This is a genomic window from Blautia marasmi, assembly GCF_900258535.1.
GTDB lineage: Bacteria > Bacillota > Clostridia > Lachnospirales > Lachnospiraceae > Blautia > Blautia hominis.
On the sequence record NZ_OIWX01000001.1, the window covers coordinates 4,584,159 to 4,641,829 of the forward strand.

The window sequence follows — 57,671 nt, forward strand, 5'->3', positions numbered from 1 at the left end:
TCAGACACACTAAGATTCCACAGGACTCAACCCCAGCAAATCCACAAACGTGTAGGACATCATAATAAAAAGCCTTATATTGGCATTATCCAGATTGGTATGGATAATGCCATTTATTTTTTTCAGTCTCTGATACAGTGTGTTTCTGTGAATGTAAAGATTCTGTGCTGTCTGAACCGCATTTTCTCCGCATTCCAGGTATGTCTTTAAAGTTTCCAGAAGGTTCGTCTTATTCTTTAAATCATAAACATAAAGCTGCACCACCCCTGGATGACACAGATGTCTGCCGTCAATGCGGCTTGTGCCGTAATGCATAAAATAGTGCAGTACATAATCCTCAAAATCATAGCACCACTCATGAGGGCTATATTTTTCACCCATTTCCAAAGCCCCTAATGTCTGTTTATAATAACTGGAAAATGTACTGAAATCAAAGAAAATATAACTGATCCCAGCGTGAAACAGCCCTTCCCTCAGAAAAATGGAGAGCATGTGTACCGCATCTGTTTTTGACATGCGCACACGGTCCAGATTGATGACAGCAAGCAAATTGTCCTCGAAGTAAAAGGCAAAGCTCTCCGGAATCTGTTTTTCAATATTTACACAGATATTGTTGTATATGGAATTGATTTTGTCAAAGCGGTTTGTCTGGAAGGTTACCAGCAGATAGTTGTCACCGTTTTTCCAATCCATAGCCAGCAGATAGCGGTCTATCACAGCTTGTTCAATCTGTGTGTCATATAAAAGTTCTTTCAAGAAATCCTCAAATCGCAGAGAATGTCCGGAACTCAAATGATTTCTCCCCAGAGCAAGACGAAGGATACCGGAAAAGTATACAGCCAGCTGGCGGTGCACCTGGGTAAGTGGGCAATCTGTTTCCATAACTGCCATGGTCAAAGGAGAACCGCTGCCTTTTACCGGGGCAAATAGGGTATTGTAGGCGAAATATTCCTCCGATACAAAACAGACATCAGCGGAGGCGGAAGCCCTGCGGTATTCCGGTGAGGTTTTGATGGCGTTGACGGTATCTATGGAGAGCATTAGAGAATCGGACCATTTATCACAGACCAATTCCAGCTTTTCCAGGCGCGGGTCCGCTTCCCCAAGGATACAGTAATTTTTATCAAAAAGAATAAGCGGATTTCCGAAAAAAGCTTCACCGATTTTCAATATCTCCTGGAGCGGGGCATTTTTCATGACAGCAGAACTAAGCTGTGCATCGATTGCCTGATATTTCAGAAAAACAGAGTTTAATGCATTGAAAATATGACTGAATGTGCACTGTGCCTTTCCGCCATCCAGTATAAGGATTTCTGCATCGGCACTGTCTAGCAGACATTCATCTGCAGCTCCGATCACGACCAGTGTGATGTCTGAAGGGTAGCAAAAAGTATCTGTTATGCTGTCTGCGGCTGCGGCATAACAGATTTCAGGTGACAGGGATGTCTGGGGATGATACAGGCCGACACCCTGAAGGTTTCTTATGGCTGTATCTGCTTTTTTCCTGCCTGCCCTGCGGGGAGAAAAAGCAGATAATTCTTCTGCGATGATATCCAGATTTATCTTCATAGAAACGCCCTCCTTTGTCAAAATATTATAATTTCTAAATATATTTGTCAAGAAAAAGAATGGGCAGAGTGCCTATAGGGACAGAAAAAATAGGTACAGTCTGTACATTTTCTGAAAACAAGGATTGCTATACAATAGAACTATAAAAAGTACGAAAACGTAACCGTGAAGGTACGGAATATTACCGAAAAGCAAAGGATAAAGGAGGAAATAACAATATGAATCTGCGGGAAAATGCAATGGCGGTTTATAACAGGCAACAGCCTGATTTTTACGGTGATCTGATGGATGCGATTGTGCTGGTGCCGGACCCTGTCCTCATGGGAGATATGTGTCCTCAGGATGGGATGGAGCATAAGGATTCTTGGGGTACGGTTTACATCTTCAAACCAGGTGCCCCCGGCCCTCATCCAAGGGTAAACAGGGAAAATGCGGTGATCAAGGATATTGAAAAGTGGGAAGAACAGCTTACCGTACCGGATTTGGAACATCTGGACTGGACACTGGTGAAAGAAGAGACTGCAAAAGTGGATCGGAAAGAAAAATTTGTAGGTTTTATGTGCGCAGGCGGCCTTTTTGAGCGTTCGCACCATCTGATGGGTATGGAGGAGGCATTGGTGAATTATCTGGAATATCCGGATGAAATGAAAGCACTGCTCCGGGTAATTGCTGATTATAAGATCAAATATATCAAAATGGTGGCAGAGCAGATTCATCCTGATATAATTTTCTATCACGATGACTGGGGTTCCAAACAAAATGTCTTTCTTCCTCCAAGAGTGTGGCGGGAAATCATTAAGCCTCTGCAGAGAGAAATTGCGGATACCATTCACGCGTGCGGCATGATTTACATGCATCATGCAGACTGCATCTGTCAGCCTATTGTTACGGATATGGTAGAGATCGGTGTGGATATCTGGCAGGGTGCCATTGCGCAGAATGATATTGTGGAAATCCAGAGAGTGACAGAGGGTAAACTTGCTATGGTCGGCGGTATTGACGGTCCGAAAGTAGATATCGAGAATATCACGGAGGAGGAAATACGGGCGGAAGTCAGAAGAGCCATTGATACCTATTGTCCCGGCGGAAGATTTTATCCGTCTATACCAAACGGAATCTGTTTCAGAGAGTGGAACAACAGCATAGTTATGGATGAGCTGCATTCCTACGGAAGGAAATATGCCCAGGAACACCCGGTTGTAAAATAGCCGGGCTATGCGCAGCAGAATTTTGATTCGGCCAGAGCGTACTTTTAGCAACATATATGCGGCAATGCGCGGCATGATTTTAAAACTATTTTCATATACATTTTCAGGTCTCCCCGATTATAGCCGGCAACATATAGGCGTATGGGGAGACCTTTTTGCGGCTGTTGGTAAATGAAAAATATTTTAGATCAGTAATCACCACAGCTTAAAAATGAACAGTCGTTAAGTTTTGATTTTTATAAGCGTTAGGTTCTTGTAACCGCACTAAAAAACGGATATCATATTCGCAGGAGGTGACAGGGCGTGCAGACTAAAAAAGACGAAATCAGAAAGACCATATTGGAGGCTGCGCAGAAGGAATTTCTCATTCACGGGTATGAGGGTGCTTCCATGCGCACAATTGCAAAAAAAGCCAACACAACCCTGGGAAATATATATCATTATTATGAAAATAAAGAAGCCATTCTGGAAGAGCTTCTGCGGGAACCTGTTGAAAAGGTCAAGAAAATGATAGACGACCATGTGAAACTGCAGGATGATCTGTATACAATGGCAGAAATGCAGGAACTTCTGGGGGATTTGGATAATCTGATGGATTATCATGAGATGCAGTGTCTTCTGGATGAAAGGCTGGTGATATTATTTGACCTCAGAACAACACATTTTGTGAAGATCAGGGATGATGCCATACACAAATTTAAGCAGCACCTGGCATGGCATCTGGGGATGGATGACGATGATTCCGCTTATGTGGATATCATTATGAACACATTTATCGCCTGCGTGCGCCACGTATTATCAGAACACAAGGGTACAGAGGAGTCTAAAAAAGAATTTATCAAGGTTTTTAAAGTATTGTGTGCAGGCGTTATGAGTAACAGAAAAGAGGAAGAATGAAAATAGTAGAGCTGAAAAATGTGAGCAGATATTATAAGGCAGGACAACAACAAAATTACGCCTTGAAAAATGTCTCTTTTGGCATAGAAGAGGGGGAATTTGTGGTCATACTGGGCGCCAGCGGTGCGGGGAAATCTACCATGCTCAATCTGCTTGGGGGCATAGACCGGGCAGACGAAGGGGAGATACTGGTTGCAGGGGAAGATATCGCCAAACTGTCCGAAAAAGAACTTTCAAAATACAGGGCCAAAAGAGTGGGGTTTGTCTTTCAGTTTTATAATTTGATCCCAACCTTGACAGTAAAGGAAAATGTAGAGCTCATGCGGGAGCTGAAAAAAGATGCACTTGGAGCCAGTGAAGCACTTCAGAAAGTTGGACTTAGCGGACATGAAAGAAAGTTTCCGGAACAGCTCTCCGGCGGGGAGCAGCAGCGGGTATCCATCGCAAGAGCCATCGCAAAAAATCCGGATATCCTTCTCTGTGATGAACCCACTGGTGCACTGGATGCAGAGACGGGGTGTATGGTTTTGCTGGAACTTCAGAAACTGAGCAGGGACGAGGGGAAAACGGTACTTTTGGTTACCCACAACGCAAATATTGCCAGGGCTGCAGACAGAGTCATACATGTCAGAAGCGGAGAGATAAAAGAGATTCAGTGCAATGCGGACCCATGCAGTATGAAAGAGGTGGAATGGTGATGCTGGTAAGAAAAATGCTGCGGGATATTGGGAAAAACAAGGTGCAGTTTGCGGCTGTCTTTCTCATGATGTTTTTTGGATGTTTTCTCTATTCCGGCATTACAGGTGAATGGGGAGGCATGAAAAAACACTTTGATGACTATATACAGTCACAAAATCTGGCAGATGCCTGGGGGTTTGATACAGCATTTTCACAGGAGGAATTAAGCGCATTAAGGCAAGACTCCGGAGTGGATGAAGCAGAAGGCAGGATGGCAGTTCCTATGGGTCTAAAAGGCGGGGATGATATTGTACTGGACTGTTATTTTGCAGAAACAAATAACATATCCAAACTGTATATAAGGGAAGGGATCCCCTTTGACAGCAGCAGAAAGGGTGTTTGGCTGGACGCCTCTTTTGCGGAAGAAAATCATATCTGGGTGGGGGACGAACTGCATCTTACTTATCAGAAGATGGAGATTACCGGGTATGTGCTGGGACTGGCAGACAGCCCGGAATATATTTACGGCGTCCGAGATGGTGATATGATGCCTGACCACAGCATTTACGGATTTGTGTGGGCAAGTCCTAAAATACTGCCGGACGAAAACCTGTTTTCCGTTAATCAGATAGCCGTTAAAACACGGGAGAAAGAGAGCAGAAAACAAATTCGGGAAATCCTTGCAAAGCCGGATCTGACAGTAATACAGGCAAAAGATCATCCAACGGTTTCTATGGTACAGGATGAGATCAAACAGCATAAAACCATTGGTTCTGCCTTCTCTTCCGCATTTTTATTGATTGCCGTGATGATCGTTATGACCACAATGCACAGGATGCTGAAAAACCAGAGAACTCAGATCGGAATCTTAAAAGCACTTGGATTCGGCAGAACAAAACTGCTTTTTCATTACCTGTCCCACAGTGGGATTATATGCTTTTGCGGTGCATTTACAGGCTGTGTCCTTGGATACAGATTGATGCCGGAAATTATCTATCCGTTTATGAAGACCGTGTATGTGCTTCCCCATTGGAGCGGTTATCTACCTTCTGTTTATTTGCTGCTTCCTGTGTTTTGCACACTTTTTTGTGTGGCAGTCAGCTTTGTCATATGCAGAAAATATCTGAAGGAGAATGCATCGGAGTGCCTTTACGGAGAAGAAAATGTGAAAAGGACTGCCCATTTACCGAAGATCTGCAGGCATCTTCCTTTTTCCAGCCGCTGGAACCTGAGGGATGTGGAGCGGAACCGTCTGCGCAGCTTTATGACATTATGCGGTATTTTAGGATGTACAGCACTTTTGTTCTGCGCGTTTTCGCTGTATGATACGTTTCGGAATCTGTCGGACTGGACTTTTACAAAACAGCAGGATTATAAATGTAAGATTACAGATCTGCCGGATGAGGAGGGACAGAAAGAGCTGCTTTTACGCACAGACGGGGAATATCTGATGGAGGGCATGGCAGTCATTCAGAATGGGAAAAAAGAGAAAGAAGTCGGACTTACCGTGCCGGAAAGTACAAGATACATAAAACTGGCCGACAGCCTGGATACCTTTACCCGGATTGATGAGGGAATAGCCTTATCAAAGAAAACAGCCGACAGCCTGGGTGTAAAAAAGGGGGATTCCATTACGTGGAAACCGTCGGGAGATGGGGAATGGATGGAGTCAAAAATTGAGGCAATTATCCGTACACCACTCAGCCAGGGGATTGTAATCATGAGAAAAGCCTTTGAAAAAAGCGGGGGAACTTATGCACCTGCGGCTATCATCGGAGTGGAGCCGCAAAAGGGATTCGGAGGATATGAGAAAGAATGCAGTATTTCTCATCAGGGTGAATTGACAAAGGGGATAGATTCCATGATGGAAGGTATGATCATGATGATCGCGCTGCTGGTTTTAGGGGCTGTGATTCTGGGCGGTGTCATGCTCTATAATTTGGGCGTACTTTCTTATTTGGAACGATACCGTGAATTTGCCACCATGAAGGTTCTCGGGTTTGGAGATAGGAAAATCCAGAATGTTATGATTGAGCAAAATGTATGGCTTTCTGCTGCGGGCATACTTCTGGGACTTCCGGCAGGATACGGACTTTTGGTGTATATGCTGTCCACGATTCCGGATTCCATGGATGTGCCAATATATATAAGAGGAATATCCTGGCTCTTCAGTGCCGCCGGAACTCTGGTACTGTCCTGGCTCATCAGTCTTGCTGTGTCCAGGAAAATCCCCCATATTAATATGGTGGAAGCACTGAAAGCGAAAGAATAGAGTGGCAGAACAAAAAGGAAGCAGATCAATTTTCTGCTTCCTTTTTCATCATTATATTACCACAAAAACCGGGTTTTTTCAAGGCTTGTATTGATATCTCGGCAGGGTTATAATGAGCGTTACCATTTACAGGCCGGCCTGTAAAGCGTAATGCTGTCTGCCCCGTAAGAAGCTGTCATCAGCCAGGGGCAGCTGCAGATAACAGTACAGTGCTGCATAAGCCCGGCAATCCTGCACAGGGAAAGTCGGCCTCAGGAAAAACAGGAGGAATTGCCATGGAAAAACAGATTTTTGAGATGCTCACTAAGAAGCGGCAGAAGGATGAACTGACAATGCTGGACGCCTACAATCAGAGGACGGAGAAATTTGGGCTTGCCCTTTCCGAACAGGAGGCAAAAGAGCTGATCGTAAGCAGGAATAACAGCCTGAAAAAGTATGGAAGGGTGGAATTTGGCAGAGGAATATTGGATAAGATCATCTACAGCTTCTGTGATTCTCAGTATATTAGCCAGGACACGTATCTTGCCACATTAACAAGACTGCAGGATATTTTTTACCGCTTTAAAAATGAATCTCAGGACAAGCTGACAGATGATGAACTGATGACATTTATGAGACAGCAGTATGAATCTGTATGTTTTGGAGATTTGGATTATCTGGAAAATACCTGCCTGGAACGTTTTTCAAGGGCTGTTCGAGAAAGAAATCTGGGATTTATAAAAACCGGTGGTGCGGATGCTTATGAAGAACTCAGCGAGGAGGAGCGCTGGGACCCGGAGCTTTACCGGTCTGTTTTGAAGGAACTTTTTTGGGAGTAGGAGTAAAGGACAGATATGACAGGAAGGGGAATATATATGGAATACCCGTTGGAAGAATTACTGCCTTTGACGGCATGGCTTGCAGATAAATACACCTCCAAAGAGAGCAGTTCTGTGACGTATGAAACCGCTCAAATGCTCATGGAGGCTGTGCTGTATTGCGTACGGGAATATGAAAATATCACTGCCGGCGCATTGCGGTCAGAACATGCGGTGAAGGCGGAGGATGCATATAAGATCGGTTATGACAGGGTGGTGGAGAAAGTCCATAAGGCAAAAGAAATCTATAATGATCTGACTGGAGATTTCTGCGATTACGGCTGCAGTAATTACAGGGGGACCCTGCTGGAAGGAATGCCCGCGTTCTTTATTGCCTATGATGCCAGATTCCGACCACAGGACCATTTGCTGACACTGGACTATCCAACTGTGAATTTTCGTGGGGAAATGTGCGGAATTGATATCATTTATCAATATTTATGTGATATAGTAGTGGAGAAAGGACTTTTGGAATGTTTTCCGGAACAGGCAGTGACACGCCTTTTGAAGCAGGTGCAGAGCAGAACAGGCACCTCATATATGGGAAACCTAAGTGAGATGGTGCTTGTCACCGCATTTGGATGTATGATTGCTGACAGGCGGCTTATGGAGCTTTCACTTTCTGATCAGGATATAGAGGCGGCAGAACAGTATTTTTCAGGTGATAACCTGCAAAAAACGGAGGGAAAACTGAAAACACTATTACGGATCCTGGCTGAAAGATCAGGCAGACAGGAGTGGGTTCCGTATTTTGACAGCTTATGCCATGAATATGCCGTCAGAATCCAAAACGGTATAAAGTATGGGACGCTGGAAACGGTATTTTTGGGGGCGTGAGCGATTGCAAATGTGGTCGTACTCTGTGAAATTACCGTGCGTGGATGGAAACAAGGAGAAAACATGGAACGTAAGACAAAATATGCGCTTCCCTGGATCATTTATTTGGGGAGTTTAATGGGATTCGGCCTTGCTAAATTTATTCTGCGGGGAATTGGGGTTGAATTCAGAATGTGGGTGCAGGCTCTTCTATGGGCTTTGGCCTTTCTCTTCCCCGCCCTCCTGATCGGATATTATCTGACCAGGATAAAGTATAAAGTGGTGGCTGTGGTATTGACGGTTATCTATGCTGTTTTGGCAGTGATCGTATTTTTAGCGGGATTTGTTTACTTTCTGCTCAAATCTCCTGAGGAGCATGATATTGGTTCCGGTATGCTCTGTGTGGAAGAACCGTCAGGCGGAGATTCGTCAGATTATACATACTGGGACAAGATATCTTTTTTTGGAAGGAAACAATTTGAGTGGGACGAGGAGAGGGATATCAAGCTGCTGGAGGAGAAATATAACATGCAGTTTGAGAAAAGATCCGGGGCATATATGACGGAAAAATATCCTATGGCAGCAGTTCATATCCTCAGATATCCTACTGTTTCGGGCAGCGAAGTCGCAGATGATTTTATAGAAAACATTGAAACGTATTATTTTAAAGAGACATATGAGGCAGAGGGATTTCGCACAGAGTGGAGTGAAAACCATCTCATTATGAAGAGTGAAGCGGAACTTAAACAGGTTTCAAAAGAGGCGGCAAAAATGATTTTCGATGCCATAGAAGATCCCATTTTTGAAAAATTCCCCGGTACTCTGCAGGTACAAATCGAGATAAAAGGGAGCAAAAGTGTATGCAGTCTCAACTTTAGCGGCAAGAAACAGTCTGCGAATGAGGAAAGGGGAGGAGATTACTATACAGATGCTGAGAATGTAGAAGAGACCCTGGAGGAGACTTACAATGCGTTACTGTACTCCCTAGAGGAGAATGATAGGATGGACCAGATAACGCAGGATACGGAAGAAGAAAACAAAAACTATGCCAATCGTGTGGAGGAGGCTTACGACTATTTGTATGAGAATGAGCTTTCAAAACAATTCACAACATCGGAAAAAACATATAATGCGAAGGGAAACTTTTACGCCATTTTGGGCGGGGATACGGCTGCTTATGCAAATAAAAATGATATTCCGTATGAGGTGACTGTGGTATACGACAGAGTGTCAGATGACGGGGAATCTTTACTATTTGTCATGTATAAAAAGTATAATGAAAAATCAGACACTGCGGCCGGTTACTCTGTGAATGCGGAAGAGGGGAAGATTGAAGAGTATGATGTCCCATGGTTCTGAAAACGAAATCATATTGAGGAAGGCCGATCCATACTATGGATAACCTTGGTTTTGGCGGCATTGTACTGGAACAGCAAGTGCAAGATTCAAAGGAGCTGGCAGACTATTTAAAAGATCACACACCACATTTGATTATAAAAGGGAGAGAAAGCTTGTGAATGAGACGAGAAATGGCCTGCACATAAGAATGGCAGAGCCGGAGGATGCTGAGATTTTATTGGAAATCTATACACCATATGTAAAAAATACCTGTATCACGTTTGAATATCAGGTGCCTTCCGCGAAAGAATTTGCAGGAAGAATGACAGAAACTTTGAAAAAATATCCATACCTTGCAGCAGAACAGGATGGTGAGATAATTGGCTATGCATATGCATCCCCTTTTAAGGGAAGGCCCGCTTATGACTGGGCGGTGGAGACCACCGTTTATCTGAAGGAAAATGCCAGAGGAAAAGGCGTAGGCCGTCGGCTCTACACAGCGCTGGAAGATATTCTCAGGAAACAGAACATAACCAATGCCAATGCCTGCATTACATATCCAAATCCGGAAAGTATCGGATTCCATGAAAAAATGGGATACCGGACGGTAGGACATTTTACAAAATGCGGATATAAAAACGGACAGTGGCTTGATGTGGTGTGGATGGAAAAGTTTCTGCAGGAACATCCGGTGAGGCCGGCGGCAGTGATTCCGGTGGGCAGCCTGCAGTGATTCCGGTGGCAGCCTGCCATCATTGAGATGTGATCATAAGGGTGCTAAACAGTTACAAGATGATATCTATATAAAGGGGGAAATACTTTGACAAGTAATGAAATCCTGTCAGAATTAAAAGCACTAAGTTCAGAAAAATACAAAGCTAATGTAGTAAAACTCGGAATTCCCGAAACATGCAGTATCGGTGTGTCTACGGCAGATGTCAGGAAGCTTGCAAAAAAAGCGGGCAGGGACAATTCCCTGGCCTATGAATTGTGGAACACGGGATACCATGAGGCAAGACTCCTTGCGGTACTGGTCATGGATAAAAAGAAGCTTACACTGCAGGAGGCAGAGACACTTATGTACGATGTCATCTCCTGGGATTTGTGCGACCATCTGTGTAAGAATCTGCTCATCAAGATGAAAGGGTATGAAGAACTCATAGAAAAGTGGTGTGACTCGGAAGCGACCTACACCAAACGGGCTGCTTTCACTCTCACGGCCTCTGCAGCGATCCATGAAAAGAGTCTGGAAAACCATACTCTGGATCATTACCTTGCGCTTATCCGGATGAACTCCGATGATGAGAGAGAACACGTAAAAAAATCAGTATCGTGGGCGTTAAGAGAGATCGGAAAAAGAGATTTCGACTATCAGGAAAAGTCTGTACTGCTGGCTTATGAATTATTGGAAAATGGAAGTAAATCCCAGAAGTGGATAGGGAAAGATGCTCTGAAGGAGCTGGAAAATTTGGTGAAGACAGAAGGGCGCAGCCGTCTGATCTCAGCAGATTCCCAGATGGGAAAAGAAATAAAGTCATGACCAGAAGGGGCACAGGCCCCTTCTGACACAACAAAGCTAATCGTCTGTCTTAGACTGATAAGCGACAAGCACAATATCCTTATCGGTTTCTTTATTTAACTTATTCTGAAGTTCATTGATCTCAGAAACACAGTCCTCTGAGATTGAAGCTACCTGATAATCATTCTCCATAGTTATCACCTCCATGCATATAGTTTGCGGAGAAAGTGATAAATTATAACAAACCCGATTAAAAATGATCTTTTAATATTTTCTGGAGCACATACCTGGGCAGACCACCGTAGAGAACAGCGGTCTTTACGATCTCATAGCCGTTACTTTGCATATTATGCAGGCTATAGCGGTTGTCAGGATGTACAGTCGCAAGAAGCCGGTTCCTCGGAACAGGGGAATCAGCAAGCACTTCTTCCGCCTTACGGAGCATACGGGACTGAAGGCCGTTTCCCTGCCAGGATGGATGCACAACCGCCATATCCATATGGACAGTTCTCTGCAATTCTTCCTCTGAATAATTCAGTAAATGTCCCAGATTTTCCTCCGAAAGCCCCGGAAATTTTATAAGAAAAAAACCTGCAAGAGAACTACCTGCAAGAGAACTACCTGTAAGAGAATTACCTGCAAGAGAACTACCTGAAACAGGCTCTGCCACGATCGTAAAGCCATATGTCTCAATATGCTTTTTCATATACTCTTCACGATCAGAACAAAACCATTCCGGGTGCTCCATCGCTTTTTGAGCATCCTTCATCACTGCCATGATACCGGGAATATCTTCATACCCGGCTTTTCTAATAACAAATTCCATATCGGTATCCTTTCTATGCTTACCTCATCACAACTTTTTTTAAACAGCCCCTCTAATCCCATCTGCAAGGCAGAATCCCAATAAAATACAAAAAATAAGTGAGCGCCAGCATATCCGCACTTCCTCCGGGGCTGATACGTTCCTGTACAAAATATGCATCCAGTTTTGGGATTACGGCGAGCTGTTCCTCATAAGAAGCACATTCCAGAAATCGTTTCAGTTCTGCTTGTATCTTGCCCGCCGTATCATAGCCGGAACGGGTGATCAGATTGGAATCCTCTGTATCTGCCATGTAGTGCAGAAGCACGATACACCCCGCTTCATTCATGGAATGACCATGGGCCAGCACCTGCTTAAAAAGAGGATATCCCATGTGAAAAAGTGTAGGAAAACCAAGGTGAGCCTCCCCGCGGATTCCGGTAATGCCATATCGCATATACAGGCGCTCCCCGTGACTCACATCTTTGGACGGCCCGGATGTACGGAGCATCTCATAATCATCCAGAAGATGGACCAGCATATGCTTGACAGTGGTTTCCAAGTCTTGGAATGCCTCCGCAGGATCTGTATATTTCGTACATCCGTTCAGACGGCAGGTCCCCCAAAAGCCCCGGGAGGCCATATCATATCCCAGGGCACAGCAGAGAATCCCGCCTGAGAAGATCATGCCTTTATGAGTATTGACCCCTCCTGTTGCCTGTCTCATAGCGGTTTCCGCAGCCATGCCAAGCGGGCGGACGGAGGCAAACAGTTCCGGCAGTTCATCCTGACTTCCCCCATCCAGCGCAAACTCCATACCCCGGCGGGCTGTCTCAATAAAATAGGAAGTAAGTGCATAGGCACTGTCCCGGAAGGTATACCGGTCCATATCTGTGTGAGCCCCATTATGTACAAGGTCCACCAGGCCCGGTTTCAAAGTTGTGTTTACTTCATAAAAAAGTGCCTTCTGCATCAGCAGTCCCACATGGACGGAAAAACGCTCCGCAAAAAAATCCCTGATAAGAACAGTTTCCCGTTCCACCAGTTCCTGTGCCGTATGCGTGCGGGAGCGTCCGCACAGAAAAGCCGGCTTATCACAGAGAAGACAGGTTCGCCCCGCATGACCCAGGGCTTCCCTGGACACCTTAATGCCGTCAGACTGAAGCACATCAATGTCAAACAGACGTCCCACAGGATGTGTCTCCTCCAGTTCCGTGAGATATCCTTTACAGATATGCGCAATTCCCGGTTCCTTTTTTATGGAAAAGAAAGCCTCATACCCTGTGTTCTCCCGGACTTCCCGGAAGCCTGTGATATCTGCTTCCAGCCACATAAGGCATTCCCGGATGGCCGCAAGGCCTGCTTCGTAAGCCAGGATCGTATAGGGAAAGACTTTGACTGGGCCTACAATATTCAGGGTGAAGCTGATAAGCGCAGTTCCGTCCCCCTCTAAATCGCTCAACATTTCATTTTGTATGGCTGCCCGCTGTTCCCTGGCATCCAGCACTTGCTGCAGGGTGATGGCAGTGCCTGTGCATAAATCTGTATGGTTCATGACTGTCTCTCCAATAGTTGTTTTCTAAGTGCAGTTCCCGCATCTGATACCAGATAGCGATAAGTCGTATCAGGCACCAGGGGGCGCACAGCTTCCATATCCCCTGCCAGAAACTTTTCCCGCACAAGGGTTGCGCTGATGACCGTATCCCCGGATGTCTTCCGGGGTATCTCCACCACTTCGATGCCATAGGCGGGAAGGGTTTGCTTCATCTGTTCATTATATGCCCTGGTCACCGGGGAAAACGGCTCCTCACCGACAAAACGCTTTGTAATATGAAAGGCCTTCCGAAAATAGTCGCCGAAAATTTTCAGATCCAATTCTGCAGCCTTGTCCGATGCCCCGGCCTTATCCTTCAGGAAGTAATCGGGAAAGGTGGCATGGGATATGAGATATTCGGAACTGCCGTGGACGATCACATTTTTAAGGTCCTGACAGCCCTCCCTAACGAGACGGAGCCTGACATCAGCAGGAAATTCTGAGGCGTCGGCGGAGAGCACAAAGACATGCAGCAATGCACATGCCTTTGCAGCCGTTTCCGTCAGATACCGATGTCCAAAGGTAAAGGGATTGGCGTTCATGACAATGGCCCCTGCCTCTTTGCCCTGCACCACAGGGCAGCGGGCCAGTTCCTCCTCCAGATAAAGAGAAATGCCGTCCTTCCGGTTCTCCAGCAGGAGCATGGAATCCGTCCCGGTTATGGGATAAAAGCCCATATCACCAAATATGACCTGATATTCCGGTTTCGTAAATAAAAACAGGTGGGAGATGCCGCAGCTATAAGCCTGCTTGACAAGCTGTGTGACAATTCTAGGCAGTAGCCCTTCCCCCTGATAAGATGCGTCTACTGCAATACATTTTAAGATATTTTCATGTCTGGAACCACAGCCTATGATCTCTCCGTCCTCTCTGCACAGAAGGACAGAATAGACAATCTCTGCGTCATAGGTCAGGCCGTTTTTTTCCAGAAACTCCTCCATTTTCTTTCGTTTCCGTCCCCGGAAAGGAAATCCTTCCTCCAGGTAACTGTTTGTCAGTTCCATAAGTAAATCCTCCTGTCTGTTACCCATTATTTAAGAAAAAACGTTTTCCGTCAAGAGATTCTTGGAAATTAGACAAAAAACCAGAAGAATTTCAACGGTTTTTCAACGGAAATGATATACAATAGTCTCATCAGACAAAGGACAGACAAAAAAACGCACAAAGAAGGTAACAGTTCAGACAGGTCTGCGCATTTACTGTGCTGACCGTATAAAAAAGTAGTGCCAGCTTTATCCAGTCCATGGCGAAGCGATTTTTAATGGCTGGATGCGTAACGGTACAGCTTGTCTGAACTGTTACCAAAGAAATGTTATAGATAAAAGAAAAAAGCAGGAGAGGGTGAATAGAATGCTGCTCAGATGTATGATTAACGGAGAACAGGTGGAGAAGGAGACAGAGCCGACAAAACGTCTGCTCGATTTTCTGCGTGAGGACTGCGGACTGACAGGTGTCAAAGAGGGCTGCAGTGAAGGTGAGTGCGGTGCCTGTACGGTACTGCTGGATAAAAAAGCTGTGACAAGTTGTACGGTTTTTGCGGGACAGGTCATGGACCGGGAGATCACCACCATTGAGGGACTGGAGAAAAACGGCGAGCTGGATGCGCTGCAGAAGGCGTTTATCCGGATGGGGGCTATTCAGTGTGGATTCTGCACACCGGGTATGATATTGTCCTGTAAGGCTCTGCTCTATGAAAATCCCCACCCCACAGTGGAGGAGATAAAGAGAGCGATCGAAGGAAACTTGTGCCGCTGTACAGGATATGAGAAAATCGTGAAGGCAGTCAATGCCGTGGGAGAGGGGGAGATCGAGTGAGTTTCCGCATACCATATAATTTGGATGAGCTGGCTTGTGCCCTGAGAGAAAAAGACGAAAACACTTATCTCTGTGCAGGGGGGACAGATCTTGTCATCCATTTGAGAAAAGAGAAAAATTTTCATTATTCTTTGATAGACCTGACGCATCTGCCGGAATTGTCACAGATTACAGAGACAGAGGATATGGTTGTCATCGGCGCAGGCGTCACCATGACGGAGCTGGAGCAAAGTCCTGTTATCAGAACATGGATACCGGCTCTTGCAAAAGCCGCTTCCATGGTAGGTTCCACTCAGATCCGGAACCGGGCAACCCTGGGGGGGAATATAGCCAACGCGTCCCAGAGTTCAGACACTACGCCGGTGCTCCTGGCTTACGGCGCAGAAGCGGAGATCCTGGATGAGAGCGGGACAGTGACAAGACGTCTGATCGATGATTTTGTGGAAGGCCTGGAGAAGACCAGCCTTGGAGAGAGAGAAGTTATCCTGAAGTTTGTGGTTAGGAAACAAAAGGCTCTGTCAGGTTTTGCGAAAGTAGGTGCCAGAAAAGCAGTTACCATATCAAAGATCAATGGCTGTATCTGCACAGAGATCAAAGAAGGGTGTATGATACATCCTGTAGTATACCTGGGGGCAGTCGGCGCAAAAGCAAGCCGTGCCCGTCTGATAGAGGAGTGCCTGGAAGGCTGTATGCTTTCCGGCTGTGATGAGGAAAAAGTGCGGGACGCCGTGTATGCGCAGATTGAGGAAAACATCCCCGGCAGGCCCTCAAAGCACTATAAAAAATCAGCCGCTTTCGGGGTCATTGACCAGATTCTGGATGACCTTCGCAGGGCAGAAGAGGAGGCGGGCAGATGACGGAAGAAAAGAAACGTGATCTAAAATATGTAGGAAAGAACTACATCCGGGAGGATGTGTACGACAAGGCCAGAGGAAAGACGCAGTATACCTGTGACAGGCAGATCGCCGGCATGCTTTACGCCAGGCTGGTTCTGAGTGAGAAGGCAAATGCTGATATTACGGTCCATACGGAAAAGGCAAAGCAGGTGCCCGGTATCCGGGCGGTTTTTACCCACGCCAATGTTCCAAAAATAACCTATAACCCTCATAACTGGTCAGCCTGTCTGGATGCCCCTATGGACCAGTATATTTTAAGCGAGAAGGCCCGGTATGTGGGTGATCATCTGGCGCTTGTAGTCGGGGAATCCAAGGAGGCCGTGGATGAGGCGGTCAGCCTTGTGGAGATTGATTATGACGAAGCAGCTCCCATCATAGGTCTTGCTGCTGCCAGAGAAACAGACGGCATGCTGGCTTTTGAAAAAGAAGTGAGCTGCGGGGATTACGGGGCACTTACCGGGGACGGGAAAGAGCCGGAGGAACTGGTCATTGTCCGCACGGAGGGCAGTACCCAGAAAATCCATCACAGCGCCATTGAACCCCATATTGCACTGAGTGAAATCGACGAGAACGGGAATCTGGTGCTCTGGACACCCTGCCAGACCGTATATCAGGTCAGATACCACATCAGCCATCTGCTGGGGATCCCTTATTCCAAGGTGCGGGTCATCAAGGCTGTGATGGGCGGTTCTTTCGGAGGAAAAGGCCAGACTGTGGTGGAGCCGGCCTGCGCATTTGCCACATGGATCCTGAGACGTCCGGTCATGCTGTATATGGACAGACAGGACGCAGTCATGGGAACCAGAAGCAGAAATGCGTCCGAAACCTGTGTAAAAACTGCAGTTACCAGAGACGGTATCATCAGGGGCCGCAGGATTGATACAGATATTGACGGCGGCGCTTATTATACCAATGCCGCTTCAGTGGCAATGGCATACTGTAAGAAATTGTTCCGTATGTACCGGATCGAGAATCAGACTTGTCATGTGCGGACTTACTATACCAATACTATTTCCGGCGGTGCCTGCCGGGGATACGGTTCTCCCCAGGCCCACGCTGTCACAGAGGTGAATCTGGACCAGACAGCCAATGCTATTGGAATGGACCCCTGTGAGTTCCGCCTGAAAAATTTTGCACATCCCATGGATGAGGACCCTACAGGGGGAACGAATCTGGGAAATGTGAGGCTAGAGGAATGTATCAGAAAAGGCATGGAGGCATTTTCCTGGAAGGAAAAGAGAGAACATATTCACGAGAAGGATACAAAACGCTATGCTTACGGAGTAGGCATGGCCTGCGGTGCCCATGGAAACGGCTATAAAGGAGCATATCCGGAATTTACAAATGTGATCATGTCCCTTCATCCGGATGGGGCTGTGGAAGTACAGATAGGAATTCACGACCAGGGCTGCGGAACGGTCATGACCATGCAGCAGATCGCAGCAGAGGCACTGCACACGGATGTGTACCGCATCAAAGTGCATGAGGCAGATACGTTTGTCACTCCCTATGACGCAGCCGGAACACAGGCGAGCCGGGTGACTTATGTATGCGGGCGTGCGGTGCAGAAGGCTGGGGAACAGCTTCTGGACAAACTGAAAAATGCATGTGTACAGATGTATCACTGGAAGAAGGAGAACATAAAGGCCGATGACGGTATCCTCTACTGTGAGGAGGAGGAAAAGCCCTATAAGCAGATTGCTCTTGATTATGAGAGGCAGTGCTGCCGCTACATGCACACAGAGCTGGAATATGTGCCGCCGTCCAATCCGGGTTCCTACTGCTGTGCCTTTGCTGAGGTGAAAGTGGATAAATACACGGGACAGACAGAAGTGCTGGACCTGCTCTGTGTTCACGATGTGGGCCAGGTCATGAACCGGACACTCTCTGAAGGCCAGGTAGAAGGCGGTGCCCAGATGAGCCTTGGGCAGGCATTATTTGAAGAGATTTCCTATGATGCGAAGGGAAGGGTGAAGACCAAAAACTTCTCCAAGTATCACATCATCAATGCACCGGATATGCCAAGGGTGCGTTCCATCTTTGTGGAGGACGGGGAACCGGATGGCCCATACGGAGGGAAAAGCCTGGGTGAGATCGCAGCGGTGGCGCCTGGGCCGGCAGTGGCAAATGCCATCAACTATGCGCTGGGAAGCTGTTTTGCAAGCTATCCCATCACACCGGAGAAGGTAGTGGCATATCTGGAAGAGAAACGTAAGGAGGGCAATTAACATGCAGGAGAAGGTAATTCGGCTGACGGGAAGTGAGCTGACAATTTCCCAGATAAAAGAAATCGCGTTAGAAAATGCAAAAGTGGAAGTGGACCCAGAGGCTATGACCAAAGTACAGAAAGCCAGAGAGCTGATCTTTGAGCTGGACAGACGCGGTATTGCAGTCTATGGTCTGAACACAGGCGTGGGCTGGAACAAAGACAAAGTGGTATATGCTGACCGGTATGACGCATACAATAAAAATCTGCTGAGAAGCCATATGATCGGTGTGGGACCGGAGTGCAGTATCCCGGAGATCAGAACCATAATGGCTGTGCGGTTAAACGGTTTTCTCTGCGGACATACAGGGGTGGCTCCTGAGATCGTGGAATATTATGTGGAATTTTTAAACAGGGGTGTGCATCCGGTCATAAAGAGCCGGGGCAGCGTGGGGGAAGCGGATATAGCAACCCTCCCGGCCATTGGCCTTACCGCTATCGGGGAAGGCGAGGCCTATTATCAGAATCAGCGCATGGAAAGTGCAAAAGCGCTGGAACTTTCCGGTCTGAAACCTCTGAAGCTGGGACCAAAGGACGGCCTGGGCATTGTCTCCTCCAATGCCCAGGGAGCCGCTTTCGCAGCCATGGGAGTCATTGAGGCGGAACAGTTTATTGAGCGTTACAGAAAGGTATTCTGTCTGGCGCTTGAAGGGCTGAACGGCGTGCTTGACCCTATGGACGAAAGCGTAAACCGGGAACGCGGTTATCAGGGCCAGATGGAGTCAGCCAGAAAGTGCAGGGAGCTTTTAAAAGGCAGCTATCTTGAGAAACCCTGGGAGGGCAGAGCCCTTCAGGATCCGCTGAGTTTCCGGTGCCAGAGCGCCATAACGGGTTCTGTGATGGATGCCCTGGCTTATCTGAAGCAGCAGCTTAAAGTGGAGCTAAATGCCACGGATGACAATCCCTGTCTGCTTCCGGAGGAGGACAGGATGTGCGGAAGCCCCAATTTTGAGCCGCTTACCTGGGTTCTGGCAGTGGAGATGGCAAGCACGGGACTGGCTCATATGTCAAAAATGATCTCCCAGCAGATCTTAAGGATCGGCGACCCGGGATTTACGAAGCTGAACCGTTTCTTGACACCTGCCGAGGGGGCTGTCATAGCTTACGGAACCATACAGAAGACGGTGTCTTATCTGGATACAGAGAACCGTATGTATGCAAATCCATGCTCCCTTGACTTCCTTAGTATGGCAGGCCATATTGAGGATACAGCCAGCAACTCAACCATGGCTGCAGCAAATATGCGGAAGATCATTGATAACCTGTATTATATGGCAGCCATTGAGCTGATGCATGCAGCACAGGCCGTGGATCTAAGAGAAATACCACAGCTTGGAGAGGGGACAAGGCCTCTGTTTGAATCTTACCGTAAAGAGGTTCCGTATCTGGACAATGACAGGAACATGTCTGTGGATATCCAGAAGACATATGATTTCCTGAAGAGTCTGTAATGTACGGAAAAAAGCGGCTATTTGGCCGAGACGCTATTATGCAGTAAAGCGGCGGGAAACCGTCCGCATTACATAGGCGGCTGCCCTGCCATATACCGGGCGGCTGCGGGAAAAATTATATTACCAGGAGGTATTCTATGAGTGGAGAAAAGAAGCAACAAAAAGCTGTCCGGTGGAGTGTATTTATACCGGCATTCGCCATCATCGGCGGCGGCGCACTTCTGGGAATCCTGAAAAATGACTGGCTGACCAAGGTCTGCTCTGCTATTTTCGGATGGTCCCTGAAAAGTTTTGGATGGCTGTATCAGTTGGTAGCTATTTTCTGTCTGGTTGTGGTTATGATCCTTACATTTTCCAAACTGGGCAAGGTCAGGTTCGGAGGGCGTAATGCGAAAGCAAAGCACTCCTTCGGTTCATGGTTCGCCATGACGCTGACAGGCGGTATCGCTACAGGATGTATCGTGTACGGTGCCAATGAGGTTATGATTTATTACGGCAGTATTTACGGGGAGCTGGGAGGCTACGGCATAGAGCCGCTGACCCAGGAAGCTGCCATGTTCGGTATGGGACGTGTGTTCTATAACTGGACCTTTATCCCTTATGCAATGTACTCCATCGTTGGATGTGCAATGGCTTACATTTATTTCAACAAGAAGGAAGAACTGTCTGTGGCGGCTTCCCTGACTCCTCTGTTTGGACAGAGAGTCAAATACGGTGCAATAAGAAGCGTCATCGACGTGGTTTCCATTGTAGCCCTGGCTCTGGGACTTTCCAGTAACCTGGGTATGGGACTTGCGCTGATCGGTTCAGGTCTTGAGGCTGCCTATGGCATCAAGCAGGGACCCGTTGTGTGGTTTACCCTGTTTGTCATCATAACAGCTACCTTTACCATTGCGTCTGTGGCAGGTCTTGATAAAGGTATTAAGTGGCTGGCAAACGGAACTTCCAAGATCTTCTATGTGCTGCTTGCATTTCTGCTCATTGCAGGACCGACTGTGTACATACTGAATATGATGAATGTCGGTATCGGATATTGGGGCGACCACTTCCTTTCCTGGGGACTTGATCCCGGTATCGTAGGCGGAGAAGCACTGGTTACCTGGTGGACCATGTTTGACTGGGCATGCTGGATCGCATATGCACCGCTGATGGCTATCTTCTTTGCTATGATCTCTTACGGAAGGACCATCCGCCAGTTTATGATCGTTAACTGGATCATGCCGTCTACCTTTGGTCTGATCTGGTTCTCTGTATGGAGCGGAACAGCACTTAACTGGCAGGATATCGGAAAGGCGGATCTGATCGGGGCCATACAGAACGGCATTGCGGTGTCCGGTCTGTGGGAACTGCTGAAAAAGATGCCCATCAGTTTTATCATCATTCCTCTAATTATGATCACCATGATAGCGGCGTTCTCAACCACGGCGGATACCATGTCCACCACCATCTCCCAGATCTGTACGGAGGGTTCCAGCTACGATGAGGAACCTGCAAACTGGCAGAAGATCGTGTGGGGCGTTTCCATTGGTATTATTTCCGTCATTATGGTAATCTTCGGCGGCGGACAGCAGGGCGTGGAAGGTGTGAAATATTTGTCCGGTGTGGGCGGATTCTGTGTACTGCCCATATTCCTGCTGCAGCTTGCAGCTACCTTTAAAGTCTTCTTCATTGATAAGATCATTGAGGATGTGGATGACGTGGTAGATGTGGAGCCTAAGGTAATTGAAGAACCGGTAAAAGCCTGAGTTTTTACTGCTGCTTTACAGAAAAGAGTTTTTGCAGTATAGTTTATAGGTAACTATTTAGCAGGTCTGCGCATTTACTGTGCTGACCGTATGAAAAAGTAGTGTCGGCAGGCATCCAGCCCATCGTGAAGCGATTTTTAATGGCTGGATGCGTAACCGTTCAGCTTGTCTGAACTGTTACGCTTATTGTATAGTATGGATGTCCGGAACTTGCTTCGGACATCCGCATAAGGCATAGGAGTAGTGAGCGTATGAAAAAAGAACCGGAAAGAGTGGAGATGGATCTCCAGAAAATATTTTTGACACCACCGAACACCATGAAGGAGAAGATAACGCTGGTGCTCATAATGGTAGTGGTATTTGTGATGTTTTTCGGGCCGGTTACATTTACGGAAATATCTCCCGTTAAAGGGATTATTTTATCAGCATTTCCCGCCCTTTCCATTTCCTGGGGCTGGATGGTGCTTTTAAGAAGCCTGTTTCGGAAGAGGGAATTCTGTAAGGACCCTGAGCCGAGGGCAAAGAAAGGGGAAAAACGTCATGAGTGCCAGTATCACTGTAAGAAACGCTGAGCAGTATCAGACTTCTGTCTGGTCAGGAGGAACCACAACACAGCTCTTTCTCTATCCGGAGGATGGGGATTACAGGGAAGGCAGCTTTCAGGCACGCATCAGCAGTGCCACAGTGGAACTTCAGAAATCCAGTTTCACAAGCCTGCCCGGAGTAAAACGCTATCTGATGACCCTGAAAGGGCATCTGGATATGATCCACGGTGTCAACACCAAAGCGGAGCTGGAGCCATATGAGGTTGACTGCTTTGATGGAGGCGTGCCCACAGTCAGCTACGGGAAAGTGACAGACTTTAACCTGATGCTGAAAAACGGTGCGGAGGGCAGGATGGAGGCAGCCATACTGGAGGCCGGGGAATCCTGTGAGATAAATCCGGAGGGCATCTTCAATCTTCTGGCTGTTTATGTGGGAGAAGGATGCATCCGCGTTTCGGAACATACGGTGAAAGAGGGCGAACTGCTTCTGTGTGAAAACTGGGAGGAAGCGCTTGCCGTGCAGAGTACGGGCGATACCGCCGCAAAACTGGGTATCTGTAAAATTAAGACAGCAGAATAAAATTTTCTGGCAGCTGGGCCGCCGCTTTGGTAAATTTCCAAAGCAGCGGCCTTTTTTCTTTACTTTATGTGGGATTTTGTATAGAATGGAGTGCAGAGAAGGCCATTATCCGAGGCAGCCAGCACGATATGGCGCAGAATGCTCCGTATCGGTGTATCGCGAAGCGTGTCACTGTTTACAGAACTGTGTTTTGCAGGGCTGTGGACAGCAACCGCTTTTTCGGAAAGGAGAAAAATTGTGTCAACAGTTCAGATATATGTGTTACAGACACCGCATATTTTACTGGATGGGGAACAGATCATCCTGCCTTATAAGAAGGCAGAAGCACTTCTGTACTATATGGCGATCGAGAAAAAAGCCACAAGGGATCAGATCGCAGCACTTTTGTGGGATTCCTGCGATGAGGCAACTGCCAAGAAGAATCTGCGCCATGCCCTGTACACCATCCGTAAAATATTTCATACAGATCTTGTATCCTCACCCACAAGACAGACATTGGAGCTGAATCCGGAACTTACTTTTCTTGTGGATTATGATGCTTTTATGGAAGAGAGAGAACCAAAGCTCTATCAGGAGGAGCTTCTGGGAGGATTTTATATAAAAAACGCTTACCCTTATGAAGAGTGGCTGACCATGAAGAGGGGATTGGCAAAGGAAGCATTTTTGCGAGCCATTTATGAAAAAATGCAGAACGCAGCCGGTCTGTCCGTGGCTGAGGGGGAGACGTTGTTTGAGCGTTATGTACAGGAGGACCCTTTAGATGAGCGGGTGTATCTGCGCATGATGGAGATTTATGAAAGCGCGCATCTTTACTATAAAGGAATCCGCCTGTACCAGCAGCTTGTGAATCTGCTGAATACAGAGCTTCGGGTAGCACCCCGCAGGGAAATACGGGAGCTTTACCGCAATCTTCTCCATGTCTGGTCTGAGGAGGGGGAGAAGGAGGAGGAACAATCAGGGGAAGTCTGTACGGGAAGAGAACGGGAACTGCAGCTTCTCCAGGCTTCTTACCGTCAGTTCTTGTCCGGTGTCCCTACATCCGTGCTCCTCTCAGGCAAGAGCGGTGTGGGTAAGACCTATCTGGCGGAACGTTTCCTGGAAGAGATCACAGGGGAAAATACAATTGTCTTTAAGGCTGCCTGTCTGGAAAACGAACAGAATATTGTACTGCAGCCCTGGAATACCATAATGATGCAGGTGAATTCCCTTCTGAAGAAACATGATTTTGCCCTGGATCATAAATATCTGCAGGCGACAGAGCACTTGTTTCCGCTTTTTAATACCAAAGAAATGAAGGAGCCGGTCATGGGGGATACCACCATATCCTACAGTTACCGGGCTACCAGAAATCTGCTCTTGAAACTTTTTGAAGAGATCGGGGAGCAGGCGCTGGTGGTACTGTTTTTTGACAATATCCAGTATATGGATGAGACAAGCCTGGAATTTCTTTCCCTGCTGATACGGGCAAAGAATCCCAACATTATGGTGCTTGCCACAAGCCCCTGTATTTTTACACAGACTTTAAGGACAGCGCTCAAGCCTCTTCTGAAAGAGAGCTGTCTGCAGGAGATCACGTTGTTTCCCTTCACCAGAGAATCGGTAAGAAAGATCCTGGCGGAAAGACTGGGGGAGGAGCGGGTCAGTGAGGAACTTTTGGATACGGTTTACGGTGAGACATCGGGTAATGCCCTTTATCTGAGGACGCTACTGGACTGCTGCGGAGACGGAAGGCTGGAGGCCGGAGATATTACCCCCCTGAATCAGGTGTGGGAGCAGAAAATGGCCGCACTGCCCAAAAAGACAAAGCAAGTGCTGGAGCTTATATCCTCCTGTCAGGCATGGGCAGATATGGATGCCTGTATGCAGATCCTAAAATGTGACGAGATGGGGATCTTGGATGCTGTGGAGGAACTGAAGGAGCAGGGATTTATCAGGGAGCAGCAGGAGGGGGAGACGGTACATTTCTTTTTCTGCCATGACAGTATACAGAAATTTATACATACCAAGATGTCCCCCTCAAAACGCCGGGTATTTCACAGAAAACTGGCGGAATATATTGAGGGACTGCCGCTTTATGAGGCAAACAGATATGAGAGGCTGATCTTTCACTATAACCTCTGCGGCGACAGAGAGAAAGCGTTGGAGTACAGGATTCGGGCGCTGACGGAATACTCTTACCGGTATTATGAGCTTTACCCGCTCTTTCCCGTTTCCGGGAAAAAGGAAATGCAGATGGATTCCGTATTAGATTACTGCAGACAGCTGGAGGAAGAGCTTTTGGAGCTGTGCCGGAGAAACCCGGAGAAAGAGTCCTATCTGAAACTGCATGTAAGTCTTATGCAGGCCACAGCCCAGTATTGTATCCCCCAGGGATATTACAGGGAGGGGGCTGCATGTATTGAAAAGGCATTGAAGTCCAATGTTCTTGCAGGTGATGACCCCAGAGAGAAGATCAGATGCCTGCGTTTTCTCATATACCAGCAGATCAATCTGTGGGAAATGGAGCGCACAGAGGAGTATCTGGAGGAAAGTCTGATCCTGGCGGAGAAAAACGGACTGCAGGAGGATCATGCCATAACCTGCCGGCTCTATGGGTTGTATCTGTCCATGAAGGGCAGATTTGGGGAGAGCATGGAGTTTCTGAAAAAGTCTCTGGAATTTTTCATGAATGCGCCGCTGAAATCCAGGATCTATGCCCTGAATATTGCTGCGTGTTATAATTATATGGGAGAGATCCTGCGAAAGCAGAAGCATTTTGAGGAGGCCAATGCGTATTACAAAGAGGCAGTGGCTACCTGTGACAGCAATCACTGTCCCTGTAATGCCACGTTTTATTCCAATATGGCGCGTTCTTATCTGGCCATGGGGAAGACAAGGCAGAGTACAGAGGCACTTTACCGGGCAGACCGCGTGTATGAGGAGTCCTTTACGCTGATCGGTCGTTCCATAACCAAGGGATATCTGGCGGTTTTGGAGGCGGAAAAGGGAAATAAAGAGGGAGCTGTAAGGTATCTGGAGGATGCCCAAAAAAGTGCGCGGCAGTTTGCATCCCCCTATGCCATAGGGCTTCTGGCATTGACAGAGGCGGAGCTGCTGGTGCGCTTTCCAGAAGAGTTTCGGGAGATGCTCACAGAACCGGTGGAGGTGTATAAAGATATGGCGAAGCGCTGCCTGAAGGAAATACCCGGAGCATACGAAATAGAGTGGCTGGAGGATATTTAAAATTCCGTCTGTATTTTACGGGCCTTGTTGTGAAAAATTACGGTTTCATACGTGGCTTTCGACGAAATTACGGTAAAAATAGTTGATAATTCACAAATTTTTAATAGTTTCTGCCGTTTCTTCGACGCTTTCTTGACTAACTGTATGATAAAGTCTATGTAAACATTAGATGAAATAAACAGGAAAAGGAGAAGATGAGAGATGAACAATGCGGAAATCGGAAAAGCAATGGAAATCAAACTGGATCCCGTTCTGCCGGAATACCCGACCTTCAAAGAAGGTGTCAGAAGAGCCCCGAAGAGAGAACTGACCCTGAACAAAAGGGAGATCAAGCTGGCGGTAGCAAACGCCCTCAGATATGTGCCGGAAGAGCTGCACGAACAGCTTGCACCGGAATTTTTAGACGAACTTCTGACAAGAGGACGTATCTACGGATACCGTTTCATGCCAAAAGACAGGATCTATGGAAGACCCATTGATGAATATAAAGGAAAATGTGTGGAAGGAAAGGCATTCCAGGTCATGATCGACAACAACCTGGACCATGAGGTGGCCCTCTATCCATACGAGCTTGTTACATACGGGGAGACTGGCCAGGTCTGCCAGAACTGGATGCAGTACCAGCTGATCAAGAGATACTTGGAGGAGCTCACAGACGAGCACACCCTTGTGATGATGAGCGGCCATCCCATGGGCCTGTTCAAATCCCACAAGACAAGCCCCCGTGTCATCGTGACCAACGGCCTGATGGTGGGTATGTTCGACAACCCGGAGGACTGGGCGAAAGCCACAGCCATGGGCGTATCCTCCTACGGCCAGATGACAGCCGGCGGCTGGATGTACATCGGCCCGCAGGGTATCGTGCACGGAACCTTCAACACCATCCTGAACGCAGGACGTAAGTTCTTAGGCGTACCCCAGGACGGGGATCTGTCCGGCCATCTGTTCGTCACAAGCGGACTTGGCGGCATGAGCGGCGCACAGCCCAAAGCCATTGAGATCGCAAGGGGCGTGGGTATCGTAGCGGAGGTGGATGCCTCCCGTATCGAGACCCGCCACAGCCAGGGCTGGGTAGGCCTGGTGATCGAGGATGCAGCGGAGGCGTTCCGTGTGGCAGAGGAATACATGGAGAAGAAAGAGACCGTATCCATTGCCTACCACGGAAATATCGTGGACCTGCTGCAGTACGCAGTGGACAACAACATCAAGATCGAGCTGTTATCCGACCAGACAAGCTGCCACGTGCCTTACGACGGAGGCTACTGCCCGCAGGGCCTGACCTTTGAGGAGCGCACGGAGATGCTGGCAAACGACAAGGAGAAGTTCTGTGAGCTGGTGGACCAGACCCTGGTGAAACACTACCACCTGATCAAGACCCTGGTGGAGAGAGGTTCCTACTTCTTTGACTACGGAAACTCCTTCATGCGTGCGGTGTTCGACGCGGGAGCAAAGGACATCGCCAAGAACGGTGTGGACACAAGCGAGGGATTCGTGTTCCCGTCCTATGTGGAGGATATCCTGGGACCGGAGCTGTTTGACTACGGATACGGCCCGTTCCGCCGGTGCTGCCTGGCCGGGAAACCGGAGGACCTGCGTGCCACAGACCATGCGGCCATNAGCGAGGGATTCGTGTTCCCGTCCTATGTGGAGGATATCCTGGGACCGGAGCTGTTTGACTACGGATACGGCCCGTTCCGCTGGTGCTGCCTGTCCGGAAAACCGGAGGACCTGCGTGCCACAGACCACGCGGCCATGGAAGTGATCGACCCGAACAGAAGGAGCCAGGACAGGGACAACTACATCTGGATCCGTGACGCAGAGAAGAATAAATTAGTAGTGGGGACCCAGTGCCGTATCCTGTACCAGGATGCCCTGGGAAGAAGGGATATCGCCCTGAAGTTCAATGAGATGGTAAGGAACGGCGAGATCGGACCGGTGATGCTGGGGCGTGACCACCACGACACAGGCGGAACAGATTCCCCGTACAGAGAGACCTCCAACATCTATGACGGATCCAACATCACAGCGGACATGGCAGTGCACTGCTATGCCGGAAACGCGGCCAGGGGGATGAGCCTGGTAGCGCTGCACAACGGAGGCGGCGTAGGCATCAGCAAATCCATCAACGGAGGATTCGGGATGGTGCTGGACGGAAGCGAGAGAGTGGATGAGATCTTACGTGCAGCCATCCCGTGGGATACCATGATCGGAGTATCCAGGAGGAGCTGGGGAAGATGCGAGCACTCCATCGAGACCGTAGCAGAGTATAACAAGATAAGGGAAGGGCAGGATTACATCACCATGCCGTACCTTGCAGATGACGATATGATCGAGAGAGTATGTAAAGACGTAGTGGTGGAAGAGCATCACACACACCACTGATCTGAGATAAAAAAGGCCACAATATTCATTCCTAAATAAGAAAAACAAAAGAGGCTGCCGGGGTGCCGGCGGTCTCTTTTGTTTATACGGAATTATATTTTTTATCTGTCTCATAAAACTTCATAAAGAAAATTGCGTTTCTTTATTTTTTAAAATGTAAATTACATGACAAAATTTGAGATTTTGTCTCATATATATTTACAAAAATAAAATATACGATATAATAGAGGTATGAACAGGAGGTATATATCATGTTGTGTCAATTTACAGTTAAAAATTTTAAGAGTATAAGGGATGAAATGACCTTCGATATGCAGGCAGCAGCAATAGCTGAACATGAAGACAGAGTCATCAAAGATAAAGATGGGGAATTCTATTTGCCGGTATCTGCCATTTATGGACCAAATGGTGGAGGAAAGTCAAATGTATTAGAGTCTCTTCAAATATTAGCGGCAAAAATTTTGCGCCCTCTGTATGCAACAGATGATAATCACAACCACCCTTTCCAGATGAAAAAGATTGTGATCGAGCCATTCGCATTTGATATAATGGGAAAAAGAAATCCTACAGAATTTGAACTTTTCTTCCGTACAGAACTTGCAGAATATCGTTATGTCTTGGCAGTGAAAAAAGATGTTGTAGTTTATGAAAGTCTTGATCGGGTAAAACTTGACACCGGAAGAAGATCTGCGTTGTTTAGGAGAAGTTATGAAGGAAAGGAATTAAAAGGTGTTTTTGCTAAATTAAAAATCAGTGAAGACATCTCGGAAACATTACCATTGCTTTCATATCTTGGAATTACCTATAAGAAGAATGAGATTGTAAAAGATGTCCTTGACTGGTTTGAGTCTGGAATCGCTTTTCTTAACTATGGAAACCCGCTTCAGGAAATGCGTATGGCCGATGCAAACTCAGAAGGAATAAAGAAGCTGGTGCTGGAAATGATTCAGGAAATGGATTTGGATATTGTAGACTTTCGAGTAGAAGAAAAAGAAAATGACAAGCTGGAAATTTTTACAAAGCATAGAGTTGGTGAATATGAAACGGAGTTAAATCTATCGGAAGAATCCAGCGGTACAAAGAAATTGTTTGGATTATTGCCTTTTATCACCGCAAGTTTGCTGGATGGTACTACACTGATGATAGACGAGTTGGACGCAAAATTGCATCCGGTATTGCTGAGACATATCATCATGCTTTTTAATAATATGGAAATTAACCGAAGTGGTGCACAGCTGATCTTTACTTCCCATGATTTGTCTACAATGAATAATGAAGTATTCCGCAGAGATGAAATATGGTTTGTCGCAAAGGGAAACAGTCAGAATTCTAAACTCTATTCTTTGGTAGAGTTTAAGAATGATAAAGGGGAATCTGTCCGTAAAGATGCAAAATTCGATAAACAATACCTTGAAGGTAAGTACGGTGCTGATCCATACCTGAGAAAAATTAGAGATTGGGGGAGGATCAATGCCTAAAAAAGCTGCTATGGAAGAGTGGAAGAAAAAACGTCGAAAGGAATATCTGGAAAAGAGAGAATACAGATATTATATCTTCTGTGAAGGTCAGCAGACAGAGCCACGATATTTTGAAGGTTTTAAGAGGTTGATAGAGGACAATCCCATTTATCGTGACATGGTTTTGATTGAGATTGAGCCTTGTCAGGCTGAAACCATGCGCGTAATCGGTATGGCGGAACGGTATGTGAAAAAGAATAAGATCCTTAAAGGGCAGATTTGGTGTGTCTATGATAAAGACAGTTTTCCACCCAGTGATTTTAATGGTGTTGAAGACCGTGCACAACAATTAAGTCGGGAAAATCCTGATTTACAGTATCATGCCGCCTGGAGTAACGAGTGCATTGAGTTTTGGTTTCTTCTGCACTTTGCTTACTATACATCTAATAATCATCGAATGGAGTATATGCATTTCTTGAATGATAAGTTCCGTGAACTGGGATTAGGCAAGTATCAGAAAAATATGAAAGATATTTTTGATATTTTGTTGGAGAAAGGCAGTCCAAAACTGGCCATACGTTATGCGAAAAGGATTATAAAGGATGGACACGGCAGGACTCCGGCAGAAATAGCACCGGGGACGAAGGTATATGAATTAGTGGAGGAGCTAGTGAAATATTTACCGGATGAAATGAGGATAAGATTTTAGGGATAATACGGTTAAAAGATAGGACAAGATAGGCAGGTGAAAGAGAGGAGCGTTTTATAGCTCCTCTTTTTCATTGCTTACCTATTCTCTTTTCATCTGTTCCATAAAAAAAGATCTGTTATCAACCGCCCGCAAAGTAGCCAGAATGCCGTCCAAATGGTCGTATTCATGCTGCAGAAGTTCAGACAAGTCACCTTCCAGGTGCATGGTGCAGGGCATGAAATCTGCATCCAGATAAGAGATATCTGCACGTTTAAAACGTTCTACTTTGACAAGCAGGCCTGGAAAAGACATGCAGTCATCCATGAGAGTATACTTCTCATCATCCGGGAAGGAAAGGGAAGGGTTTATGAATACATAGGGTTTATCTGTATACATGTACAGCAGACGTTTACGGATTCCAATCTGCGGTGCTGCCACAGCCCGGCCTGCGCCGTATGTATTGCGGTAATCCATGAGTGTGTCGTGTAAGTCCGTAACCCATTTGGGGATAAATATTCTGTCGGTCTCCGTAACTTCCTCACTCATTTCATAGAGCAGAGGGTTTCCCAGTTTTAAAATTTTCTGAATCATGTAAAAGTCCTCTTTTCTTTCTGTTTTGTCCGATACCTCAATGTATCAGTTCCCGTATGCATATTTTATCATACATGATTTTTATACACAACCGGCACAAGGGTATGATGGTCCCCAGCCCTGCTGAGGAGGGAGCGGGCGGTGACGGTTAAAGTTTATTCTGCTTCCGCCACGTGCTGGGGGACATCCCCATCTGTTTTTTAAATGCTCTTAGAAAGTTCAGTTCATTTTCATATCCCACATGGTAAGCAATCTGGTACACCGGGAGATTGGTGCTTGCCAGAAGGTCCAGAGATTTGTTGATCCGAAACTGGATCAGATATTCCTGCAGGGACATGTGCAGGTTGGCGCGGAACAATTTGGTCAGGTGGCTTCTGCTCACATTGCAGTAGCTGGATATTTCATCCAGGGAGCGGATAGCGGCGTATTCCGCGCCTATGTACCGGACAGCCTCTGATATGTACAGATCGGCGATCCGGATATTGGCGTGTCCGGATTTGATGGAACCCGCGGCATTTTTTATGAGCGTATCAAAAAATAAATGCAGATGCCCGATGATATAAGCCTTGGATGCGTGGGGATGCTGCAGGATCGCCGACAGATGTTCTTTTATGCTGGTGGTGGTCTGGGCACTGTAATCTTTTGGACGATAGACAGGGGAGCCATGGTTGAGGCCGCAGGCCCGCAGATATTGGGGAACACTCAGACCCTTGAACAGGATCCAGATGTAATGCCACGGCTCCTTCTCATCTGCATGGTATATGTGCCTGCTGTGGGGTTCAAACAGGAAACCCTCTCCGGCATTGATTTCTATACTGCCGGATATGTCTGTCAGGATCTTATTGTCAGAACAGGTAGACGGCGCATAAGAGATATAACCTTTCCCGGAAAGCACATAATGGAAGATATATTCATTCCTGATATATGGACCAAAAGAATATAGAGGAGTACACTGCTGGTCACCAATTTCGAGTAAATTTAAGTCCTGATAATCACTAAAATTAAAGATATAGCTTTCCATACCTGTCCTCCTGAGTTCAGTAGAAATATATTCGCAAAATCGGGGATTGCATTGTTATTTTATAGACTGATAAGAAAACTGTAAAGTAGAAAAAAATAAGACAAAAATGCGAAAAATAGAGAACGGAATTTAAATATACTATCAAAATCGCGCATGTATATACAAAATACTACTTTGTACATTCAAATTGTACACATAATGCCTCCTTATGATGTTTTGTGGAAAATGACGAAATGTTATAATGATAAACATCATATATGAGACATATTTCCTTATGCACATAGGAGATATGTAAAAAAATAATGACATATGGGAGGAAAAGTTATGAGAAACAAAAAACGTTATTGGGCGCTTGGCTTAACAGCATGTATGCTTGCATCTGTTATGGCAGGATGCGGTTCCGGTGGAGGCTCTGATTCCAAAGAAAGTTCCGGCAAAACGACAGACAGCAGCACAGAGGCAGATGCAGATGCAGGCGGAACCTCTTCCGACAAAGAAGTGAAGCTTACCATGCTGGGCTGGGAGATTTACCAGCAGGCGGGTATGGAAGCCCTGGCAAAGGCTTATCATGAGCAGCACCCAAATGTGACCATTGACGTGCAGATATCCACCTGGAGTGAATACTGGACAAAACTGGAGGCAATGGCAAACAGCAACTCCCTTCCTGATATTTTCTGGATGCATACAAATGAGTTCAGCAAATACGCGGAAGCGGGAATCCTGGCAGATGTGACTGATCTCTATGATGAGGGCAAAGAGTATTACACCAATAATTTTGCTGAGAATCTGGTACAGAATTTTACCTACGAGGATAAGGTTTACGGTGTACCGAAAGATGTTGATACGGTAGCGCTGGTCTACAATAAAGATATCTTTGATGAGGCCGGTGTCTCCTACCCGGATGAGACATGGACGTGGGATACTCTTGTGGAGGCATCCCAGACCATTCATGACAAGACCGGAAAATACGGCATCATGGCTGACCACAATGAGCAGGAAGGCTGGCTGAACACCATTTACCAGGCAGGCGGTTTCTATGTAAATGAGGATAAGACCAAAGCCGGATTTGAAGACCCCGGTACACAAAAAGGCCTGAAAGAGTACATGGACTGGCAGTTAGCCTATGATTTCTCACCGAACCAGTCAGAGCTTTCCGACCTTGGAAAAGCAGAGCGATTCTTTGCTGGTGAGGGTGCCATGATGTATTTTGGAAGCTGGGGCATCAACAACCTTTATATCAATTATCCTGATCTGAACTGGGATGTGGCAGTGCTGCCAAAATGCCCGGATCCGGTCAAAGGAGACGGACGTGCCAGCATCTCCAACGGACTTGCGTATTCCACAGCAGCAGACAATCCGAACCTGGATGTGGTGAAAGACGTTCTGAAATTCCTGGGAACCGAGGAGGCAGCCATTATCCACGGTGAGAACGGGGCAGCTATCCCGGCATTCAACGGCACAGGGGAGTCCTGGTCCAAAAACTATGAGGGCAAGAATGTAAAGGCATATGTAGACCAGTTAGAGTACAGTGTACAGTATCCGTACTCCAAGACAAAATCCACCTGGTTCCCGGAAGTAGAGGCAACTCTTTTGGAGGTATACAGCGGAAATATGAGTTTTGAGGATGCATGCAAACAGTGTCAGCAGCAAGTGGATGAGAGCCTGGCTACAGAACACTGAGAATGAGAGGTGGACGAGGTGGCAAGACAGCAGAAGACAAAAACAAGATACAGCAAAGGTGCGGCTACGGGATTTTTTATGGTGATGCCTACTGTCATCGGATTGATGATCCTGAATATTTATCCGCTGCTTCGGACTGTTTACATGAGCTTCTTTAAGTCAGGGTCCTTCGGGAAATGGGCGTTTGTAGGTCTTGACAACTATATGAAAATGTTCCAGAGTGACAGTTTCTGGACGATTACGAAAAATACACTGGTATTTATGGTGATGACAGTACCGGTCACGGTTATTTTCGGCCTTTTGATCGCGGTTCTGCTGGACCAGAAGATCAAGGGAAAGACCGTGTTCAGAGCCATTTACTTTCTTCCTATGGTAGTAGCTCCGGCAGCGGTGGCCATGGTCTGGAAATGGCTGTTCAATTCTGAGTACGGGATCATCAATACGGTACTTGGCGCACTGCATCTGCCCTCAGACATCAACTGGATCGCAGACCCCAAGACAGCCCTTCTGACCTGCGCCATTGTGACTATCTGGAGCAGTGTGGGGTATGATGCCATCCTGCTTCTGTCCGGGCTGCAGAGTATATCCAGGACCTATTATGAGGCGGCCAGGATAGACGGAGCCACAGGGTTCCAGCAGTTTCGGAAGATTACGGTTCCCCTGGTTTCGCCGACCCTGTTCTTTGTGCTGATGATGCGTGTAATGGCATCCCTGAAGGTATTCGATATTGTCTATATGATGATAGAGAAGACAAATCCTGCCATCCGCAGTGCGGAGACGATCCTATATAACTTCTACCAGGAGACTTTTGTAAAGAATAATAAGGGATACGGCTCCGCGCTGGTGGTCTGGTGTGTGATCTTGATCGCTATGATAACGATCATTCAGTTTATCGGACAGAAGAAATGGGTTACTTATGACGTGTGATGCAGGAGGAGGTTGCAGGTGATGGCTGGAACAGACAGAAAAAGCAAAAAAATCAGCAGGGGCCATATTTTCATATACCTTGTGCTGATTCTGGGCAGTGTGGTAATGATCTTTCCGTTTTTATGGATGATCTTGACAAGTTTTAAGACAGTACCGGAGACAACGCTGGTGCCGCCTACATTTTTTCCGGAGTCATTTCAGAATACGGCGGCCTATATTCAGGTGACCAACAGTCTGCCGTTTTTGAAATTGTATTATAATACCTTGATGATGATCTTCATCCGGGTCATCTGTGCGGTGGTGTTTTCCTCCATGGCGGCATATGCTTTTGCAAAGGTGCATTTTCCCCTGAAGAATCTGTGCTTTGCCCTGGTGGTATCCCAGCTTATGTTTCCGGCACAGGTGTTCATTCTTCCGCAGTATGAGATGATCTCTGCCATTGGGAAGACAGACTCCATCTTTGCGCTGGTCTTCCCGGGCCTGGTAAGCGCCTTCGGAACCTTTTTCCTAAGGCAGACCTACATGGGAATACCGGATGACCTTATCGAGGCGGCAAGGATTGACGGATGCGGGCAGTTTCGGACGTTTGCAAGTATAGCATTTCCGCTTACCAAGACGGCGATCGCAGCCTTAGCTGTATTCACGGCATTGTTTGCCTATGCGGATCTCATGTGGCCGCTGATCGTGAATACCAAGCTGGATATGCTGACACTTTCCTCAGGATTGTCAACTCTTCGCGGACAGTTTTCTGTGAATTACCCCAATCTTATGGCAGGGTCGGTGCTGGCTATGGTGCCTATGATCGTGATCTATCTGATCTTCCAGAAGCAGTTTATTGAGGGAATCGCACTTACGGGGACAAAGGCATAATGTAAGATCTGCGGACAGCGGAATCAAAAAAGAAGGCTGATAATGTATGAAGATCAGCCTTCTTTCTGTTTGGACTAAAGATGGTTTCGGCGGGTTAAATGCTGTGCTGGAAGGTGACACATGCCCCGCCGGATTTGGAGTTTTCGATTTTGAGAGAGCCTCCAAGCTGTTCGGCCAGTTGTCCGGCAATGTATAGACCGAGGCCCGAATGGCCGCCTTTTGTCTGTCTGGCTTTGTCACCCCGATAGAATTTATCTGCCGCCTTTTTCAAGTCCGCCGGACCAAAGCCTGTCCCTGTATCACGGACCGTATAGAAGATATGGTCTTTATCAGCCTTTACGGAAACATGGATCCTGCCGTCTGGCGGGGTATACTGCAGGCTGTTGGATATGATGTTATCAAGGATCCGGGCTAATTTATCTGTGTCGGTCCGGATCACAGGGGGGACATTATCCTGTACGTGCAGCAGCAGTTCAATTCCTTTTTGACGGGCCGGCAGATCATAGTCATGTATTTTCTGCGTCAGAAATGCTTCCAAGTTTACCGGGGAAGATTCCGGTTGGATACGGGAATTTTCCAGGTCAGAGGTATACTGCATCTGCATAACAAGGTCTGCACTTTTTTCAGTATTATTTTTAATGACTTTGAGATATCTGCATAGTTTTTCTTTACTGTCAGGGGGATTCTCGATCAGAGAATCCGTGTACCCCAGTATGATAGAAAGCGGAGATTTCAGATCATGTGCCAGGGATTCTACCATCCAAATCCGTTCCTGTTCCATCTCCCATTGAGCGGACAATGATTCTTTCAGCGCCTCTTTCATTTCCGAAAAAGCACTGCAGAGTCTGCCAAGCTCATTGTCTGAGGCATAACTGATATCAAAATCCAGGTCTTTTTCTTTTATTTTCCGGGATGCTTCAATTAAAAGCTGCAGCGGTTTATTGATATTTCCGGCAAATATTTTGGAAAACAGCAGTGTAAAACCGGTTATATAGAGAAACGGAGAGAACAAGGACAGTAAGATCACGGCAAAGATCACACGTCCCCTGTCATTGGCAAAGGTGGGCTTTATCTGATAAAAAAGAAGTACGGCACCTGCCGGGGACCCTGATGTATCTGTGATGGGCACGGTATGAATGTAATAACCCTGCCGCAGGACCGTTGTGCCGGCAAAGCTGTCAAATAACTCCTCTGCTGTTGTAAAGGGTTTTTCGGTATAAGTGCCGTACAGGATATTGCCGTGAGTGTCCACCGTCTGATAGAGCATCTGGTCACCTTGGATGGCATTTTTCAGATTTTCTTCCTCTTGATCGGACAGTAGCGCCATGTTTTTTTCCTGAATATATGCAGTAATGTCAGGAATCTGTTGCTGATAATGATCTGCGGGCAGAATGTCTCTGTCCACAGCCCACAGAAACAGCATAACAGCTAGAGTATAGGTCAGGACCGTGGCGCCTATGCTGGCTGTTATGATGTAAATAAAGGTATGTCTGAATTGGGCTGCAAGGGATTGTGTTTTCATAATATCATGCCTGCCTTTTTACTTTTTATTCCATTTGTAACCGATTCCCCAGACCGTTAAGATGTAATCTGTATCCGGTGTTACAGCGGCGAATTTTGCCCTTATATTTTTAATACGCTCAACAACAGTGACGGAGTCTCCTTCGGAATCATAGCCCCAGACCTTTTCATAAATCTGCTCTCTTGAAAAGACCTGACCCGCGTGAAGCGCCAGGAGTTCTACAATGTCGTATTCCCGCCTGGTCAAGTCAATATTCCTGTCTTGGATTTTTATCGTCCGTTCTTTCAGGTTCATACAGAGCGTTCCAAAATATAATTTAGAACGTTTCTGTTCTGTATTGATATATTGTGACCTTTTTTCTCTGCGCAGATTTGCTTCAATTCGTGCCATCAGTTCCCGAAGTCCGAAGGGTTTTGTCACATAATCATCGCCGCCCAGGCTCAGTCCCCGGACTTTATCCGTTTCCGATTGTTTCGCACTCAGAAAGATTATGGGGCACAGCACATCATCCCGGATTGCCCTGCAGACCTCAAATCCGTCTGTTTCAGGCATCATAATGTCCAGTATGATAAGATCCGGCTGTTTTTTTGAAAGTTCTATGCCGTCTTTCCCATTATAGGCGGTCAGCACCTGGTGGCCCTTGGCGCACAGTTCGTCTTCCAGCAGCATGACCAGGTCTGTCTCGTCGTCAATGATCAATATTTTGCTCAATGTGTCATTCCTTTCTTTTTTGCTTATTCACAGTTTTTCCTTCCCTCCCATAAGTTAAACCAGATCATTCCTCCGGCCAGAAAGAGAACGGTTCCCGCTGTGACTGCCAAAAGTCCCAAAGCGGCGGTATGCTGTACGCCTATGGAAATATCTGAGGCATTGACAGAACCGTTTTCTTTAAGCAGAAGAGCACCGGGAAGCATTCCTAATTTTACCGGCCACGTCCAGGGGATCACAGGCCAGATTTTGGAGCCGAGGCCGGTAAGACCAAGGATTGCAGCCATTAAAAGGCCGCCCATGCTGATTCCCACAGAGGCACCCATGCCCCATGCAAAGCTTATCCACAAATGAAGCGCCAGAAGGGGAAGTGTCCCCAGGATCACCAGTACAGCAGCAGTCAGGAACAGCATGTAAGAAGCACCTGCAGGAAGGATCAGATTCGTACTGATGCAAAGGGTCAGTACGGCCAGGAGTGTGCATGCGGCAAGACAAACCAACAGGAGGAAAAACTTTCCCAGATATAATTGAAAACGGGAAATACCGGTGCCTAAAAAACCGTTAAAATTCCCGGCAAGTTCTTCCTCATGAACAAGAAATCCTGCAAAGACTCCTACCCCCACGGGAATGATGAATACCGTCCAGATTGTAAAAAAACCTTCAAAGGCAAAAGCCTGTGTGATTCCCGGATGTGTGGTAAGGTAGGCGGCTGCACAGAGGGAAAAAAGGACAGGCATACACAAAGTCAGGAAACGAATGGCTGTCCTTTTTGTCCGGAGCCATTCGGAACGTAAAAAAACGATCATTGTTCCTCCTTTCCGGCAAACCACACTGAGGAAAGCACAGTAAATACAAGAAATGCGGCTATAGATACAACAACCCCCACAGGAATCACAGAAGGGTCTAAAAGAGGATCGCCTGCTTCCAGGAGGACACCGTTGGGGTGGACACCTATTATAGGGCACATCAGTCTGGTAGCCAGGCTCCAGGGGACTGCAAACCAAAAGGAGGATGGTGCGGCAAGGATCCCAGCAATCATGCCTGCAAATCCGATTCCCATACTCAGGAACAAACCTTTCCATTCTGCAGCCCATAACTGAATCGGTATCAGCGCAAGGGAAGAGAGCCAGCAGACAATGCCGGCTGCAAGAATCTCCCCGAAAGGTATGGTTCCTGCCTTTGTTGTCAGACCTGCTGCGACTGCAGCAGCCATTAAGACCAGAGTGGAAAGCAGGCTATAGATGGCTATGGCTGCAATTTTATTGATCCAGAGTGCCTTAGCTGAGATATTACGGGTCCGGAGAGCGCGGTAATAACCGGATTTTTTTTCCTGAGCAGCCGCCAGAGCGGCAAAGAGCGCAAATCCCAGGGGAAGGAAAACAAAAGGCCACCAGTTAAAAATAAGAGCCAAAAGGCTCTGCCATCCCCAGGAACTGTTCTCAGACTGAGGATTGTCCATGAGGGATACCTGAGTGACCAGTGCGTATACAGCAAAGAAAACAGGAATAAAAAGGATCAGTTTTTTCATAAATGTTCTTTTGTATTTCAGAAACTCAGACTGCAGACTATGCATTTCTTTTTCCTCCTTTGCGTATAACGTCCGTAAAAAAATCTTCCAGATTTTCACCGGAGTCAGATGTCCCCTGATACAAAAGCTCTCCGCCGCTTAATATCCCCACCGTATCTGCGATCTGGGCCACTTCTGATAAAATATGGCTGGAGATGATCACGGTGATTCCCTTTTCGGAAAAAGATGTGATCAGTTCCCGCAGTTCCTGGATACCGAAAGGATCAAGTCCGTTGGTAGGCTCATCCAGGATCAAAAGCTCCGGGTCGTTTAGAAGTGCGCATGCAAGCCCAAGCCGCTGCTTCATGCCCATGGAAAACTGGGAGGCCAGCTTCTTGCCGGTGTCTTTTAGATTGACGGTTTTCAGGACTTCATGGATTTTTTTCGTCGGAATATGTAAGAGCTTTGTGTGTACCAAAAGGTTTTCTTCAGCAGTGAGATTTCCATATAGGGCAGGGGATTCGATCAGGGAACCGATCTTGGAAAGGGATTCCCGTTTCCAGGGAGCGCCGTCTATAAAAATCTGTCCGCCTGTGGGACGGAGAAGTCCCACCAGCATCTTCAGTGTTGTGGATTTTCCCGCACCGTTGGGGCCAAGAAGTCCGTAGATACTGCCCCGTTCAATCTGCAGGGAAACGCTGCGGACTGCCATTTGGCTGCCGTACTGTTTGGATAAGTTTTTGGTTTCAAGGATTAAATCTTTCATGTGTTTTTCCTTTCCTGTTATATGGTATTTCCTGTTACAAGAAGGATCATAGCATGAAAAAATAACGTTTTTATAACGCTTAAAAGATTATATGTATTTCTCATTTGTGTCATAGGACCAATGGGATATCGTCAGGAATCCGGTCCTCAGAAAGCAGTACCAGAAAAGAGGTCAAAGGCCGTGTGTACCCGATAAAATCCAGGAAAGCTTCTTTTTCCAGAAAAAGAAGAGGCTTTAGGTGCCGTTTTCGGATAAACTGCAGCAGAGTGGCAGCCACATCCTCATATGCTGAATTATTTTCAAAGTCCGAATGCTTGTGGTTGAGACAAAGGTAGGTGCCTGCAGGCAAAATCTTGGAGGATATGGGCGGTTTCCGGTTCACAGAATTGATATCCAGGAAGATCTCTTTCCGAACAAGTTCCTGATACGGGAATTCACAGGAGAAAAGAGAACCTGACTGGTAGGTGGTCACCTGGTTTTCTCTGGCGATCACCTGGTACATTCCCTGAAACTGGCTGACCGCCTCTGCGGAGGAGGGAGGGCTGGTACAGGGCACACTTAAGATTTTCCGTTCCTCTATCCTGCGCAGATAGAAGCCGTCTATATCCTGTATCTTCTCAATGGAGGAGATATGGTGCTGAAACATCCGAAGTTTCAGGACATCCTGCTGTAGGGATACTAGTTTTTCCTCCATGGCTGCCTGCAATGTCTCAAAGGCTTCATTCCAGGCCGGCAGCTCAGAATGCTCAAACAGGAATTTGATCTCCGCTACAGAGACATTCAATCTGCGCAGGTATAAGATCATCTCCACCTGAAACAATTGTTCCGAGCTATAGTACCGGTATCCTGTCTCCGGGTCAACATGGGCAGGCTTTAACAGGCCCACCCGGTCATAAAAGCGCAGGGCCTTAATGGTTACATGCTTTATTTTTGAGATTTCTCCGATTTTATATAATTTTTTCATTTATTTTAACTTCCTCTTGACTCTCCCCTTAGGGGATATTGTAACATGAAATTACCAAATATTAAAGAAAAAAATGATATTTTTTAGACAAGTACTACAATTATGTTCAAAAAGTAGAAAGGAAGAAAAAATGGAAAAAATTGTATTACAATTGCAAAGATGTAAAGGGTGTTACAACTGTATCCGTGCGTGTCCGAAAAACGCGGTTTCCAAAGCCGGAGTCAGTAATAAGAAGGGATACGAGGTCATTCAGGTGGACCGGGAAAAATGTATAGCCTGTGCAGCCTGCTATACCGTCTGTCCTGACTATGTGTTTGAAGTCCATAAAGCAGAAAAAGGAGAGTAAGGAGGAAGCAGTGATCATGGAAAAAGGGTTAATGAAGGGCAATGAAGCCCTGGCGGAGGCCATGGTTTTGGCCGGCTGCCGGTTTTTCAGCGGCTATCCCATAACGCCTCAGAATGAAATACTGGAATATTTGAGCTGGCGTATGAAGGAAGTGGGGGGTGCTTTTGTACAGTCAGAGTCAGAGCTTGCAGCCATCAATATGGTCCTGGGTGCGGCGTCTGCCGGAGCCAGAGCCATGACCTCATCCTCCGGTCCGGGTTTTTCCCTGCTCCAGGAAGGAATCTCTTATCTGATCGCGGGAGATATTCCGGCTGTGATCGTGGATGTTGCCAGATTTGGCAGCGGTATTGGGGAAATCAGTCAGGGACAGTGTGATTATAAACTGGTTACCCGTGGAAACGGCCATGGGGATTCCCACCTGATCGTGCTGGCTCCGGCATCCGTGCAGGAGAGTGTGGACCTGATGATGGAAGCATTTCCCCTGGCAGAGAAATACAGGCATCCTGTTATCATCTTATCCGATGCGGCAATCGGACAGATGGTGGAGCCAGTAAGCTTTCCTCCAATGGAGGAGGTGGATATTGACCGGGATGACTGGACGGTAAAAGGATGCAGGGGAGAAGAGGAGTCCAAGAAAATTACCAATGTATTTTATTATATGGAGGATTATAACTCCTTTTTGAGAGAGAAATATCAGAGGATGACAGAAAAGGAGCAGCGTTTTGAGAACATATCCGTGGAGGATGCCCAGCTTGTGCTGGTTGCCTACGGAATCAGTGCCAGAGTGTGCAAGGAGGCTGTCAGGAAGGCCAGAAGCCAGGGAATAAGGCTGGGACTCATCCGTCCAATCTCCATTTATCCCTATCCCAAGAAGGCTTTTGAGGCACTGTCACAGGACTGCAAAGCGCTTATGACGGTGGAGATGAGCATCACCGGACAGATGGCAGAGGATGTAAAGCTGGCTGTGGATTGTAATTACCCTGTATATACTTATGGAACCGGGATCAAAGTTCCAAAGAGTGCGGATGTTGTGAAATATGCCGTTGAGATCTTGGACGGCAGAATGGATAAGGAGGTATTTTAGATGGTGATCAAAGCACCGGAACGGATTACATATACAGACGGTCATTCCTTCTGCCCGGGCTGCGGCCATGGGATCGCGATCCGACTGATCGGAGAAGCCCTGCAGGAGCTTCAGATGGAGGAAGAGGCGGTGATTTCCCTGGATGTAGCCTGCGGGGGAATGCCCATCGACGTGTGGCGTTACGATACCATAGAGGCGGCCCACGGCAGGCCCGTAGCTACCGCAGTGGGGGTGAAGATGGCAAGACCTGCCAATCCGGTCATTGCTTACCTGGGAGACGGGGCGGCTTATTCCATAGGGATTGCAGAAACCATACATTCGGCCAGAAGAAACGACAATATTACAGTTATTGTGCTCAACAACTGTGTCTTTGGCATGACAGGGGGCCAGATGTCCCCAACGTCCCTTCAGGGGCAGGTGACCAGTTCTTCCATCCATGGAAAAAGTATGGAGGAGGGAGGAGCAACCCTGGATGTGATCAATATGCTGAAAGATATGGATATCTCTTATCTGGCCAGGGCTTCCCTATGTGATGCGGGAAATATAAAGAAAGCAAAAAAATATATTGTAAAAGCTTTGAAAAAGCAGAAAAACGGTGAGGGATACGGACTGATCGAGCTTCTCTCCCCATGTCCGACCAACTGGAATATGGAGCCGGGTGCCGCTGCAGAACATATCAAAGAGATCATTATGCCGGTATTTCCGGTAGGGGAATTCGTGGGATAAGGAAGGAGGAACATATGACAACAGAAATTATATGTGCGGGTTTCGGCGGCCAGGGTGTACTGACTACGGGGCTGATCCTGGCCCAGGCAGCCTATCAGAAGGGATGGAAGCTCACGTGGTATCCCTCCTACGGCGCAGAGATGCGGGGCGGCACTGCCAACTGCAATGTAAAGATAAGTGATGAAGAGATTGGAAATCCTTACTGCAGTGAGCTGGATATCCTGATCGCTATGAATGAGCCGTCTCTGGATCGGTTTGAGGAAATGATGAAACCAGGCGGCGTTCTCTATTATAATACCGATATGGTGGATGCGGGAAGGAGCTTCCGGCCGGATATTGTGGCAGTGCCTGTGGCAGCCAGTCTTCTGGCGCAGCAGGTGTCAAACCCCAGGGGGGCTAATATAGCAGTTTTGGGGGCTGTGGCAAAAAAGGAAGAAATGTTTACCAGGGAGGAACTGGAGCAGGCCATGTGCGGATTCTTTGAAAAAAAAGGAAAAGGTAAGTTTAACGATAAAAATAGAGCGGCATATAACGCCGGGTACCAAGCAGTATAGAGAGGGGGAGGCAATGTGGATCTAAACCGGCTGCTGCGGCCTGAAAAGATAGCGATCGTTGGGGCAACAGAAAAGGAAACGATGGCTGGATTCGCCTGCAGAATGTTTATTGAACAGTGTAAAGAACGCAGAAAGGACCTGTATCTGGTCAGTCTGAAAAATGAGGAGGTATTTGGCATTCCCTGCTGCCGTTCCCTAAGTGAGATTCCTGGAACGGTAGATTTGGTGGTGATCTGCACTCCAAAAACCACAGTGTCCGGCCTTTTGGATGAGGCAGCTGCGAAGGGGGCAAAAGGTGCTGTCGTATTTGCAAGCGGATACGGTGAGACCGGAAAACCGGAGGATAAAAAACTGGAGGAGGAATTGGTTCTCCAGTGCAGGAAGCTGGATATGGCTTTGATGGGACCAAACTGTGCAGGGTTTTTGAATTTTGCAGACCGCGTGTTTTCTTTTGGTTTCCTCTTCAAAGCCAGGGAATATGCAGGGAAGGTTGGTCTGGTATCACAGAGCGGTCAGGTCTGTATGGCTCTGATGGAGAGTGAAAAAACCAGTTTTTCCTATGTGATCTCCGCTGGTAACTGCAAGGTTGTAAATATAGAGGATTATCTGGAATTTCTTGTTGATGACGAGAACACAAAAGTAGTGGCTGCATATATGGAAGGAATCCGGAATCCGGACAAATTTGCTGAGGTGCTGAAAAAAGCCACAGAGAAGAAGAAACCTGTGGTGATCTTAAAAGCAGGGCGGTCAGAAAAAGGCAGCAGGGCCGCTGCTTCCCATACCGGTAACCTGAGCGGTTCGGATAAGAATATAGATGCCTTTTTCCGGAAGTTCGGTGTTATACGGGTGGACGATCTGGAAGAACTCCTCTCCGTGTGTACGGCCATTGCAACCCTGCCCGTACTGCCGAAGAGCAATAAACTTGCCTTTGTGAATATATCAGGCGGTGAGACCACTATTTCTGCGGATGCGGGATATCTCCATGGGCTTAAGCTTCCGGATTTTTCCCCGCAGACCGTGACTGCTTTAAAAACGGTCCTTCCTCCATTTGCAACAGCCCAGAATCCCATGGACCTTACTGGGGGAGCGGATGGAGATACCTTTGAAAAGGTAGCGGAGATCGTGTTGGAGGACCCGGAGATAGAGATGCTTATCACATCCCTTCAGATCACAAAAAATATTTCTGATATCACAATATATGATTTTTTAAACGGACTGATCCGCTATTGTGAAAAAGAGAAAACAAAACCGATTGCTGTGGTTCCCCTGATTGAATCCAGCAGGGAGGATGAGGTACTGAACCGGCTGAGGGCTGTGGGGGTTCCGATCCTGCCTCCGCCTCACTATGGCTACCGGGTGATCAAAAAGCTGCTGGATTACACAGAATATCTGGAAACCATGGAGAATAGGACACTATCCATTATGGCAAGATCCCGGGAACTTAAAAGAGATGCAGGGGAGAAAAAAGCGCTGTCCGAACATGAGGCAAAGCAGCTTTTTAAGGAGTTCGGTATCCCATGTCCGGAGGAATACCTTGCAATTTCAAAGGAAGAAGCGATAAAAGCGGCAGAGAGGATAGGATATCCGGTAGTGCTTAAGATCGAATCCGCAGACATTCTTCACAAATCTGAATCCGGAGGCGTGAAGGTGGGGATTTCCTGTGAAAAAGAGGCTGCTGCTGCCTATGAGGAGATCCTGAAAAATGCCGCGGCTTTTGCGCCGCAGGCAGTGATCCATGGGGTACTGGTACAAAAAATGCTGGATCCCGGTATGGAGGTCATTGTTGGTGTTACCTGTGATCCTCAGCTTGGTCCTATGGTACTTACCGGCCTGGGCGGGATTTTTACAGAGGTATTCCGGGACGCAGCGCTTTACCCGGCTCCGCTGAATCTGTGGGAGGCCAGGGAGATGATCCTATCTTTGAAGGGCAGCAGACTGTTTTTAGGGTACAGGGGCAGGCCGCAGCTTGATATAGACGGACTGGCGCAAGTGTTGGTAAATGTCAGCAGTCTGGCATGTGCGTATAAAGATACCCTTGTGGAAATGGATATAAATCCGGTATTTGTATATCCCGGCGGCGAGGGCGTGAGTGCAGCGGACGGCCTGCTCATATTGAGTGACAAACCGTAGATCAACAAAGCAGAGCAGTGTGCGAAAGGAGGAAAGGGATGGAACAAAAAAAAGGTCTGAGCGGATGGGTGATGGCGGCATTGATGATCGCAGGGCTATGCTATGCAGCTTCCTATTCTCTGCCCTATATCAAAGGTGTATTTTACGGCCCCATGATGGAGGCCACCGGAGCAACAAACACACAACTGGGTCTAATCATGTCTGTATATGGATTCGGCAATATTGTGTTTAATCTGATCGGAGGATTTGTAACAGACAAACTGGATTATAAAAAGTGTATTGTGGTCTCACTTCTGGGAACAACAGTGCTGAGTATATGGCTTGCCATGGCGCCGTCGGTTATCAATATGTATATCATATGGGGACTTTTTGGACTGACCACATTTTTTGTGTTTAATCCTGCAATCTTTAAAATGCCCCGAATGATCGTGCCTGATGAATTAGTGGGAGAATCTATTGGATTTTTTTCCTTTGCCCAGTCTATCAGCTATATGATCATTAATTTTGCTTCCTTATACGTTTATGATCTGTCTGAAAATAAAGTCAGCCAGGCCACTGCATTTTCCAGAGTTGTCTGGACTTATGCAGGATTCACCCTGGCGGCGGCTTTAGGCTGTATGTTGGTATTTAGGAAAGTAAAGGACGTGAAAAAAGAAGGGGAGGAAGAAGATAAGTTCACTTTCAGCCAGCTTCTCCTTGTCATGAAAGAACCGGGCCTTTGGATGATGATCATCTGTGGCTTCTGCCTGTATTCCACCACCCTCACCGCATCCTATTTCGTGCCGTATTTCCACGATGTATTCGGTGTCGCGATTACGTTTGCAGGAGTTCTGGGGGTACTCAATATGTATGGGGGAAGACTTTTCAGCCCAATCCTTGGAAAGATTGCCACAAAGACAAAATATGTTTCGCGTATGGTAATATTCGGAGCGGTGTTTTTGATCACCCTCTTTGTGCTGGTGCTGCTTTTTGCGGCCTACGTGCCGGTTGGCGTGCTGGTAGCGGTATCCCTTGGGACAGGAGTGCTCTCTACTTTGTTCACCAACATCTGTCTGGCTATGACTCCGGAGGCAAATGTGGCAAGAAATGCCAGCGGGACCGCTATGGGACTGTACGCGGCAATCGCGTATGCCCCGGACCTTTTCCAACATACCCTGTTCGGTCACTGGCTGGATAAATACGGGAATACGGGATATATCTATATGTTTGTATTTACCCTGGTTCTTTTGACAGCAGGGGGCGTCAGTGCATTCTTCCTGTACAGAAAGAGCAGGAGAGAAAATGTGTTTGGGGATATTGATCAAAAAGTAAATGTTTAAAAAATTTATAGGAGGACATAAGTATGTTAAATAAACCTTATCTTGTAGTTGAATGGAACGATACGGAAACGGATGCCGTAGGCTGGCTTTGTTGTTTTAACTTTGTGAGCAATTACTGCAGTGGAGGACTTCGGGTCCATGAGACAGTGACCAGAGAAGAAGTGATCAAACTGGCCACCGGGATGGGCTATAAGTATGCTGCCTGCTATTCAAAAGTAGGTGGAGGTGCCAAGGCAGGGATTCGGTATGACAATACAAAACCGGATAAGCTGGAAGTGGTAAAAAGGTTTCTGCTTGCCATTTCGCCCTATTTGGAAAATGGTGTTTCCCTGGGCGGTGATCTGGGAATCGGTTATGGACAGGTAATGGATCTTTATAAGGAAATGGGCATTCCCGGAGTTCCGCATCTGGTAGCCAAAAAATATGAAAATGATCCCAAGATCATACAGGGACTGAAGGACAATGATACCTTGTTTGATATGCCATACAGAGGTTTTGTGATGTATGATGCCATTACAGGCTACGGTGCTGCAGCCGGTTTGGATGAAAGCTGGAAGCAGATGGGGGGGAAACCGGGAGCCAGTGTAATGATTCAGGGATTTGGCGCAGTTGGGACAGGTGCGGCCCGCTGCCTGAATGAGATGGGCTATAAAATAGTAGCAGTCAGTGATGCCAGATGTATGGTGTACTGTGAAGAAGGGCTGGATGCGGACCTGTTGATAGATTCCGTAAAAGACAGGGGTTACCTGAATCAGGAAGCATTTAAGCCGGAGTATAAAGTAATGAAGAACTCCCAGTGGGAGGACATATCCTGTGATATTTTCATGCCCGCAGCGCTGGATGGGGTTATCAATGGGAAGAACGCTGAAAAACTTGATTTTAAGCTGATCGTGGAGGCGGCCAATATACCCACCACTCCGGAAGCAGACGTAGTTTTAGAGAGAAGGGGAATCCCGGTAGCACCGGACTTTATCGTGAATCTGGGAGCCACAAGACTCTGCGATGCGGTACCCTTCGGACTGATTCCACTGGAGGCACAGGCACTCATAGATGATTCCCAGAGTATTATCAGAGAGCACATCCGCAATCTGTTTTGTATGAAACAGGAACAGGGAATCACACTCAGGGAAGCAGCCAGAATCCGCTGCCAGCCTCTCCCCTCAGAAGCGCCGGATGTGGAGTGGAATGAGAAATAGTAAAGAATAACAGCCGGGATCGCAGGAATTTCCCTGCGGTCCTGCTTTAAGTAACTCCGTAATGAATCCATGGAAAAGGCAGGAATAGCCGATGAAGAAAAGAGAGAAGGTAAAAAAGGGGCTTCCGGTCCCTAACGTATATGTATTAATGCTTTTCGTGGTATTGCTCTGCGGAATTCTTACTTATATCGTTCCGGCAGGGGAATACAGCCGGGTGGAGGGGAGCGGCGGACAGGAAGTGGTAGACCCTGACAGTTTTCATTATCGTGAACAGTCACCGGTGGGAGTTATGGGGCTTCTGGAATCAGTACCGCAGGGACTCGTGGAATCTGCAGGTATGATTTTTTTGATTTTTATCCTGGGAGGCGCTTTTCAAGTGGTACAGGAGACAGGAGCAATCCATACAGGGGTTGCACTGCTCACAAATAAACTGGGAAAGAAGGAATTTATTGTTATACCTGTCATGATGTTTTTGTTTTCCCTTGGAGGAGCTCTTTACGGGATGGCGGAGGAAACCCTGCCCTTTATTCCGATCATGATCCTGTTAGCTACCTCTGTCGGATATGATTCACTGGTGGGCACTGCAATCGTACTGGCAGGATCCACTGCAGGTTTTGCGGCAGCCTTTTTGAACCCATTTACGGTTGGTATTGCTCAGGGTATTGCTGGCCTGCCGCTTCTGTCCGGGATGGGGTTACGGGTAATTCTTTATATCTGCATGGTTACTATGGCAATATGCTATGTACTGCGCTACGCATTAAAAGTGAAGAAAAATCCGGAAATCAGTACAGTCAGGGGAATCGACAGAAATCGGACAGATAAATTGGATATGGATGAATCAAAGAAGCTGACAGGAGGACAGATCCTGGTGCTGCTGACTTTCGCAGGTACCATCGGGGTTCTGATTTTCGGGGTGTTCCGGTATGGATGGTATCTGCAGGAAATCTCTGCCCTCTTTTTTGGAATGTCCGTGCTTTCTGCCTTATTTACCAAAATGTCACCTAACCAATACGGGGAGAACCTGGCAAAAGGCATGATGGGGATTGCCGGAGGAGCTCTTGCTGTGGGGTTTGCCAGAGCGATTTTGGTTGTGCTGGAACAGGGAGGGATAATGGATACCATACTTTTTGGAATCGCAAAAGGAGTGGCATGGCTTCCGGGACAGATTTCTGCTATGGGGATGTACTTGTTCCAGTGTCTTTTGAATTATGTGATTCCGTCCGGAAGTGCTCAGGCAGCAGTTTCTATGCCTATTATGGCGCCCCTCTCTGATCTGGTAGGAGTTACGCGCCAGACATCTGTTCTGGCATTTCAGCTGGGAGACGGTATTTCCAACATATTTACCCCTACGTCAGGCCTTTTGATGGCTGGATTGGCCCTGGGCAAAATACCGTGGAATAAGTGGGCTCGTTTTATCGGTCCCTTGATTTTATTGGAATATCTTCTGGGGGCTGTGTTTATCATAATCGCCCAGGCAGTTCATTATGGTCCGTTTTAGTATGGGGAAGGAGTAGAATATGAAAGAAAAAATCATTGGGGAAATAAGAAAATACAGGGATGAGATCATGCAGATATCCAGGGAATTATATGAACATCCTGAACTCAGCGAGGAAGAAGTATTCGCTGAAAAACTTCTCACAGATCATCTGGCTGCCCATGGTTTCTGTGTGGAACATGGTATCTGTAAAATCCCAACTGCATTTAGGGCTTCCTTTAAGGGAGAAAAGCCGGGACCTAAACTGGCCTTTTTATGCGAGTATGATGCTCTGGAAGGCATAGGCCACGGCTGCGGCCATAATCTTATCGCAGCCATGTCTTTTGGCGCGGCACTGGGTCTGAAGGCTGTTCTGAATGAAACAGGCGGTGAGATACTGGTCCTGGGAACGCCTGCAGAAGAGACAAATGGAGCCAAGGTCACTATGGCAGGAGAAGGGATATTTGACGATGTCCTGGCAGCCATCATGCTTCATCCTGACGGGCAATCCAAGGAAAGCGGCAGTTCTCTGGCCCTGGATGCCGTGCGTTTCCGGTTCTACGGCAGGACTGCTCACGCTTCATCTGCCCCTGAAAAAGGCATCAATGCCCTGGACGCGGTAATCTTGTTATTTAACGGGATCAATGCCCTGCGCCAGCATGTGCCGGACGATGTGAGAATGCATGGGATCATAGCGAAAGGAGGGCTTCGTCCCAATATTGTCCCTGAGTATGCGGAGGCAAGATTTAATTTCAGGGCAGGTAAGCGGAAAACCCTGAATGAGGTGGTGGAAAAAGCAAAACAATGTGCCAGAGGGGCGGCTGAGATGACAGGAGCTTCGGTGAAGATTGATTATTATGAACTTTCTAATGATGATATGGTAACCAACCCGGTTTTGGGAAGGCTGATGTCTGAGAATTTCAGGTTTATGGGGGAGACAGACCTGCAGCCTGCCTGTCGGGAAATGGGTTCCATGGATATGGGAAATGTAAGCCATGTAGCACCGGCTGCCCACGGGTTTATCGGGCTTGGGGATAAAAATCTCGTACTTCATACCAGGGAGGTGGCAGAGCGCACGGTGTCTGAGCAAGGTCAGCGGACTGCTGAGAGAGGTGCGTGTATTCTGGCCTTGACTGGGTATGATGTGCTGTCATCGACTAAAGTACAGGAAGAAATACAAAAGACATTTCTGCCGGTGTAATAGTGTGGATGAAGTCTGAGGCTGCAGGCCGGGAGCAGTAAAGTGTTTTATGATGCTATTTTTTCCGTATGATCTTTTCAATATCGATCGTCTTATGGACCAGTCCGCTGTAAAATGCCTCCTCATGTGAGACAAGGAGTATACTGCCGGGAAAGTCTGAAAGGGCTGTCTTCAGGGAGGCTTTTGCCTGGATATCCAGATGGTTTGTAGGTTCATCCAGGATAAGGAAGTTGCAGGGGGTGAGGGTGAGCAGACACATTTTAACTTTGGCCTGTTCGCCGCCGCTCAGAGTCCCGATGGCCTGGGCCGCATGTTTGCTGGTGATGCCGCAGAGGGAAAGATGCTTCCGTATCTCCTTCACCGTCATGTCAGGGCGGGCATCTGACACAATCTGGACAGGGGTGAGGAGACTGTCCGGCCAGTGCAGGTCTTGTTCAAAATATCCTGGTTTCACCTGTTGGGAAAATGCATAGCTGCCGTTTTGCGCAGGAATCTGACCAAGCAGTGTTTTAAGCAGCGTAGACTTTCCGATGCCGTTAAATCCTGTGATGACGGCTTTCTGTCCACCGGTAATGGAAAAATTCAGGTCTGATAAAAGTGGGTAGTGATACCCCACAGACAGGTGGCGGACAGTCAGGTGTTCAGTGGCAGTCAGAGGAAGGCCGGCAAAACGAAAATATGGTTTTAATTCTCTTAGATCAAGTGCCTCCATTTTGTCCATCCGGTCAAGCTGCTTCTGCCTTCCCCGGGCCATTCTGGTTTTGCGGCCTGCTATATTCTTCCGGATGAATTCCTCGGTCTCTTTGATCTCTTTCTGCTGGGCGGAATATTGACGGATGTAATCTTCTCTGAGCAGTGTTTTTTTCTTTAGGAACTCGGAATAGGTGCCATAGTATTTTGTGATCCTGCTGTTGTCAATATCACAAATCCGGTTTGCTGTTTTTTCCAGAAAATCAAAATCGTGTGATACGATGAGGTAGGCATTTTCCAGGGAGGAGAGATAATCCGCCAGCCAGGCTACATGCTCTTTGTCCAGGAAATTGGTGGGTTCATCCAGAAGAAGAACGTCAGGTTTTTCCAGCAGCAGTTTAGCCAGGATCACTTTGGCACGCTGCCCGCCGCTCATCTGTGACACAGGGCAGGAAAGACCAAGAGAGCGCAGTCCAAGGCCGGAGACCACCTGCTCTATGCGGGTATCTATGGTATAAAAACCTTGTATTTCAAGCTCCTCCTGGCAGCCGGCCGCTGCCTTTAAAGCATTCATATCCTGGGTGACAGCCTGCTCATAGAGGCGGTTCATCTTTTCCTCCAGAAGATAAAGGGAACGAAAGGCAGAGCGGAGGAATGCCTCCATAGTTGTATGGGGGGCAAGCATTGCGTATTGGTCCAGATACCCCACAGTAGTCTGGGGATACCATGTGATCCGGCCTGTGTCGGGAATGATCTGTTCTGTACAGATTTTGATCAGCGTGCTTTTCCCCGCGCCGTTTTGGCCCACGATTCCCATATGTTCTCCTTTATTGAGTGTCAGTTCTGCATTTTTAAAAAGCTGGCCTTCACCAAAAGAATGGGTAAGGCCTGTGATCTCAAGTAAACTCATGATTTTAATGATCCTTTCTTTACTGGTAATATCTAAAGTTTTTTGATGGCAGTATTTATACTAGTACAGCATTGCATAAGTTCCAGTGATATAGCACCCGCTATTTACGCCAGTGCCGCGTTGCCGAAGCTAGTCGTAGGAACCGCTACGCCGTCGCTTCGGCGCCTTGCACTGACGAAAATATCAGGCACTCTATCACCGAAACTTACGCAATGCTGTACTAGGTGTGTGTCTGCCGGTGTCCTCCATGGAAGAGGCTTTTTCGCACAAAAAAAGCAGAAGACAGTGATACATTCAGATGTATCTGCCTTCTGCTGTGTGCAGGCCGGTTACAGGATAAACCCTTTGTAACAAGCCGCATTTATGATCGGTATAACAGCAAAAGGCTACAGACAAAACATTGTCCATAGCCTTTTACACAATATAGTCACGGGAAAATAAACAATAAAACAAATGAGAATACCTGCGTACGTGTACTTTTGAATATGACAAACAAACGGAACGTACATTTTGCAGACTTTCCTTGTCATATATAAGCACCGGTCCGGCGGGCGGTCCCAAGCTTAAATCTTTTATTGTGTTATCTCCCGATGAAATCTATAGCGTATATCATATGCCATACTCTGTACAATGTTTCATCGGTGCGGATGGTACAGAGATGGTTTTGGCAATCGGTTTTGGTTGGTTTGTTGAATTATAACCCATTTTGAATCTCCTTACTGTTAATGCGGTCACTATAGCATAAGCCTGAACGTTTGTCAAATTTATTTATCTGATCCCTTTTAGATATTCGGCCATTCTTTCATTGTAATCCTGAATGGGGATAAACTCCTGTTCTTGATTGGAATCAGCATCTTTCGTTTGATCAAAATAGTTTTCATTATACTGGGAAAGCGGTATCAATGCTTCCTGCTGTCCGGGTTTGGCAGTTGAATAACCAAGTACGAGCAGTGTGAGAAATGTGGCTGCCCAGGCGATTTTTTTAGACGTTTTCATAGTTATTCCCTCATATTTTTTTAGAAATAATTTTACAATTTGGAAGGTGTCTGCTAATATTTATGATATATTCATCATATAGGTATATATTTTCCTGTTAATATATGGGTATTGTACAATGTCAGGGCGGGATTGTCAATGAGCCGCTAAATGCCTGCCGGGACAGTGGTCTGTAAACCGTAACGGATTCAGCACGATATGCAACGTAATGAACAGTAAGGATGTTTACATGAGAAAAAATACACCATATACTTGTAGTAACGTAACTGCTCAGACCTGTTGGATAGTTACGCAGGGGCGGCAAATTTATGAGTCTGACAGAAATATTTCCCTGCATACGGAGCAGGGATTCTGCAGTGCTGACAACTTAGGAGGGTAAAGTATGGAAGCTGTATTTGAAGGAATCAACAGTGTTTTTGGGTTTATCGGGCCTCTGTCTGATTTTTTGTGGGACTTTCCCACCAATTTTGCATGGTATGCGAACATTCCCATTCTGGGCAGTTTTTCGTTTGCCATAATCCTGCTTTTAGGGTCCGGCATTTTTTTCAGTTTTAAACTGGGATTTATGCAGGTGACACATTTTAAAAAGGCCATTAAGATTTTGACAGAGAAACGTTCCGTGGAGACAGGCATATCACCGCTGGCGGCATTTTTCCTCAGTTCAGCCATGCGTGTGGGGCCCGGCAACATTATCGGTGTGACCGGAGCCATTGCGGTGGGCGGTCCGGGCGCTCTGTTCTGGATGTGGGTATCCGCTTTTTTCGGCATGGCCGTTGCCTATATGGAGGGTGTACTGGCGCAGATATTCAAGGAGAAAAAAGGGGAGGAGTTCGTGGGAGGCCTGCCTTTCTATGGAAGAAAACTGCTGGGAAATAAAGTCTGGGTGGGTATCTTTCTGTCAGTGCTGTATATTCTCTATGCGCTCTGTTGTCTTCCGGCACAGGGATTCAATGTGGTGTCCTCTGTAGGGCGTATGGCGGAGATCGTCACAAGTTCCACGATCCGGACGAATTCAGTCTTTTACTATGTGGTAGGGGCTGGCATTATTATCCTGACGGCTGTCATTGCTTTCGGCGGTATTAAGAAGGTGACAAAATGGACGGACAAAATGGTGCCGGTCATGGCAGTATTATATATTGTAGTGGTGCTGGTTCTGGTTGTGATGAACTTTAAGACCATTCCTTACTTTTTCCAGGCTGTATTTACCGGCGCTTTCAAGCCGGATGCGTTTTTCGGAGGTGTATTCGGAACCGTTCTGGCTCAGGGGGTGAAGCGGGGGCTTATGTCCAACGAGGCGGGGCAGGGTACCATCACCATGTCAGCAGCAGCGGCGGATGCAAAACATCCCTGCGAACAGGGTATGATCGCCTCCATGGGCGTTTTTCTGGATACCATTGTGATCTGTACTCTGACCGGATTTGTGGTTGTAATGGCACACTGCTGGACAGGAGCAGGAGCGGATACCTGGGCAGCTCTTGACAAGCTTCCGAAATTTACGGAATCCATTGCAGTGCTGACACCGGGAACGGCTATGAACGCTGTGATGACATTTCTGGTGACACTGTGTTTCTGCCTGTTCGCCTTTACCTGTCTGCTGGGGATGATCAGCTTCTCGGAAATAGCGGCAAACAGGATCAGGAAAGATAAGATCTGCATTAACACGGTGCGCTGCATTGCTCTTTTTGTGGCAGCGTTCGGAATCCTCTGCAATATCGCAGGGCTGGAGTTGGGAAATCTGTGGGCCTTCTCGGATTTGGGGAATATTCTGATCGTGTATTTTAACGTTCCCATTGTATATGTGGGGGCAAGGTATGTTTTTCGGGCAACCAGGCATTATAAGAAACAGGATGGGACGCCCTTTACTTCAAAGGTTATCGGAAGGGATGACTGTGAGTTCTGGGATAAAAAAGCAAAGGCAAAAGATAAGAAATGACATAACAGGGCCGGAGAGAAACAGGGATTGTTTTTCTCCGGCTCTTTTTAGCCCGGCATTCTGCTGCGCGGTAGACACAGGCATGGATTTCAGGTAAAATAAAGAAAACTCCCTCCCGACGCCAGCCGACATTTTTTCGACAATTCGGCGCTACGCTTCTTACAACTTTATTTTACGAAAAAAACAAGAGATGGGGGGATAAGCATGAAGGATACTTACAGAAAAGCAATGGAGATATGGGAGGTTCCGGAAGTGTTTTATGAGGCAGCCATTCCCATGTACCGTGATCATGAGGCAGAGCTTGCTGTCAGATTCGGAAGAGATCCCGTTTCCGGACAGGAAATCTGTCGTCTGCTCAGAGAATGGGGGAAAGAGGAGGCAGAGCGCCTGCTCTTTGAGAGTTATCAGAGGAATGTGCTGGAAAAGTGCCAGGGTGACATCAGCAAAGAAACCTTCTATAGAATGACGGATTTCTATTCCCGCTATCCGTATTTTGCCCAGTATGAACCGGAAGCCTATGGGGAATTTACCCAGGAGACAGTGGACCGTTTAAATGAATGGGATCTGAAAGTATACATGGACCGCACAGCCCAGGCAGCCCTTGCCATAGCTGCCGGCAAAGATGTGCCCATGCACCAGACCCAGTATCTGACCCTGCAGGAGTCCTTTGATATGATGGACACACTGGGGGAGGAGCTTATAATCCTGCCCTGTAACTGCAAAGCCATGGGCAGATGTACCGAAAAGCCTGTGAATGTGTGTATAAACAAGCTGGAAAAAGGACCAAACACGCCGTATGACAGAAAACTCGGAACCATCCTCACACTGGAGGAGACGAAAAAACTGATTCGCCGGATCAATAAAAAAGGGCTTATGCAGTCAGGGGAAAATAATGTGCTGTGCAACTGTGACGGCGTTTACTGTTATCCCACCAAAATGGCCAGGATCCTGGGGACCAGGCTTCATTATCCAACCTCCCACTACGAGACTTTGTGGGATGAAGATCTCTGTGTTCAGTGCGGGAAATGTACGAAGATCTGTAATTTTGAGGCTTTCTGCAAGGACGAGGCAGGTAAGGTGAAGTTCGATCCTGAGAAATGCTGGGGCTGCACCATCTGTTCTGCAAACTGTCCGAAAGGCGCAATTTCATTAAAGAAAAGAGTGACAGAACCGGGAAGTGATCTTACAGAAAATAGGTAAAGGTGAAAACATGGATAGAAGATATTCTCATGACATAGAAGTTCAGCTTATGGGACGGCCGGGTGTACTGCTTTTTGGGGAAAAGGTTTCTTTTCCCTATCAGAAGGTGGAAGGCCTGTTTTATTATTTGTGTGTGAATAGCCAGATATCCAGAAGCCAGGCAATCAGCGTTTTGTGGGCAGAGAGCAGTGAATCCACTGCCAGGAAGAATCTGAGGGATGCTGTCTATAATATCAGAAAAGTGCTGGGACAGGACATTCTCACGGTTGAAGGCAACACGTTGATCGTTCTGAACCGGCAAAGGGATATAGATATAGACATTGAACATATTACAAGGGAAAACCTGCTGGAAAGCTGGAAAGGGGAATTTCTCCAGTTTTTCTTTGTAAAGAATTGTTATGAGTTTGAAGCTTGGGCAGAAGGGGAAAGGTCTGAGCGGAAACGAAGCTACATAAAGGCTCTGCAGCTTAAGATCATGGGGCAGAAGATTGGACAGGGGCTTGAATTTCTGGAAGAGAGCGGCAGGATCCTCATACAGAACGAGGTGCTTGACGAGGAACTGTACCGCATTATCATGAAAAAACTGGCGGAGGCGGGAAGATACCTTTCCGCTATGGAAATCTTCCAGTCCTTGAAAACCTTTCTGGAGAAAGAAGTGGAGGAGTCACCGGAGGAGGAGACACAGGAGCTTTACGAGAAAATATCGGATATGAAGAACAGGCTGAAACGCCGGCCTGAGGAGAGGGGAGAATA

Annotated in this window: 50 protein-coding genes (1 of these 50 only partly in view); 35 read left to right on the top strand and 15 right to left on the bottom strand. The window is 47.1% G+C overall.

The window, feature by feature from the left end; genetic code table 11:
* Positions 1-9: 9 nt before the first annotated feature.
* The gene (locus C6P39_RS20055) at positions 10-1,569 is read right to left on the bottom strand and encodes a PucR family transcriptional regulator (protein ID WP_104804955.1); all 1,560 of its coding nucleotides are present in this window, start codon (positions 1,567-1,569) and stop codon (positions 10-12) included.
* A 218-nt stretch (positions 1,570-1,787) separates the two neighbouring features.
* On the opposite strand from C6P39_RS20055, the gene C6P39_RS20060 reads away from it, so the two are divergent.
* The 9 genes from C6P39_RS20060 to C6P39_RS20100 all read left to right on the top strand — a co-directional run bounded on the left by C6P39_RS20060 (position 1,788) and on the right by C6P39_RS20100 (position 11,175).
* Positions 1,788-2,777, top strand: a complete 990-nt coding sequence (locus tag C6P39_RS20060; protein WP_095175132.1) for a uroporphyrinogen decarboxylase family protein — start codon at positions 1,788-1,790, stop codon at positions 2,775-2,777.
* Positions 2,778-3,080: 303 nt separating this feature from the next.
* Positions 3,081-3,674: a TetR/AcrR family transcriptional regulator gene (locus tag C6P39_RS20065; RefSeq protein ID WP_095175135.1), complete on the top strand. Its 594-nt coding sequence runs from the start codon at positions 3,081-3,083 to the stop codon at positions 3,672-3,674.
* The gene (locus tag C6P39_RS20070; RefSeq protein WP_095175136.1) at positions 3,671-4,372 is read left to right on the top strand and encodes an ABC transporter ATP-binding protein; all 702 of its coding nucleotides are present in this window, start codon (positions 3,671-3,673) and stop codon (positions 4,370-4,372) included. The genes C6P39_RS20065 and C6P39_RS20070 overlap by 4 nt, the downstream gene beginning before the upstream one ends.
* Entirely contained in the window at positions 4,372-6,624 is a 2,253-nt protein-coding gene (locus C6P39_RS20075; RefSeq protein ID WP_242987088.1) for an ABC transporter permease, read from the top strand. The genes C6P39_RS20070 and C6P39_RS20075 overlap by 1 nt, the downstream gene beginning before the upstream one ends.
* Positions 6,625-6,899: 275 nt before the next feature.
* Positions 6,900-7,442 carry a DUF6323 family protein gene (locus C6P39_RS20080; protein ID WP_104804957.1) on the top strand — a complete coding sequence of 181 codons (543 nt, stop codon included), beginning with the start codon at positions 6,900-6,902 and terminating at the stop codon, positions 7,440-7,442.
* A 36-nt stretch (positions 7,443-7,478) separates the two neighbouring features.
* The gene (locus C6P39_RS20085) at positions 7,479-8,318 is read left to right on the top strand and encodes a DUF6179 domain-containing protein (protein ID WP_104805999.1); all 840 of its coding nucleotides are present in this window, start codon (positions 7,479-7,481) and stop codon (positions 8,316-8,318) included.
* A gap of 63 nt (positions 8,319-8,381) precedes the next feature.
* On the top strand, positions 8,382-9,656 hold the full coding sequence (locus C6P39_RS20090) for a hypothetical protein (protein ID WP_104804958.1): 1,275 nt from the start codon (positions 8,382-8,384) through the stop codon (positions 9,654-9,656).
* Between the two features lie 187 nt (positions 9,657-9,843).
* A complete protein-coding gene (locus C6P39_RS20095; protein WP_207657175.1) occupies positions 9,844-10,368 on the top strand; it encodes a GNAT family N-acetyltransferase in 525 nt (174 codons plus the stop codon).
* 87 nt (positions 10,369-10,455) lie between these two features.
* Entirely contained in the window at positions 10,456-11,175 is a 720-nt protein-coding gene (locus C6P39_RS20100) for a DNA alkylation repair protein (protein ID WP_104804960.1), read from the top strand.
* Between the two features lie 36 nt (positions 11,176-11,211).
* Here the strand turns inward: C6P39_RS20100 and C6P39_RS28210 are convergent, their stop codons facing one another.
* The 4 genes from C6P39_RS28210 to citC are packed head-to-tail and all read right to left on the bottom strand — an operon-like array spanning position 11,212 to position 14,557.
* A complete protein-coding gene (locus tag C6P39_RS28210; RefSeq protein WP_278277982.1) occupies positions 11,212-11,346 on the bottom strand; it encodes a hypothetical protein in 135 nt (44 codons plus the stop codon).
* 58 nt (positions 11,347-11,404) lie between these two features.
* Entirely contained in the window at positions 11,405-11,980 is a 576-nt protein-coding gene (locus tag C6P39_RS20105) for a GNAT family N-acetyltransferase (RefSeq protein ID WP_104804961.1), read from the bottom strand.
* 52 nt (positions 11,981-12,032) lie between these two features.
* Positions 12,033-13,514, bottom strand: a complete 1,482-nt coding sequence (gene citX / locus C6P39_RS20110; RefSeq protein WP_104804962.1) for a citrate lyase holo-[acyl-carrier protein] synthase — start codon at positions 13,512-13,514, stop codon at positions 12,033-12,035.
* Complete coding sequence (citC, locus tag C6P39_RS20115; RefSeq protein ID WP_104804963.1) at positions 13,511-14,557, bottom strand: [citrate (pro-3S)-lyase] ligase; 1,047 nt, start codon at positions 14,555-14,557, stop codon at positions 13,511-13,513. The genes citX and citC overlap by 4 nt, the downstream gene beginning before the upstream one ends.
* Before the next feature lie 346 nt (positions 14,558-14,903).
* Between citC and C6P39_RS20120 the strand changes: the two genes are divergently transcribed.
* The 11 genes from C6P39_RS20120 (at position 14,904) to C6P39_RS20170 (ending at position 30,621) form a co-directional block, all read left to right on the top strand.
* The gene (locus C6P39_RS20120; RefSeq protein WP_095175145.1) at positions 14,904-15,368 is read left to right on the top strand and encodes a (2Fe-2S)-binding protein; all 465 of its coding nucleotides are present in this window, start codon (positions 14,904-14,906) and stop codon (positions 15,366-15,368) included.
* Positions 15,365-16,225 carry an FAD binding domain-containing protein gene (locus tag C6P39_RS20125; protein ID WP_095175146.1) on the top strand — a complete coding sequence of 287 codons (861 nt, stop codon included), beginning with the start codon at positions 15,365-15,367 and terminating at the stop codon, positions 16,223-16,225. Before C6P39_RS20120 ends, C6P39_RS20125 begins: the two co-directional genes overlap by 4 nt.
* Positions 16,222-18,492, top strand: a complete 2,271-nt coding sequence (locus C6P39_RS20130; protein WP_104804964.1) for a xanthine dehydrogenase family protein molybdopterin-binding subunit — start codon at positions 16,222-16,224, stop codon at positions 18,490-18,492. Before C6P39_RS20125 ends, C6P39_RS20130 begins: the two co-directional genes overlap by 4 nt.
* 1 nt (position 18,493) lies before the next feature.
* Entirely contained in the window at positions 18,494-19,981 is a 1,488-nt protein-coding gene (locus tag C6P39_RS20135) for an HAL/PAL/TAL family ammonia-lyase (protein WP_095175148.1), read from the top strand.
* A gap of 137 nt (positions 19,982-20,118) precedes the next feature.
* Complete coding sequence (locus C6P39_RS20140; protein WP_104804965.1) at positions 20,119-21,726, top strand: BCCT family transporter; 1,608 nt, start codon at positions 20,119-20,121, stop codon at positions 21,724-21,726.
* A 251-nt stretch (positions 21,727-21,977) separates the two neighbouring features.
* Positions 21,978-22,298, top strand: a complete 321-nt coding sequence (locus C6P39_RS20145; RefSeq protein ID WP_095175150.1) for a hypothetical protein — start codon at positions 21,978-21,980, stop codon at positions 22,296-22,298.
* Positions 22,267-22,851, top strand: a complete 585-nt coding sequence (locus tag C6P39_RS20150; protein WP_104804966.1) for a HutD family protein — start codon at positions 22,267-22,269, stop codon at positions 22,849-22,851. The genes C6P39_RS20145 and C6P39_RS20150 overlap by 32 nt, the downstream gene beginning before the upstream one ends.
* Before the next feature lie 237 nt (positions 22,852-23,088).
* Positions 23,089-26,073, top strand: coding sequence for an AAA family ATPase (locus tag C6P39_RS20155; RefSeq protein WP_158661643.1), 2,985 nt, complete (start codon positions 23,089-23,091; stop codon positions 26,071-26,073).
* Between the two features lie 201 nt (positions 26,074-26,274).
* The gene (locus tag C6P39_RS20160) at positions 26,275-28,455 is read left to right on the top strand and encodes a urocanate hydratase (protein WP_158661644.1); all 2,181 of its coding nucleotides are present in this window, start codon (positions 26,275-26,277) and stop codon (positions 28,453-28,455) included.
* A gap of 251 nt (positions 28,456-28,706) precedes the next feature.
* Positions 28,707-29,933, top strand: a complete 1,227-nt coding sequence (locus tag C6P39_RS20165) for an AAA family ATPase (RefSeq protein WP_104804968.1) — start codon at positions 28,707-28,709, stop codon at positions 29,931-29,933.
* The gene (locus tag C6P39_RS20170) at positions 29,926-30,621 is read left to right on the top strand and encodes an RloB family protein (RefSeq protein WP_104804969.1); all 696 of its coding nucleotides are present in this window, start codon (positions 29,926-29,928) and stop codon (positions 30,619-30,621) included. The genes C6P39_RS20165 and C6P39_RS20170 overlap by 8 nt, the downstream gene beginning before the upstream one ends.
* An 81-nt stretch (positions 30,622-30,702) precedes the next feature.
* Here the strand turns inward: C6P39_RS20170 and C6P39_RS20175 are convergent, their stop codons facing one another.
* Positions 30,703-31,194: a peptide deformylase gene (locus tag C6P39_RS20175; protein WP_104804970.1), complete on the bottom strand. Its 492-nt coding sequence runs from the start codon at positions 31,192-31,194 to the stop codon at positions 30,703-30,705.
* 148 nt (positions 31,195-31,342) lie between these two features.
* Positions 31,343-32,215 (bottom strand): AraC family transcriptional regulator, encoded by an 873-nt coding sequence (locus tag C6P39_RS20180; protein WP_095175154.1) that lies wholly within the window; start codon positions 32,213-32,215, stop codon positions 31,343-31,345.
* A gap of 324 nt (positions 32,216-32,539) precedes the next feature.
* Between C6P39_RS20180 and C6P39_RS20185 the strand changes: the two genes are divergently transcribed.
* From C6P39_RS20185 to C6P39_RS20195, 3 genes are all read left to right on the top strand, one after another.
* Positions 32,540-33,895, top strand: a complete 1,356-nt coding sequence (locus C6P39_RS20185; protein WP_242987089.1) for an ABC transporter substrate-binding protein — start codon at positions 32,540-32,542, stop codon at positions 33,893-33,895.
* A gap of 78 nt (positions 33,896-33,973) precedes the next feature.
* On the top strand, positions 33,974-34,822 hold the full coding sequence (locus tag C6P39_RS20190) for a carbohydrate ABC transporter permease (protein ID WP_095175375.1): 849 nt from the start codon (positions 33,974-33,976) through the stop codon (positions 34,820-34,822).
* A gap of 21 nt (positions 34,823-34,843) precedes the next feature.
* A complete protein-coding gene (locus C6P39_RS20195; protein WP_065542337.1) occupies positions 34,844-35,692 on the top strand; it encodes a carbohydrate ABC transporter permease in 849 nt (282 codons plus the stop codon).
* Between the two features lie 94 nt (positions 35,693-35,786).
* Here C6P39_RS20195 and C6P39_RS20200 read toward each other — a convergent pair whose 3' ends face one another.
* From C6P39_RS20200 to C6P39_RS20225, 6 genes are all read right to left on the bottom strand, one after another.
* Positions 35,787-37,214, bottom strand: a complete 1,428-nt coding sequence (locus tag C6P39_RS20200) for a sensor histidine kinase (RefSeq protein WP_104804972.1) — start codon at positions 37,212-37,214, stop codon at positions 35,787-35,789.
* A gap of 18 nt (positions 37,215-37,232) precedes the next feature.
* Positions 37,233-37,925, bottom strand: a complete 693-nt coding sequence (locus C6P39_RS20205) for a response regulator transcription factor (RefSeq protein ID WP_104804973.1) — start codon at positions 37,923-37,925, stop codon at positions 37,233-37,235.
* Positions 37,926-37,948: 23 nt separating this feature from the next.
* The gene (locus tag C6P39_RS20210; RefSeq protein WP_104804974.1) at positions 37,949-38,728 is read right to left on the bottom strand and encodes a lantibiotic immunity ABC transporter MutG family permease subunit; all 780 of its coding nucleotides are present in this window, start codon (positions 38,726-38,728) and stop codon (positions 37,949-37,951) included.
* Positions 38,725-39,495, bottom strand: coding sequence for a lantibiotic immunity ABC transporter MutE/EpiE family permease subunit (locus tag C6P39_RS20215; RefSeq protein ID WP_104804975.1), 771 nt, complete (start codon positions 39,493-39,495; stop codon positions 38,725-38,727). The genes C6P39_RS20210 and C6P39_RS20215 overlap by 4 nt, the downstream gene beginning before the upstream one ends.
* Complete coding sequence (locus C6P39_RS20220) at positions 39,488-40,195, bottom strand: lantibiotic protection ABC transporter ATP-binding protein (protein WP_104804976.1); 708 nt, start codon at positions 40,193-40,195, stop codon at positions 39,488-39,490. The genes C6P39_RS20215 and C6P39_RS20220 overlap by 8 nt, the downstream gene beginning before the upstream one ends.
* 109 nt (positions 40,196-40,304) lie before the next feature.
* Positions 40,305-41,159, bottom strand: a complete 855-nt coding sequence (locus tag C6P39_RS20225; RefSeq protein WP_104804977.1) for a MerR family transcriptional regulator — start codon at positions 41,157-41,159, stop codon at positions 40,305-40,307.
* A gap of 130 nt (positions 41,160-41,289) precedes the next feature.
* Here C6P39_RS20225 and C6P39_RS20230 point away from each other — a divergent pair, with 130 nt between their 5' ends.
* The 9 genes from C6P39_RS20230 (at position 41,290) to C6P39_RS20270 (ending at position 51,189) form a co-directional block, all read left to right on the top strand.
* Positions 41,290-41,505, top strand: a complete 216-nt coding sequence (locus tag C6P39_RS20230) for a 4Fe-4S dicluster domain-containing protein (protein ID WP_104804978.1) — start codon at positions 41,290-41,292, stop codon at positions 41,503-41,505.
* A gap of 16 nt (positions 41,506-41,521) precedes the next feature.
* Positions 41,522-42,589, top strand: a complete 1,068-nt coding sequence (gene vorB, locus C6P39_RS20235) for a 3-methyl-2-oxobutanoate dehydrogenase subunit VorB (protein ID WP_104804979.1) — start codon at positions 41,522-41,524, stop codon at positions 42,587-42,589.
* Positions 42,590-43,315, top strand: coding sequence for a thiamine pyrophosphate-dependent enzyme (locus C6P39_RS20240; protein ID WP_104804980.1), 726 nt, complete (start codon positions 42,590-42,592; stop codon positions 43,313-43,315).
* Between the two features lie 14 nt (positions 43,316-43,329).
* On the top strand, positions 43,330-43,869 hold the full coding sequence (locus tag C6P39_RS20245; RefSeq protein WP_104804981.1) for a 2-oxoacid:acceptor oxidoreductase family protein: 540 nt from the start codon (positions 43,330-43,332) through the stop codon (positions 43,867-43,869).
* 15 nt (positions 43,870-43,884) lie between these two features.
* Positions 43,885-45,999: an acetate--CoA ligase family protein gene (locus C6P39_RS20250; protein WP_104804982.1), complete on the top strand. Its 2,115-nt coding sequence runs from the start codon at positions 43,885-43,887 to the stop codon at positions 45,997-45,999.
* A 38-nt stretch (positions 46,000-46,037) separates the two neighbouring features.
* Positions 46,038-47,318 (top strand): MFS transporter, encoded by a 1,281-nt coding sequence (locus C6P39_RS20255; protein ID WP_104804983.1) that lies wholly within the window; start codon positions 46,038-46,040, stop codon positions 47,316-47,318.
* 23 nt (positions 47,319-47,341) lie between these two features.
* The gene (locus tag C6P39_RS20260; RefSeq protein WP_104804984.1) at positions 47,342-48,514 is read left to right on the top strand and encodes a Glu/Leu/Phe/Val dehydrogenase dimerization domain-containing protein; all 1,173 of its coding nucleotides are present in this window, start codon (positions 47,342-47,344) and stop codon (positions 48,512-48,514) included.
* Positions 48,515-48,605: 91 nt separating this feature from the next.
* Entirely contained in the window at positions 48,606-50,012 is a 1,407-nt protein-coding gene (locus C6P39_RS20265; RefSeq protein WP_104804985.1) for a YfcC family protein, read from the top strand.
* Positions 50,013-50,031: 19 nt separating this feature from the next.
* The gene (locus tag C6P39_RS20270) at positions 50,032-51,189 is read left to right on the top strand and encodes a M20 family metallopeptidase (protein WP_104804986.1); all 1,158 of its coding nucleotides are present in this window, start codon (positions 50,032-50,034) and stop codon (positions 51,187-51,189) included.
* Between the two features lie 55 nt (positions 51,190-51,244).
* Here the strand turns inward: C6P39_RS20270 and C6P39_RS20275 are convergent, their stop codons facing one another.
* A complete protein-coding gene (locus tag C6P39_RS20275) occupies positions 51,245-52,789 on the bottom strand; it encodes an ABC-F family ATP-binding cassette domain-containing protein (protein WP_104804987.1) in 1,545 nt (514 codons plus the stop codon).
* A 768-nt stretch (positions 52,790-53,557) separates the two neighbouring features.
* Positions 53,558-53,785 carry a hypothetical protein gene (locus C6P39_RS20280; RefSeq protein ID WP_104804988.1) on the bottom strand — a complete coding sequence of 76 codons (228 nt, stop codon included), beginning with the start codon at positions 53,783-53,785 and terminating at the stop codon, positions 53,558-53,560.
* 382 nt (positions 53,786-54,167) lie between these two features.
* Here C6P39_RS20280 and C6P39_RS20285 point away from each other — a divergent pair, with 382 nt between their 5' ends.
* The 3 genes from C6P39_RS20285 to C6P39_RS20295 all read left to right on the top strand — a co-directional run.
* Complete coding sequence (locus tag C6P39_RS20285; protein WP_104804989.1) at positions 54,168-55,718, top strand: alanine/glycine:cation symporter family protein; 1,551 nt, start codon at positions 54,168-54,170, stop codon at positions 55,716-55,718.
* Between the two features lie 204 nt (positions 55,719-55,922).
* Positions 55,923-56,918: a 4Fe-4S binding protein gene (locus tag C6P39_RS20290; protein ID WP_104804990.1), complete on the top strand. Its 996-nt coding sequence runs from the start codon at positions 55,923-55,925 to the stop codon at positions 56,916-56,918.
* Positions 56,919-56,928: 10 nt separating this feature from the next.
* Positions 56,929-57,671 carry the 5' portion of an AAA family ATPase gene (locus tag C6P39_RS20295; RefSeq protein WP_104804991.1) on the top strand. 2,113 nt of this gene lie beyond the right edge of the window, so the window shows 743 of its 2,856 coding nt (coding positions 1-743); the start codon lies at positions 56,929-56,931; the stop codon falls past the right edge of the window.

What these genes read in the sequence shown, in the direction of transcription:
- C6P39_RS20055 (WP_104804955.1), bottom strand. Translation starts at nt 1,569, where the DNA reads ATGAAGATAAATCTGGATATCATCGCAGAAGAATTATCTGCTTTTTCT.
- C6P39_RS20060 (WP_095175132.1), top strand. Translation starts at nt 1,788, where the DNA reads ATGAATCTGCGGGAAAATGCAATGGCGGTTTATAACAGGCAACAGCCT.
- C6P39_RS20070 (WP_095175136.1), top strand. Translation starts at nt 3,671, where the DNA reads ATGAAAATAGTAGAGCTGAAAAATGTGAGCAGATATTATAAGGCAGGA.
- C6P39_RS20075 (WP_242987088.1), top strand. Translation starts at nt 4,372, where the DNA reads ATGCTGGTAAGAAAAATGCTGCGGGATATTGGGAAAAACAAGGTGCAG.
- C6P39_RS20080 (WP_104804957.1), top strand. Translation starts at nt 6,900, where the DNA reads ATGGAAAAACAGATTTTTGAGATGCTCACTAAGAAGCGGCAGAAGGAT.
- C6P39_RS20085 (WP_104805999.1), top strand. Translation starts at nt 7,479, where the DNA reads ATGGAATACCCGTTGGAAGAATTACTGCCTTTGACGGCATGGCTTGCA.
- C6P39_RS20090 (WP_104804958.1), top strand. Translation starts at nt 8,382, where the DNA reads ATGGAACGTAAGACAAAATATGCGCTTCCCTGGATCATTTATTTGGGG.
- C6P39_RS20095 (WP_207657175.1), top strand. Translation starts at nt 9,844, where the DNA reads ATGGCAGAGCCGGAGGATGCTGAGATTTTATTGGAAATCTATACACCA.
- C6P39_RS28210 (WP_278277982.1), bottom strand. Translation starts at nt 11,346, where the DNA reads ATGGAGAATGATTATCAGGTAGCTTCAATCTCAGAGGACTGTGTTTCT.
- C6P39_RS20105 (WP_104804961.1), bottom strand. Translation starts at nt 11,980, where the DNA reads ATGGAATTTGTTATTAGAAAAGCCGGGTATGAAGATATTCCCGGTATC.
- citX (WP_104804962.1), bottom strand. Translation starts at nt 13,514, where the DNA reads ATGAACCATACAGATTTATGCACAGGCACTGCCATCACCCTGCAGCAA.
- citC (WP_104804963.1), bottom strand. Translation starts at nt 14,557, where the DNA reads ATGGAACTGACAAACAGTTACCTGGAGGAAGGATTTCCTTTCCGGGGA.
- C6P39_RS20120 (WP_095175145.1), top strand. Translation starts at nt 14,904, where the DNA reads ATGCTGCTCAGATGTATGATTAACGGAGAACAGGTGGAGAAGGAGACA.
- C6P39_RS20130 (WP_104804964.1), top strand. Translation starts at nt 16,222, where the DNA reads ATGACGGAAGAAAAGAAACGTGATCTAAAATATGTAGGAAAGAACTAC.
- C6P39_RS20135 (WP_095175148.1), top strand. Translation starts at nt 18,494, where the DNA reads ATGCAGGAGAAGGTAATTCGGCTGACGGGAAGTGAGCTGACAATTTCC.
- C6P39_RS20140 (WP_104804965.1), top strand. Translation starts at nt 20,119, where the DNA reads ATGAGTGGAGAAAAGAAGCAACAAAAAGCTGTCCGGTGGAGTGTATTT.
- C6P39_RS20145 (WP_095175150.1), top strand. Translation starts at nt 21,978, where the DNA reads ATGAAAAAAGAACCGGAAAGAGTGGAGATGGATCTCCAGAAAATATTT.
- C6P39_RS20150 (WP_104804966.1), top strand. Translation starts at nt 22,267, where the DNA reads ATGAGTGCCAGTATCACTGTAAGAAACGCTGAGCAGTATCAGACTTCT.
- C6P39_RS20165 (WP_104804968.1), top strand. Translation starts at nt 28,707, where the DNA reads ATGTTGTGTCAATTTACAGTTAAAAATTTTAAGAGTATAAGGGATGAA.
- C6P39_RS20170 (WP_104804969.1), top strand. Translation starts at nt 29,926, where the DNA reads ATGCCTAAAAAAGCTGCTATGGAAGAGTGGAAGAAAAAACGTCGAAAG.
- C6P39_RS20175 (WP_104804970.1), bottom strand. Translation starts at nt 31,194, where the DNA reads ATGATTCAGAAAATTTTAAAACTGGGAAACCCTCTGCTCTATGAAATG.
- C6P39_RS20180 (WP_095175154.1), bottom strand. Translation starts at nt 32,215, where the DNA reads ATGGAAAGCTATATCTTTAATTTTAGTGATTATCAGGACTTAAATTTA.
- C6P39_RS20185 (WP_242987089.1), top strand. Translation starts at nt 32,540, where the DNA reads ATGAGAAACAAAAAACGTTATTGGGCGCTTGGCTTAACAGCATGTATG.
- C6P39_RS20190 (WP_095175375.1), top strand. Translation starts at nt 33,974, where the DNA reads ATGGTGATGCCTACTGTCATCGGATTGATGATCCTGAATATTTATCCG.
- C6P39_RS20195 (WP_065542337.1), top strand. Translation starts at nt 34,844, where the DNA reads ATGGCTGGAACAGACAGAAAAAGCAAAAAAATCAGCAGGGGCCATATT.
- C6P39_RS20200 (WP_104804972.1), bottom strand. Translation starts at nt 37,214, where the DNA reads ATGAAAACACAATCCCTTGCAGCCCAATTCAGACATACCTTTATTTAC.
- C6P39_RS20210 (WP_104804974.1), bottom strand. Translation starts at nt 38,728, where the DNA reads ATGATCGTTTTTTTACGTTCCGAATGGCTCCGGACAAAAAGGACAGCC.
- C6P39_RS20215 (WP_104804975.1), bottom strand. Translation starts at nt 39,495, where the DNA reads ATGCATAGTCTGCAGTCTGAGTTTCTGAAATACAAAAGAACATTTATG.
- C6P39_RS20220 (WP_104804976.1), bottom strand. Translation starts at nt 40,195, where the DNA reads ATGAAAGATTTAATCCTTGAAACCAAAAACTTATCCAAACAGTACGGC.
- C6P39_RS20225 (WP_104804977.1), bottom strand. Translation starts at nt 41,159, where the DNA reads ATGAAAAAATTATATAAAATCGGAGAAATCTCAAAAATAAAGCATGTA.
- C6P39_RS20230 (WP_104804978.1), top strand. Translation starts at nt 41,290, where the DNA reads ATGGAAAAAATTGTATTACAATTGCAAAGATGTAAAGGGTGTTACAAC.
- vorB (WP_104804979.1), top strand. Translation starts at nt 41,522, where the DNA reads ATGGAAAAAGGGTTAATGAAGGGCAATGAAGCCCTGGCGGAGGCCATG.
- C6P39_RS20240 (WP_104804980.1), top strand. Translation starts at nt 42,590, where the DNA reads ATGGTGATCAAAGCACCGGAACGGATTACATATACAGACGGTCATTCC.
- C6P39_RS20245 (WP_104804981.1), top strand. Translation starts at nt 43,330, where the DNA reads ATGACAACAGAAATTATATGTGCGGGTTTCGGCGGCCAGGGTGTACTG.
- C6P39_RS20255 (WP_104804983.1), top strand. Translation starts at nt 46,038, where the DNA reads ATGGAACAAAAAAAAGGTCTGAGCGGATGGGTGATGGCGGCATTGATG.
- C6P39_RS20260 (WP_104804984.1), top strand. Translation starts at nt 47,342, where the DNA reads ATGTTAAATAAACCTTATCTTGTAGTTGAATGGAACGATACGGAAACG.
- C6P39_RS20265 (WP_104804985.1), top strand. Translation starts at nt 48,606, where the DNA reads ATGAAGAAAAGAGAGAAGGTAAAAAAGGGGCTTCCGGTCCCTAACGTA.
- C6P39_RS20270 (WP_104804986.1), top strand. Translation starts at nt 50,032, where the DNA reads ATGAAAGAAAAAATCATTGGGGAAATAAGAAAATACAGGGATGAGATC.
- C6P39_RS20275 (WP_104804987.1), bottom strand. Translation starts at nt 52,789, where the DNA reads ATGAGTTTACTTGAGATCACAGGCCTTACCCATTCTTTTGGTGAAGGC.
- C6P39_RS20280 (WP_104804988.1), bottom strand. Translation starts at nt 53,785, where the DNA reads ATGAAAACGTCTAAAAAAATCGCCTGGGCAGCCACATTTCTCACACTG.
- C6P39_RS20285 (WP_104804989.1), top strand. Translation starts at nt 54,168, where the DNA reads ATGGAAGCTGTATTTGAAGGAATCAACAGTGTTTTTGGGTTTATCGGG.
- C6P39_RS20290 (WP_104804990.1), top strand. Translation starts at nt 55,923, where the DNA reads ATGAAGGATACTTACAGAAAAGCAATGGAGATATGGGAGGTTCCGGAA.